50 protein-coding genes and 1 pseudogene (2 of these 51 only partly in view) are annotated in these 56,278 nt (G+C 66.8%); 28 read left to right on the top strand and 23 right to left on the bottom strand.

Annotated features, from left to right (window positions below):
- The 5 genes from ACYJP6_RS11165 to ACYJP6_RS11185 form a co-directional block, all read right to left on the bottom strand.
- Positions 1–1,798: the 5' portion of a multidrug efflux RND transporter permease subunit gene (locus ACYJP6_RS11165; protein WP_459475046.1), read on the bottom strand. It extends 1,334 nt beyond the left edge of the window; only the first 1,798 of its 3,132 coding nucleotides appear in the window; its start codon is at positions 1,796–1,798; its stop codon lies beyond the left edge, outside the window.
- Positions 1,799–1,807: 9 nt separating this feature from the next.
- Positions 1,808–3,043: an MdtA/MuxA family multidrug efflux RND transporter periplasmic adaptor subunit gene (locus ACYJP6_RS11170; RefSeq protein WP_459475047.1), complete on the bottom strand. Its 1,236-nt coding sequence runs from the start codon at positions 3,041–3,043 to the stop codon at positions 1,808–1,810.
- 162 nt (positions 3,044–3,205) lie between these two features.
- Entirely contained in the window at positions 3,206–3,706 is a 501-nt protein-coding gene (gene tpx / locus ACYJP6_RS11175) for a thiol peroxidase (protein ID WP_459475048.1), read from the bottom strand.
- A gap of 79 nt (positions 3,707–3,785) precedes the next feature.
- Positions 3,786–7,478: a translocation/assembly module TamB domain-containing protein gene (locus ACYJP6_RS11180; RefSeq protein ID WP_459475049.1), complete on the bottom strand. Its 3,693-nt coding sequence runs from the start codon at positions 7,476–7,478 to the stop codon at positions 3,786–3,788.
- Positions 7,475–9,208 (bottom strand): autotransporter assembly complex protein TamA, encoded by a 1,734-nt coding sequence (locus tag ACYJP6_RS11185; protein ID WP_459475050.1) that lies wholly within the window; start codon positions 9,206–9,208, stop codon positions 7,475–7,477. Before ACYJP6_RS11185 ends, ACYJP6_RS11180 begins: the two co-directional genes overlap by 4 nt.
- Before the next feature lie 121 nt (positions 9,209–9,329).
- Here ACYJP6_RS11185 and xthA point away from each other — a divergent pair, with 121 nt between their 5' ends.
- From xthA to ACYJP6_RS11200, 3 genes are all read left to right on the top strand, one after another.
- The gene (xthA, locus tag ACYJP6_RS11190; RefSeq protein ID WP_459475051.1) at positions 9,330–10,142 is read left to right on the top strand and encodes an exodeoxyribonuclease III; all 813 of its coding nucleotides are present in this window, start codon (positions 9,330–9,332) and stop codon (positions 10,140–10,142) included.
- A 69-nt stretch (positions 10,143–10,211) separates the two neighbouring features.
- On the top strand, positions 10,212–11,567 hold the full coding sequence (locus ACYJP6_RS11195) for a substrate-binding domain-containing protein (RefSeq protein ID WP_459475052.1): 1,356 nt from the start codon (positions 10,212–10,214) through the stop codon (positions 11,565–11,567).
- A gap of 222 nt (positions 11,568–11,789) precedes the next feature.
- Complete coding sequence (locus ACYJP6_RS11200) at positions 11,790–12,542, top strand: class I SAM-dependent methyltransferase (RefSeq protein WP_459475053.1); 753 nt, start codon at positions 11,790–11,792, stop codon at positions 12,540–12,542.
- Here ACYJP6_RS11200 and ACYJP6_RS11205 read toward each other — a convergent pair.
- Positions 12,535–12,975 (bottom strand): DUF192 domain-containing protein, encoded by a 441-nt coding sequence (locus tag ACYJP6_RS11205; protein WP_459475054.1) that lies wholly within the window; start codon positions 12,973–12,975, stop codon positions 12,535–12,537. The genes ACYJP6_RS11200 and ACYJP6_RS11205 overlap by 8 nt on opposite strands.
- A 64-nt stretch (positions 12,976–13,039) precedes the next feature.
- Here ACYJP6_RS11205 and ACYJP6_RS11210 point away from each other — a divergent pair, with 64 nt between their 5' ends.
- Positions 13,040–14,248 (top strand): MFS transporter, encoded by a 1,209-nt coding sequence (locus tag ACYJP6_RS11210; protein ID WP_459475055.1) that lies wholly within the window; start codon positions 13,040–13,042, stop codon positions 14,246–14,248.
- Entirely contained in the window at positions 14,245–15,453 is a 1,209-nt protein-coding gene (locus tag ACYJP6_RS11215; RefSeq protein ID WP_459475056.1) for an MFS transporter, read from the top strand. The genes ACYJP6_RS11210 and ACYJP6_RS11215 overlap by 4 nt, the downstream gene beginning before the upstream one ends.
- On the opposite strand, the gene cfaB is transcribed toward ACYJP6_RS11215, so the two are convergent.
- Positions 15,444–16,628: a C17 cyclopropane fatty acid synthase CfaB gene (gene cfaB, locus ACYJP6_RS11220; RefSeq protein ID WP_459475057.1), complete on the bottom strand. Its 1,185-nt coding sequence runs from the start codon at positions 16,626–16,628 to the stop codon at positions 15,444–15,446. The genes ACYJP6_RS11215 and cfaB overlap by 10 nt on opposite strands.
- 189 nt (positions 16,629–16,817) lie before the next feature.
- Positions 16,818–17,012, bottom strand: coding sequence for a hypothetical protein (locus tag ACYJP6_RS11225; RefSeq protein WP_459475058.1), 195 nt, complete (start codon positions 17,010–17,012; stop codon positions 16,818–16,820).
- Positions 17,013–17,235: 223 nt separating this feature from the next.
- On the opposite strand from ACYJP6_RS11225, the gene ACYJP6_RS11230 reads away from it, so the two are divergent.
- The 3 genes from ACYJP6_RS11230 to mqo all read left to right on the top strand — a co-directional run bounded on the left by ACYJP6_RS11230 (position 17,236) and on the right by mqo (position 21,463).
- A complete protein-coding gene (locus ACYJP6_RS11230; RefSeq protein ID WP_459475059.1) occupies positions 17,236–17,634 on the top strand; it encodes a response regulator in 399 nt (132 codons plus the stop codon).
- Between the two features lie 287 nt (positions 17,635–17,921).
- The gene (locus ACYJP6_RS11235) at positions 17,922–19,511 is read left to right on the top strand and encodes an ABC-F family ATPase (RefSeq protein WP_459475060.1); all 1,590 of its coding nucleotides are present in this window, start codon (positions 17,922–17,924) and stop codon (positions 19,509–19,511) included.
- A 455-nt stretch (positions 19,512–19,966) separates the two neighbouring features.
- A complete protein-coding gene (mqo, locus tag ACYJP6_RS11240; RefSeq protein ID WP_459475061.1) occupies positions 19,967–21,463 on the top strand; it encodes a malate dehydrogenase (quinone) in 1,497 nt (498 codons plus the stop codon).
- A 138-nt stretch (positions 21,464–21,601) separates the two neighbouring features.
- On the opposite strand, the gene ACYJP6_RS11245 is transcribed toward mqo, so the two are convergent.
- The 3 genes from ACYJP6_RS11245 to ACYJP6_RS11255 form a co-directional block, all read right to left on the bottom strand.
- The gene (locus tag ACYJP6_RS11245) at positions 21,602–23,395 is read right to left on the bottom strand and encodes a gamma-glutamyltransferase family protein (RefSeq protein ID WP_459475062.1); all 1,794 of its coding nucleotides are present in this window, start codon (positions 23,393–23,395) and stop codon (positions 21,602–21,604) included.
- A 75-nt stretch (positions 23,396–23,470) separates the two neighbouring features.
- Complete coding sequence (locus tag ACYJP6_RS11250; RefSeq protein ID WP_459475063.1) at positions 23,471–23,974, bottom strand: DUF1294 domain-containing protein; 504 nt, start codon at positions 23,972–23,974, stop codon at positions 23,471–23,473.
- Positions 23,971–24,807 (bottom strand): undecaprenyl-diphosphate phosphatase, encoded by an 837-nt coding sequence (locus ACYJP6_RS11255; RefSeq protein WP_058768452.1) that lies wholly within the window; start codon positions 24,805–24,807, stop codon positions 23,971–23,973. The genes ACYJP6_RS11250 and ACYJP6_RS11255 overlap by 4 nt, the downstream gene beginning before the upstream one ends.
- A 267-nt stretch (positions 24,808–25,074) precedes the next feature.
- Between ACYJP6_RS11255 and pnuC the strand changes: the two genes are divergently transcribed.
- From pnuC to ACYJP6_RS11280, 5 genes are all read left to right on the top strand, one after another.
- Entirely contained in the window at positions 25,075–25,638 is a 564-nt protein-coding gene (pnuC, locus tag ACYJP6_RS11260; RefSeq protein WP_459475360.1) for a nicotinamide riboside transporter PnuC, read from the top strand.
- Positions 25,635–26,162 (top strand): AAA family ATPase, encoded by a 528-nt coding sequence (locus ACYJP6_RS11265; protein WP_459475064.1) that lies wholly within the window; start codon positions 25,635–25,637, stop codon positions 26,160–26,162. Before pnuC ends, ACYJP6_RS11265 begins: the two co-directional genes overlap by 4 nt.
- 37 nt (positions 26,163–26,199) lie before the next feature.
- Entirely contained in the window at positions 26,200–26,754 is a 555-nt protein-coding gene (locus ACYJP6_RS11270) for a Smr/MutS family protein (RefSeq protein ID WP_459475065.1), read from the top strand.
- A gap of 63 nt (positions 26,755–26,817) precedes the next feature.
- A complete protein-coding gene (gene folE, locus ACYJP6_RS11275) occupies positions 26,818–27,366 on the top strand; it encodes a GTP cyclohydrolase I FolE (protein ID WP_459475066.1) in 549 nt (182 codons plus the stop codon).
- A 64-nt stretch (positions 27,367–27,430) separates the two neighbouring features.
- Positions 27,431–27,736, top strand: coding sequence for a putative quinol monooxygenase (locus tag ACYJP6_RS11280; RefSeq protein ID WP_459475067.1), 306 nt, complete (start codon positions 27,431–27,433; stop codon positions 27,734–27,736).
- A 606-nt stretch (positions 27,737–28,342) separates the two neighbouring features.
- Here ACYJP6_RS11280 and ACYJP6_RS11285 read toward each other — a convergent pair.
- Entirely contained in the window at positions 28,343–28,891 is a 549-nt protein-coding gene (locus ACYJP6_RS11285) for an adenine phosphoribosyltransferase (RefSeq protein WP_017640536.1), read from the bottom strand.
- 207 nt (positions 28,892–29,098) lie between these two features.
- Here ACYJP6_RS11285 and ACYJP6_RS11290 point away from each other — a divergent pair, with 207 nt between their 5' ends.
- Genes ACYJP6_RS11290 through rbsD form a run of 6 tightly spaced genes read left to right on the top strand, consistent with a single transcriptional unit; the run spans position 29,099 to position 34,919 of the window.
- A complete protein-coding gene (locus ACYJP6_RS11290; protein ID WP_459475068.1) occupies positions 29,099–30,055 on the top strand; it encodes a substrate-binding domain-containing protein in 957 nt (318 codons plus the stop codon).
- Between the two features lie 15 nt (positions 30,056–30,070).
- Positions 30,071–31,627, top strand: a complete 1,557-nt coding sequence (locus ACYJP6_RS11295) for a sugar ABC transporter ATP-binding protein (RefSeq protein ID WP_459475069.1) — start codon at positions 30,071–30,073, stop codon at positions 31,625–31,627.
- Complete coding sequence (locus ACYJP6_RS11300) at positions 31,624–32,601, top strand: ABC transporter permease (RefSeq protein ID WP_459475070.1); 978 nt, start codon at positions 31,624–31,626, stop codon at positions 32,599–32,601. The genes ACYJP6_RS11295 and ACYJP6_RS11300 overlap by 4 nt, the downstream gene beginning before the upstream one ends.
- Complete coding sequence (locus tag ACYJP6_RS11305; protein WP_459475071.1) at positions 32,601–33,620, top strand: LacI family DNA-binding transcriptional regulator; 1,020 nt, start codon at positions 32,601–32,603, stop codon at positions 33,618–33,620. Before ACYJP6_RS11300 ends, ACYJP6_RS11305 begins: the two co-directional genes overlap by 1 nt.
- A complete protein-coding gene (rbsK, locus tag ACYJP6_RS11310; RefSeq protein WP_459475073.1) occupies positions 33,610–34,518 on the top strand; it encodes a ribokinase in 909 nt (302 codons plus the stop codon). Before ACYJP6_RS11305 ends, rbsK begins: the two co-directional genes overlap by 11 nt.
- Positions 34,515–34,919: a D-ribose pyranase gene (gene rbsD, locus ACYJP6_RS11315; RefSeq protein ID WP_459475075.1), complete on the top strand. Its 405-nt coding sequence runs from the start codon at positions 34,515–34,517 to the stop codon at positions 34,917–34,919. The genes rbsK and rbsD overlap by 4 nt, the downstream gene beginning before the upstream one ends.
- On the opposite strand, the gene ACYJP6_RS11320 is transcribed toward rbsD, so the two are convergent.
- Positions 34,916–37,789, bottom strand: coding sequence for a sensor domain-containing phosphodiesterase (locus ACYJP6_RS11320; RefSeq protein ID WP_459475076.1), 2,874 nt, complete (start codon positions 37,787–37,789; stop codon positions 34,916–34,918). The genes rbsD and ACYJP6_RS11320 overlap by 4 nt on opposite strands.
- Before the next feature lie 351 nt (positions 37,790–38,140).
- Here ACYJP6_RS11320 and ACYJP6_RS11325 point away from each other — a divergent pair, with 351 nt between their 5' ends.
- From ACYJP6_RS11325 to ACYJP6_RS11335, 3 genes are all read left to right on the top strand, one after another.
- The gene (locus ACYJP6_RS11325) at positions 38,141–38,653 is read left to right on the top strand and encodes a ferritin-like domain-containing protein (RefSeq protein WP_459475077.1); all 513 of its coding nucleotides are present in this window, start codon (positions 38,141–38,143) and stop codon (positions 38,651–38,653) included.
- Positions 38,654–38,880: 227 nt separating this feature from the next.
- Positions 38,881–39,780, top strand: a complete 900-nt coding sequence (locus tag ACYJP6_RS11330) for a manganese catalase family protein (protein ID WP_459475078.1) — start codon at positions 38,881–38,883, stop codon at positions 39,778–39,780.
- Between the two features lie 336 nt (positions 39,781–40,116).
- Positions 40,117–40,539, top strand: coding sequence for a hypothetical protein (locus ACYJP6_RS11335; RefSeq protein ID WP_260856009.1), 423 nt, complete (start codon positions 40,117–40,119; stop codon positions 40,537–40,539).
- Positions 40,540–40,582: 43 nt separating this feature from the next.
- Here the strand turns inward: ACYJP6_RS11335 and ACYJP6_RS11340 are convergent, their stop codons facing one another.
- Both ACYJP6_RS11340 and ACYJP6_RS11345 read right to left on the bottom strand, forming a co-directional pair.
- Positions 40,583–41,182 carry a glutathione S-transferase family protein gene (locus ACYJP6_RS11340; RefSeq protein ID WP_459475079.1) on the bottom strand — a complete coding sequence of 200 codons (600 nt, stop codon included), beginning with the start codon at positions 41,180–41,182 and terminating at the stop codon, positions 40,583–40,585.
- A gap of 1 nt (position 41,183) precedes the next feature.
- Positions 41,184–42,353, bottom strand: a complete 1,170-nt coding sequence (locus ACYJP6_RS11345) for an aminotransferase-like domain-containing protein (protein ID WP_459475080.1) — start codon at positions 42,351–42,353, stop codon at positions 41,184–41,186.
- 80 nt (positions 42,354–42,433) lie between these two features.
- Between ACYJP6_RS11345 and ACYJP6_RS11350 the strand changes: the two genes are divergently transcribed.
- From ACYJP6_RS11350 to ACYJP6_RS11370, 5 genes are all read left to right on the top strand, one after another.
- On the top strand, positions 42,434–42,895 hold the full coding sequence (locus ACYJP6_RS11350) for a MarR family winged helix-turn-helix transcriptional regulator (RefSeq protein WP_459475081.1): 462 nt from the start codon (positions 42,434–42,436) through the stop codon (positions 42,893–42,895).
- A 109-nt stretch (positions 42,896–43,004) separates the two neighbouring features.
- Complete coding sequence (locus ACYJP6_RS11355) at positions 43,005–43,610, top strand: LysE family translocator (RefSeq protein WP_459475083.1); 606 nt, start codon at positions 43,005–43,007, stop codon at positions 43,608–43,610.
- An 8-nt stretch (positions 43,611–43,618) separates the two neighbouring features.
- Positions 43,619–44,806: a benzoate/H(+) symporter BenE family transporter gene (locus tag ACYJP6_RS11360; protein ID WP_459475084.1), complete on the top strand. Its 1,188-nt coding sequence runs from the start codon at positions 43,619–43,621 to the stop codon at positions 44,804–44,806.
- Between the two features lie 56 nt (positions 44,807–44,862).
- Positions 44,863–45,864: an NADP-dependent oxidoreductase gene (locus ACYJP6_RS11365; RefSeq protein WP_459475085.1), complete on the top strand. Its 1,002-nt coding sequence runs from the start codon at positions 44,863–44,865 to the stop codon at positions 45,862–45,864.
- 173 nt (positions 45,865–46,037) lie between these two features.
- The gene (locus tag ACYJP6_RS11370) at positions 46,038–46,961 is read left to right on the top strand and encodes a GGDEF domain-containing protein (protein WP_459475086.1); all 924 of its coding nucleotides are present in this window, start codon (positions 46,038–46,040) and stop codon (positions 46,959–46,961) included.
- A gap of 31 nt (positions 46,962–46,992) precedes the next feature.
- Here the strand turns inward: ACYJP6_RS11370 and rluB are convergent, their stop codons facing one another.
- From rluB to zwf, 4 genes are all read right to left on the bottom strand, one after another.
- On the bottom strand, positions 46,993–48,045 hold the full coding sequence (gene rluB / locus ACYJP6_RS11375) for a 23S rRNA pseudouridine(2605) synthase RluB (RefSeq protein WP_459475087.1): 1,053 nt from the start codon (positions 48,043–48,045) through the stop codon (positions 46,993–46,995).
- Positions 48,046–48,175: 130 nt separating this feature from the next.
- Positions 48,176–48,814, bottom strand: a complete 639-nt coding sequence (locus ACYJP6_RS11380) for a bifunctional 4-hydroxy-2-oxoglutarate aldolase/2-dehydro-3-deoxy-phosphogluconate aldolase (protein ID WP_459475088.1) — start codon at positions 48,812–48,814, stop codon at positions 48,176–48,178.
- 20 nt (positions 48,815–48,834) lie between these two features.
- Positions 48,835–49,545 (bottom strand): 6-phosphogluconolactonase, encoded by a 711-nt coding sequence (gene pgl, locus ACYJP6_RS11385; protein ID WP_459475089.1) that lies wholly within the window; start codon positions 49,543–49,545, stop codon positions 48,835–48,837.
- On the bottom strand, positions 49,532–51,001 hold the full coding sequence (gene zwf, locus ACYJP6_RS11390; RefSeq protein WP_145003148.1) for a glucose-6-phosphate dehydrogenase: 1,470 nt from the start codon (positions 50,999–51,001) through the stop codon (positions 49,532–49,534). The genes pgl and zwf overlap by 14 nt, the downstream gene beginning before the upstream one ends.
- A gap of 163 nt (positions 51,002–51,164) precedes the next feature.
- Between zwf and ACYJP6_RS11395 the strand changes: the two genes are divergently transcribed.
- Entirely contained in the window at positions 51,165–52,034 is an 870-nt protein-coding gene (locus ACYJP6_RS11395; protein WP_459475090.1) for a MurR/RpiR family transcriptional regulator, read from the top strand.
- Between the two features lie 48 nt (positions 52,035–52,082).
- Here the strand turns inward: ACYJP6_RS11395 and ACYJP6_RS11400 are convergent, their stop codons facing one another.
- The 4 genes and pseudogenes from ACYJP6_RS11400 to ACYJP6_RS11415 form a co-directional block, all read right to left on the bottom strand.
- A complete protein-coding gene (locus tag ACYJP6_RS11400; RefSeq protein ID WP_145003154.1) occupies positions 52,083–53,132 on the bottom strand; it encodes an AI-2E family transporter in 1,050 nt (349 codons plus the stop codon).
- A gap of 123 nt (positions 53,133–53,255) precedes the next feature.
- On the bottom strand, positions 53,256–54,011 hold the full coding sequence (locus ACYJP6_RS11405) for a methyl-accepting chemotaxis protein (RefSeq protein ID WP_459475362.1): 756 nt from the start codon (positions 54,009–54,011) through the stop codon (positions 53,256–53,258).
- Positions 54,012–54,113: 102 nt separating this feature from the next.
- Positions 54,114–54,932 (bottom strand): annotated as a pseudogene (locus tag ACYJP6_RS11410) (cache domain-containing protein); the annotation flags it as partial.
- Between the two features lie 68 nt (positions 54,933–55,000).
- Positions 55,001–56,278: the 3' portion of an ATP-binding protein gene (locus ACYJP6_RS11415; RefSeq protein WP_459475091.1), read on the bottom strand. 69 nt of this gene lie beyond the right edge of the window; the window shows 1,278 of its 1,347 coding nt (coding positions 70–1,347); the start codon falls outside the window, past its right edge — the gene reads right to left on this strand; the stop codon is at positions 55,001–55,003.

Here is a 56,278-nt window from a genome sequence, read left to right on the forward strand (position 1 = left end):
TGTCGCCGTCGACGCCGATGTAGGACGACAGGCTGGCCACCGCCGGGTCCTGCAGCACCACCTCGGCCAGCGCCTGCTGCCGCTCGCTCATGGCGCGGAAGGAAATGGCCTGAGGTGCCTCGGTGATGCCCTGGATGGACCCAGTGTCCTGGGCCGGGAAGAAGCCCTTGGGCACCAGCAGGTAGAGCACCGCGGTAAGCACGAAGGTCGCCACCGCCAGCAGCAGCATCAATGCCCGGTGCGCCAGCGACCAGCGCAGCGCCCGACCATAGCCGGCGATCAGCCGTTCCAGCCAGACCAGGTGGTGCTCGCTAGCTTCCTCGCGCTTGAGCAGCCGGGCGCACATCATCGGCGTGAGCGTCAGCGAGATGACCAGCGAGATGAGGATGGCCACCGCCAGGGTGATGGCGAATTCCCGGAACAGGCGGCCCACCACGTCCTGCATGAACAGCAAGGGGATGAGCACGGCGATCAGCGAGACGGTGAGGGACACCAGGGTGAAGCCGATCTGCCGGGCGCCCTTGAGCGCGGCCTCCAGCGGACTGGCGCCCTCTTCCAGATGCCGCGAGATGTTTTCCAGCATGACGATGGCATCGTCGACCACGAAGCCGGTGGCGATGGTCAGCGCCATCAGCGACAGGTTGTTCAGCGAGAAGCCAGCCAGGTACATGGCGCCGAAGGTACCGATCAGCGACAGCGGCACCGTGACCGAGGGAATCAGGGTGGCACTGAATCGGCGCAGGAAGACGAAGGTGACCATGACCACCAGCCCCACCGCCAGCAGCATCTCGTGCTGGACGTCGGTGACCGCCGCGCGGATGGTTTCGGTGCGGTCGCTGAGCACGGCGATGTCGAGGCCCGCCGGCAGGCTTTCCTTGAGGCTGGGCAGCAGCGCCTGGATGCGGTCCACGGTCTGGATGACGTTGGCGCCGGGCTGGCGCTGGACATTGACCAGGATGGCGCCGCTGCGATTGGCCCAGGCCGCCAGCCGATCGTTTTCCGCGCCCTGGGCGATGGTGGCGACGTCGCCCAGGCGCAGGGCGCCGTTGTCGGCGTAGTTGAGGATGAGGTCGCCGTAGGCCTTGGGATCACGTAGCTGGTCGTTGGCGTCCAGGGTGGCGACCCGCGTGGGGCCGTCGAAGCTGCCCTTGGGCTGGTTGGTGTTCTCGCTGGTGACCAGGCTGCGCACGTCGGCCAGGGTCAGGTTATGGGCGGCGAGCTTGTCGGGATCGACCTGGATGCGTACCGCCGGGCGTTGGCCACCGGCCAGGCTGACCATGCCCACCCCGCTCACCTGGGCCAGCTTCTGCGCCATACGGGTGTCGACCAGGTCGTAGAGGGTCGGCAGCGGCAGCGTCCTGGAGCTGATCGCCAGGGTCACGATAGGGGTATCGGCCGGATTGACCTTGTTGTATACCGGCGGGGCCGGCAGGTCGTTGGGCAGGAAGTTGTTGGCCGCGTTGATCGCCGCCTGCACCTCCTGCTCGGCGACCGACAGGTCCAGCTCCAGGTTGAACCTGAGGGTGATGACCGAGGCGCCACCCGAGCTGGTGGAGGCCATCTGCGACAGCCCCGGCATCTGGCCGAACTGGCGCTCCAGCGGCGCGGTCACGGCGCTGGTCATGACATCGGGACTGGCGCCCGGATAGAGGGTGAGTACCCGGATGGTGGGATAGTCCACCTGCGGCAAGGCCGCGACCGGCAACAGCCGGTAGGCCAGCAGACCGGCGATGAGCAGCGCCACCATCAACAGGGTGGTGGCGACCGGACGCAGGATGAAGGGACGCGAGATATCCATCGCGGCCGATCAGCCCTGGGTCTTGCCGGGCTTGCGTACCGCCGGCTTGGCCGGTTCGCTGGGCGGCGCCGAGGCGCCGGTGACGATCTCCACCTCGTTGCCCTCGCGCAGCCGGTCGGTGCCTTCGGTCACCACCTGGTCACCCGCGGCAAGGCCTTCGGTCACCACCGTGTTGGTGCCATCGTCCGGCCCGAGCTTGAGTGCCCGGACCTGGATCTTGTTGTCCGCCCCGACCACGTAGGCGAAGGTGCCGTTGGAGCCGAACTGGATGGCCGCCGAGGGCACCACCAGCGCCTGGTCCAGCACCTGCTCGCGCACCCGAACGGTGACGAACTGGTTGGGGAACAGGGCTTCATCGCCATTGGCGAAGCGCGCACGGAACTTGAGGGTACCGGTGGCCGTGTCGATCTGGTTGTCGAAGCTCTGCAGGGTGCCCTCGGCGACCTTCTGCGTACCGCCGCGATCCCAGGCTTCGACGGGCAGCGTCTGGCCGCTGCGCGCGCGCTTGAGCAACTCGCCGAGCTGGCTCTCGGGCAGGGTGAAGACCACCGAGATCGGCTGGGTCTGGGTGATGACGGCGACCACAGTGCTGTCGTTGGCGGACAGCAGGTTGCCCCCGTCCAGCTGGCGCAGACCGACCCGACCGGTAATGGGCGCCTTGATCTGGGTGAAGGTAAGGTTCAGCTTGGCGTCGGCCACCGCGGCCTGGCTGTTCTTGAGGGTGCCGCGATACTGGTTGACCAGGGCTTCCTGGGTATCCAGCGTCTGCTTGGCGATGCTGTCTTCGCGGAACAGTCCCTGGTAACGCTTGAGATCCAGCTCGGCATTACGCAGCTGCGCTTGGTTCTGCTGCAGGGTACCTTCGGCCTGCTGCAAGGCCACTTCGTAGGGCCGGGGATCTATGGTCGCCAGCAACTCGCCGGCCTTGACCTTCTGGCCTTCCTCGAAGGCGACCCGCAGCAGCTCACCAGCCACCCGGGTACGGACGTTCACGGTGTTCAGCGCCGTCACCGTACCGATGGACTTGCGTACGATGGGAAAGCTGCGCTGCGCCACGGCCACCACCCGCACCGGGGTCGGCCCGGTCATGCCGAAGGGTGAACGGCCCCCCTTGCCCTGGGCGGACTCGCTCTTCTGCGCGTGCTGGTGATACCAGTACCAGCCGCCGGCGGCCGCCAGCACAACGAGGGCGAGCAGCCAGACCAGTCGGCGACGCGTGGAAGAGCGGGAGGAAGAGTCGGACATCGGAAAGTACGTACACGCTGGGAAAGGCGGAAGATAAGCAGTAGCGAGGCGGGTAACCAGTCCCTTTACTGCGATTTTACGTCAAGCAAAACGGGCAGACACCCGAGGCGCCTGCCCGTTCCTGAACGGCCACCGCCGGATCCGGCGGTGGCAAGACGGCAATCAGCGGAGGACGGCGAGCGCAGCCGCGTAGTCCGGCTCCTGACCGATCTCGGGGACCAGTTCGCTGTGCAGCACCTTGTCCTGCTCGTCCAGCACCACCACGGCGCGGGCCGCCAGGCCCTGCAGCGGGCCGCTGGCCAGGGCCACGCCGTAATCCTGCAGGAATTCGGCACCACGCAGGGTGGACAGGTTCACCACCTGCTCCAGGCCTTCGGCACCGCAGAAGCGCTTCTGGGCGAACGGCAGGTCGGCGGAGATACACAGCACGACGGTGTTTTCCAGCTTGTCGACTTCGCTGTTGAACTTGCGGACCGAGGTGGCGCAGGTGGGCGTATCGACGCTCGGGAAGATGTTGAGCACCTTGCGCTTGCCGGCGAGGCTGGCGAGGGTGATGTCCTGCAGATCACCGTTGACCAGGCTGAAGGCAGGCGCCTGCTGACCGGGCTGCGGCAGGTCGCCGTGAACGTCGACCGGGTTGCCACGCAAATTGACGGTTGCCATGAACTGCTCCTTTCTCATGAGACGGGACGAGGAGTAAACACGTTTTCCGCGACCGATCAAAGCCTTGCCCGTCCCTGGGTCAAAAATCGCGGCGATAGAAAAAATCCAGGGAGTTGGCCAGGCCACTGGCAATTTCCAGGTAGAGCCGGCGCGTGAGCTGGTAGCGCAAGGCGACGGTGTTGGCCGAATCGAAGACCCCTACCCCATAGCGCACCGACAACCGATCGGTGAGATTGCCGGAAGCAACCACGCTGGTCTTGTCGCCGGAACCCGCGGTATCGAGCTGGAAATTCTGGATGCCGAGCCGCTGCGCCAGCGCGCCTGCGGTACCTGAGCTGCCAGCCAGGCCCAGCGCCAGGGCCGCCTGGCCGAGTACGTTGTTGTCTCCTTCGCTACCGCTGGAGAGCGGCCGCCCCAGCACCAGGTAGGCCAGTGCCTGCTCCTGGCTCATGCTGGGTTCGGAGAACACCTCGATGCGTGGCTGCTGGGCGAAACCCGAGAGCCGCAGCCCCGCGGTGACGTTCTGCTCCTGCACCACCCGCACCGCCTCGACATCGATGTAGGGTTGGGCGATGGGTCCCTGAAAGAACAGGCGGGCGCGCCTCATGGTCAGGCGCTGGCCATAGGCGTTGTACCGGCCGTTGCGCAGATTCAGCTCCCCCCGGGTATCCAGGTTGTCGCCGATGTGCACCTTGCCGACGATCTCGGCGGACAGGCCGAAGGCATCGAAGGTGAGCTTGTCGGCACCGACCAGCACATCGACATCCATGGCGATCTGCAGCGGCGCCTGCTTGGCCGGGGCTTCCTGACCGACGATGACGGCGTCGTTCGAGACCTTCACCGTGGACGGTGGCAACTGCTGCACCTGGATACGCCCACGCGGCACGCGAACTTCGCCGGCGAGGGCCAGGCGACCGTCTTTCATCAGGATCTTGAGGTTGGGCGCCACTTCCAGCTGGGCATAGGGCTCGACGTTGACCGGCAGCTTGTCCCCGGTGACTGCGACGTTGACATCCAGGCCCGCGGCCCAGCCGACGCTGCCCTGGATCTGGCCACGGCCCTGGGTCCCGCTGCGCCAGCCACCGTCGAGCACGGCGGTATCGCCCTGGATGCGGGCGGTCAGGCCGAGGTCCTGCAGGCGGGTCGGGACGCTGCCGCCGCCGATATCGCCGCCACTGAGCCGGACTTGGCCGTTGACCCGCGGCTGGAGCAGCGTCCCGCCGAGGTCACCCGCGCCATCGATCTTGCCTTCCAGATGCTCGATGCCCTCGACGAAGGCCTTGCCCAGGGCCAGGTTCAGGCCCTGCAGCTGGAAGCGGCCGGCCAGCGCCTGGCGCGGATCCCGGGGATCCAGGCGGGCCTGGACGTCGAGGCGTCCCAGGTCGGCGCTGGTCAGCCGTACCTGGGTATCCACCAGCTGCGGCTTGAGGGCGCTGGTGACGTCGAGGCTATCGTAATTGAAGGTCTGCCACTGACCCGCCGCGTCGCGCAGCCTGAGGCTGCCGCGTCCGGCCTGGAGGCGAAGCTCGCCATCCGGGCCGGCCTTGGGCAGGCGCAGGTCGACGTCGCCATCCAGGCTACCCTGCCAGGCCAGTTCCGGCGGCAGCAGCGGTTGCAGGCTGGCCAAGGGGAAGGCGCGCAGGTGCCAGGCCAGGCGGGTATCGGGCAACAGCTGCTGGTCGTCGCCGCAGAGGCTTGCCGCCCCCGAGCGCCAGCAATGCCGGCCCAGCTCCAGTCGGCCGTTGGCCAGGCGCTCGAGGCGCGCCGGATTCTGCAGGGTCCAGTTCTGCCCGCTGGCGGCGACCGCTCCGCGCGCGAGTTGTCCTTTCCAGTCGCCATTGTCGGCCAGGGTTCCGCCCGCCGCGAGCGCCAGGGTGACCTGGGGCCCCTTGAGCGAGAGCTCCACCTGCTGCTGACGGCGATCGCCCTGCCCTTGCAGGCGCAGCACACCGAAGTCGCGGCCGGCCGCCTGCAGCCCCTGGGCGGTCAGGTCCAGGCTGCCGCGCTGGCGGTCGTCCAGCCGGGCGGCCAGCGCCAGGCTGGCGAGGCGGTTGTCGGCATAGGCGAGTTGGCGACCGTCGAGACGCAACTGGCCAGCCGGTGCCTTGAGGGTACCGCCGAGGTCGAGACGGCCCTGGGCACTGCCCGACAGGTCGGGCCAGAGCTGCGCCAGGCGCCGCAGATCGAGTTGCAGCTGGCCTTGCAGCCGCTGGTCGAGAGCGCCCTGGCCCTGGATGCGATTGTCACCGAGGCGAATGTCCAGCTGCGACAGCTGCCACTGCTCGCCGGCGCCCTTGGCCTGGGCGGCCAGCACGGCCGGCTGGTTGCGCAGGCGCCCCTTGAGATCCAGATTCGCGTCCAGCTGGAGACGACCGTCCTTGAAGGTACCGGCGCTGCGCAGCGGACCCGCGAGGCTGCCGGGCAACTGGGCGACCCAGAACGCCGGATCCAGGCGACTCAGGTCCAGCGCCACCTGCCAGCTGATGCCATCGGCAAAGCCCAGGTTGACCTTGCCCTCGGCGCGACCCTGGCCGGCCTGGAGATCCAGTGATGGCAGGTTGAGCTGGGTGGTGTCGCCACTGAAGGGGGTGGCCAGGGTGAAGGCGCCCGCCGGACCGGTGGCGGCGGCCTTGAGGTTGCCGAGATACTTACCGTCCCGATAGGCCACCTCGCCCTGCAGCCGCTGCAGACTCACCGGTGGCTCCGCCATGGGATACAGCCGGCGCCAGGGAAAGTCGCGCCAGTCCAGGGTGGCATCGGCGGCCAGTCCCTGCTGCCAGTCGAGCTGCCCGGCCAGCACGACCCGCTGCTCGGGCGTCGCTTGCAAACGCAGCGCCTTGACCCTGGCGCCCTTGGCATCGACAAGGCCATCCAGAGCGAGGGCCACCGGACCGCCCTCGCCCGGCAACTGCGCCTGGCCGACCAGGGCATAACCCGTCGCCAGATCCCCGCGCGCGGTCAATTTCAGGTCGTTCAGACGCAAGGTCTCGGGCAGGCTGGCGGCCGCCTTGAAGCCATTCGCAGTGAGTTGCAGATCGGCGGGCACCTGCTCGACCAGGGGCTGTACGGTACCGGTCAGCCGCCCGGGCAGGTAGCCGCTGCTGTCGGCGGCCAGGTGCAGGGTCTTTTGCAGCTCCCCGTCGATGTTGAGCTTCAGCGACCAGGGCGCCTGCTCCGGCGCCGGCAGGCCCAGGGTGCCGCTCAGCTGCAGCGGCCAATCGCCGCTGGGCTGCAGGTGCCCCTGGGTATCCAGGGTCAGGCCATAGGCCGCGCCAGCCAGACGCTCGATGGCGATGCCGTCGGCTTGCCAGCGCGCCCGCAATTGCAGGTCACGGGCCTGTTCGGCCCCGTTGTAGCGGATCTCGCCCAGGCGCACCTCACCCAGCTGCAGCCGGAGTGGCAGGCCCAGCGTCGGCAAACGGATCGGGCCACTGGCGGCTGGCGCCGGTTCGGCGCTGGGTGCCTGCTCGATGGCGACCCGCGAGGCAACGAGGGTATCGAGGCAGAGTTGCAAGCCGAACAGGCAACGAGGACGCCAGGCGAAGTCGGGGTCATCCACCGTTACCCGGGTAGCGCCGCCCTCCCACACCAGTTGCCGCGCCTGCCAGTGACCGCCCAGGCGGCCCTGGAAGTCGCTGACGGTCAGGCCAGGCACCATCCCGAGCAGGGCGCGGCCGATGGCGCCGTTGCTCAAGGCCAGCACCAGCAGCAGGATCAGCGCGCCCAGGGTGGCCGCCAGAACGCCGAGGATGACACCACCTACCGACTTCACAGCTCAGGTCCTATGGAAAAGTGCAGGCGAATGCCGCCGGGCTCGTCGAGACCATGGGCCAGGTCGACGCGGATCGGGCCGACCGGGGATACCCAACGCACGCCGACGCCGACGCTGGTCTTGAGTTCGTAGTTGTTGAGGTCGTTGAAGGCACTGCCCTGGTCGATGAAGGTCGCCAGTCGCCACTTGTCACGCAGCGGATACTGGTATTCCAGGCTGCCTGCGACGAGATAGCGTCCGCCCACGTAGTCACCCTCGTCGTTTTCCGGGGACAGGGTCTGGTAGTCATAGCCGCGAACGCTCTGGTCACCCCCAGCGAAGAAGCGCAGCGACGGCGGAATCTTGTTGTAGCCATTGGTGAGGTTGCCGCCCAGCTGCAGGCGTCCCAGGAAACGGTGACCGTCTCCCACGGTGACCAACCCCCGGGCCAGCGCCGTGGCGTGGATCATGTTGGCGTCCGAGAGCAGGCCCTCCTTGGCCGCCGAGACACCGAACTGCAGGCGGTAGCCGCGATTGGGGTCGATGCGGTTGTCGCTGCGCAGCAGCGAGAAATCCACGCCCGGCATCACCAGGTTGGAAGTCCCTTCGTCGTTGCCCAGGCGGTAGTTCTCGTTGCGCCACTTGAGCGAGAGCACCCGCTCCCAGCCATTGGGAAACTTACGATGCCATTCGGGACCCACGGTGAGCAGCTGGCTCAGGGAGTCGTCGTCGGCGATCTGCTCGTACTGGTAGCCGCCGGCGAAGCGGAACTTGTCGTTGATCGGGTCCTGCCCGGGGATGTCGTACCAGGTCGAGATGCTCTGCCGCGGTGCCGAGAGTTCGGCTTCGGCGCCGAGGCTATGCCCCTGCGGATTCAGCCAGTGGTTTTCCCAGGTGAATCTCAGCCGCGGACCGACATCGGTGGAATAGCCAGGGCCGAAGCCGAAGGTACGCGGCTTCCGGGTTCTCAGGGTGACCGTCACCGGCACCTCGGCGGCGCCTTCGGCCTTGGGGTAGGTATCGAGCCGGGCGCCGTCGAAGAAACCGCTGGCGAGCAGATTGCTCTGGAAATCGGCGATCAGCTCAGAATCGTAGGGCGTGCCCTTGGCGAAGGGCACCATGCGCTCGAGCAGATCGGGATCGAAGGGTGCATCGCCTTCGAAGGACACCTTGCCCAGCACGAAGCGCGGACCACTGTCGAACACTAGGGCGATGTCAGCGAAGCCGGTGGCCGGGTCGATGCGCAGCTGGTGCTGGGTGAAGGTCCCGCGGAAGAAGCCGTAGCGTTGCGCCTGGCTTTCGATCAGCGCCTTGGCGTCTTCGTAGAGCCCCTGGTTCAGCGGCTGGCCGGGCCTGAGCCCTGCCGGTAGCGGGCGCTGGAAGGCGCGCAGTTGGCGCGCCGGGCCTTCGATGCGGATATCGACGTCACGCAGCTTGACTGGCTCGCCGGGCCGCACCTCCACCACCAGCCGGGGTGTCTCGCCCGGCTCGACCCGGGTCTCGATTTGCGCATGGTAGTAGCCCAGCGCCTGGGCGGCCTGCTCGGCCTGCCGTTCCGTAGCCGGTCGCAGCCGCTGCAGACCCGCCGCGTCACGGCCCTCCACCGAGCCGATGTAGGCCTGGATGTTGTCGCGCAGCGGGTTGTTGGCCGGCTCCACGCGGACGCTGACTTCGGCCGGCGCCGCCCAGGCCACGCCGTGCAGGCAACAAACTCCAATCAGGGCGCGGCATAGAGCGTTCGGCTTATTCATACACAGATGCTAACGGTCGTTGCGCTCTGAGACAAACCCGAGCGCCGGCGGTTCGCCGGAATACCGTTTCGGCAGACTTGCCGCGGATAGGCTAGGATCATCCTTTTTGCGGACGCCACCTATGAAGATAATATGCTTCAATATCAATGGTTTGAGAGCAAGACCTCATCAACTTTCTGCTATCATCGAACGCTATGATCCCGATGTCATCGGCCTCCAGGAAACCAAGGTCTCGGACGATCAGTTTCCCCAGGCGGACATCGAGGCCCTCGGCTACCACGTGCACTACCACGGGCAGAAGGGCCACTACGGGGTGGCGCTGCTGTCGCGCCTGGCGCCGCTGGAGCTGCACAAGGGCTTTCCCGGCGATGGCGAGGAGTCCCAGAAGAGATTCATTTATGGCGTCTTCGCCGACCGCCAGGGTCAGCCGCTGGTGGTCATGAACGGCTACTTCCCCCAGGGCGAGAATATCGCTCACCCGACAAAATTCCCTGGCAAGAGGAAGTTCTACGCCGATCTTCAGAATCTACTTGAAGAGCGTTTCTCGGCCGACACCCCTTTGCTGCTCATGGGCGACTTCAACATTTCCGCCCAGGATCACGACATCGGCATCGGCGCGGCCAATGCCAAGCGCTGGCTCCGCACTGGTGCCTGCAGCTTCCAGCCCGAGGAACGCGAGTGGATGCAGCGCTTGCTGGGCTGGGGCCTAGTGGACAGCTATCGCCACCTGCATCCCGAGGTGGACGACAGATTTAGCTGGTTCCCCTACCGCAGCCGCGGGTTCGAAGACGAACCCAAGCGGGGCCTGCGCATCGACACCATCCTGGCTTCGCGGGCGCTGCGTGAACGCATCGCCTCGGCCGGCGTGGATTACGAAATCCGCGGCATGGAGAAGCCCTCGGACCACGCGCCAATCTGGCTAGAATTGACTTGAAGTCCTGTCACCTCAGCGTCATCCAGCGTCCCTAAGGTAGCGGCCTCGCGGTAGTCCGAGGCCCGATCCATGACGTGTTCCACCCTGGTAGTCCGCCGGGCGCCCCTGCGGCGAGCGGTGTTCACACTGTTCCTAGCCCTGCTGTCCGCGCCACTGCTGGCCAGCGAATCCGCGACGCCGCTCCTGCGCCTGCAGGGCTCCAACACCGTGAATGCCCAGCTGGGTCCTCGCCTGGTGGCCGCCCTCCTGGCCGAGCAGGGCTACCAGGACGTTCGGCGCGTGCCAACAGCGGTCATGGACGAATGGCAGCTAACCGCGCGGGGGCCGGACGGGCACCCGGTAGTCGTCCAGGTCGCCGCCCACGGTACCGGCACCGGCTTCACCGCCCTGGCCAGCGCCAGTATCGATCTGGCCGCGGCCTCGCGCCCCATCACCGACAGCGAGGTCAATGCGCTGGCCAGCCTGGGCGACCTGCGCAGCAAGGAAGCCGAATACATCATCGGGCTGGATGGCCTGGCGATCATCGTGCATCCAGGCAACCCCCTGCGCGAACTCGATCTGCAGCAGCTCGCCCGGGTGTTCGCCGGGGAGGTCGGCGACTGGCAGCAGCTGGGCGGCAGGCCAGGACCCATCAGGCTCTACGCCCGGGACAATCGCTCGGGCACCTATGACACCTTCAAGGACCTGGTGCTCAACCCAGCCACCAAGCGCCTCGATCCCGCCGCCAGACGCTTCGAGTCCAACGAGGAACTCGCGCGACAGGTCGCCAGCGATCCCGCCGGCATCGGCTTCACCAGCCTTGCGGCCGCTGGCGAGCTACCGACCCTCGCCCTGCGGGATGGTGAAGGCCGAGCCGTCCTACCCAGCGAGGCCAGCATCGCCACCGAGGACTATCCTCTGGCGCGCCGGCTGTTCCTCTATGCCCCGCCCGGTCAGCGCTCCGCGTGGGTCAATAGCCTGCTGGAGTTCAGCCAGACACCTGCCGGCCAGGCGGTAGTCCAGGCGAGCGGCTTCGTCGCCCAGCGGATCGAGTCGCTCGCGGTCAGTGATACCCAGGGCATGCCGGCCGCCTATGGCGAACTTGCCCGGCGTGCCCAGCGCCTCACGGTGAACTTCCGCTTCGCCGCCGGTAGCGCCCGCCTGGACAACAAGGCCCTGCGCGACGCCGAGCGGCTCGCGAGATACCTGCGTCTGCCAGAGAACGCCCAGCGACGGCTGGTGCTGGTGGGCTTCAACGATGCCACCGAGGATCCAGCCCGGGCGGCACTGATCGCCCGGCTACGCGCCACAGCGGTCGCCACGGCGCTCCGGCATCAGCAGGCCTTCGCCAGTGAACTGCTGTCACTCGGTGACCAGCTGCCGGTTGCCGGACTGTCGCCGAACGGCCGGATCAAGAACCGCCGCGTCGAAGCCTGGATCTACTAACGGGCAGCATCTTGACTTCGGCTGGAGACGCTGGGCTAACCTCTGTACAGCAGCCTTCACCTAACTTAACGTCGCTGCGCCAGCGGTTGGCGAGAACTGTCGCTCCGAGCTTGAAGAGCGGCCATCAGGCCTTCAGCGACGGAGAACGCACTTAAAGTAGCTTCTCAACTAATCCTATTTTCTTGGCTAGAAAACCACCTCAACTTGTTGATTTTAAAGCCTATGAAGAACGAAGAAAGATTCAGCGATCGTGTCTCGGCCTATGAAAGAGGTCGTCCCGGCTATCCCCATGCCGTCGTCCAGCGGTTGGTCGCAGCCTTGCCAGCAGACGGGGTGGTTGCGGACATCGGGGCTGGGACGGGGCTGCTGACCCGGGATTTTCTCGCGGCAGGCTTTACCGTTCATGCCATAGAACCCAACGCCCCCATGCGCCAATCCATGGAGGCGAGCCTGGGCGACCGCGCGGGCTTCCACGCCTGGAACGGGACGGCGGAAGACACCGGACTCGGCGAGCGCAGCGTGGATCTCATCGTCGCCGGCCAGGCCTTCCACTGGTTCGATCAGGCACGGGCACGCCGCGAATTCGCCAGGATCCTACGTCCGAGCGGCAAGGTGGCGCTGATCTGGAACTATCGACTATCCGCCAGCAGCCCCTTCATGGCCGGCTACGAAGAGGTGTTGCTCCGCCATGGCACCGACTACCAGCAGGTGGAGCATCGTCATCTGCAGCCCGCGGCCCTGGCACGCTTCTTCGGCGACCAGGGCTGCCAGCTATGGGTGGTCGACAATGCCCAGTGGCTGGATCGCGCGGGCTTGCAGGCGCGGGTCGACTCCACCTCCTACCTGCCCGCCCCGGGGACCACGGGACATCCGGCATTGGTGGCCGACCTCGATCGGCTGTTCGCGGCCTACGCCGAGCAGGATCGGGTGCGCTTCGACTACGACACCCTGGTGTACAGCGGCCCCCTTACCTGAAAGCCGGGGCGACCGCCTCCAACCCCTGGACACGGGTGCCCTGTCCGAGGCCACGCGTGGAAAACCAGCCGGCGGCGGTTTCCAGGGCATAGCGCGCCGGGGCGCGGGAACAGTGGCGGGTGTCGCTCAGCGGCTGCATCTCGGCGGTATTGAGAATTTCCCCCCGGGCCGTGATGAACGCAGCCGCCAGCGGGCTGGGCGTATCGCGCATCCATAAACAGCGCTGCTCGTCTCCCGGAAAGACGAAGAGCATGCCTTCGTCGGCGCGCAGGGGTGGTCGCCCCATGAGTCCCTGGGCGCGCTGGCTCGGCGTGGTGGCGATCTCGACCCTCAGGCGCTGATCGCCGATGCGCAGCTCCAGGCGCTCCGCGGAGTACGCCGCGACCGCCAGGGTCGCCAACAGGCCGAGACCGACGTGGACAAAAAACCTCATCGCATGTGACCTTTGCCAGGCGAAAGCAATCTACCCCACATTGTCAGACAACCTCTCGAGTCCGATGTCTACCGCAAGCCTACCGCCCGCACCCTCGCCCGCCCTGGCCACCCGCATCACCCTGGGTACGGTGCTGTTCACCTTCATCGCCTACCTTACCATCGGCATCCCCCTGGCCGTGTTGCCGGGCTATGTGCATGGCGAACTGGGCTTCAACTCCATCATCGCCGGTCTGGTGATCAGCAGCCAGTACCTGGCTACCCTGCTCTCCCGTTCCCATGCCGGGCGCATCATCGACACCGTGGGTGCCAAGCAATCGGTGCTCTACGGCATGCTGGGCTGCGGCATCAGTGGGGTATTGATGCTGGCCTCGGTACTGTTGCAGGCCTGGCCCTGGGTCAGCCTGACGGCATTGCTGCTGGGCCGCCTGGTGCTGGGCTGCGCCGAGAGCCTGTCCGGCACCGGCGCCATCTCCTGGGCGATCGGCCGGGTCGGACCCAGCAACACCGCCAAGGTGATCTCCTGGAATGGTGTTGCGAGCTACGGAGCCCTCGCCATAGGCGCGCCCCTGGGCGTGGTGCTGGTCGATGGCCTCGGGCTGTGGATCATGGGCGCCAGCATCATCGCCCTGGCGATCCTCGGCTATCGCATCGCCAAACCGCGCCCGCCCATCGTGCCGGTACGCGGCGACCGCCTGCCCTTCACCACGGTGCTGGGACGGGTGCTGCCCTATGGACTCGGCCTGGCGCTGGGGGGCATCGGCTTCGGCACCCTGGCCACCTTCATCACCCTCTACTACGCCAGCCAAGGCTGGAGCGGCGCGGCGCTGTGCCTCTCGGTGTTCGGCTGTTTCTTCATCGGCGTGCGCCTGGTGTTCGCCAACGCCATCAATCGGCACGGCGGCTTCCGTGTCGCCATCGTCAGCCTCGGCGTGGAAGCCGTGGGACTGGCCACGCTCTGGCTCGCGCCCGGCATGACCACCGCTCTGGTCGGCGCGGCCCTCACCGGCATCGGCTTCTCGCTGGTCTTTCCCGCCCTCGCCGTGGAGGCGGTGCAGCGGGTACCGGCCTCCAATCGCGGCGCCGCCCTGGCCGGGTACTCGGTGTTCATCGACCTGTCGCTGGCGGTGACCGGCCCGCTCATCGGCGCGGTGGCCACCCATTTCGGCTATGCCGCCAGCTTCCTCTGTGCGGCCCTGGCCGCGCTGGCCGGACTAGCCCTCAGCGTCCGTCTGCTCAGCCGTTTCGACGCGTCCTCGCGAGAACAGCCATGACCACCACCGCCCCGCTGGACACCGCGCTCGCCGTCAACCTGCGCATCGTCTCCATCGTCATCTTCAGCTTCCTGCTGTTCCTCGCCATCGGCCTGCCGCTGGCGATCCTGCCGGGCTACGTGCATGACGATCTTGGCTACGGCTCGGTGATCGCCGGGCTGGCGATCAGCATCCAGTACCTGGCCACCCTCTTCACCCGACCGCTGGCCGGCAAGCTGGCGGACAGCATCGGTGCCAAGCGCGGCGTCATCTACGGGCTGTTCGGCTGCGTTGCCTGTGGCGTCCTGACCCTGGCGGCCACCTCCCTGGAGTCCGTTCCGCCGCTCAGCCTCGGCCTGCTGATCGTCGGCCGGGTGATCCTGGGCATGTCGCAGGCGCTGATCGGCACCGGGTGCCTGAGCTGGGGCATGGGCAGCGTCGGCATGCAGCACGTGAGCAAGGTGATTTCCTGGAATGGCATCGCCGCCTATGGCGCCCTGGCCATAGGGGCGCCACTCGGCGTCGCCATGGTGGCAGGGCTGGGGCTGTGGAGCCTGGGGGTAGCCATCGCCCTGCTCGGCGCCCTGGGCTTGGCCTTGGCCTGGAACAAGGAGCCGGCGCCAGTCATCGCCGGTGAGCGGCTACCCTTCCACAAGGTATTCTGGCGGATCAGCCCCTTCGGGCTCTGCCTGTTGCTGAGCTCGATCGGCTTCGGCGCCATCGCCACCTTCGTCACCCTCTACTACGCCAGCAATGGCTGGCCCAACGCGGCCTTCTGCCTGACCGCCTTCGGTGGCGCCTTCATCTGCGCGCGGCTGCTATTCGCCGGCACCATCAACACGCTTGGCGGCTTCCGCGTCGCCCTGGCCTGCTTCACGGTGGAGACCTTGGGCCTCTTGCTGCTGTGGCTGGCGGTCACGCCGCAGATGGCGCTGCTCGGTGCCGCCATGGCCGGCTTCGGCCTCTCGCTGGTCTACCCGGCGTTGGGCGTCGAAGCCATCGTCAAGGTACCGCCCACCAACCGCAGCGCGGCCCTGGGCGCCTATTCGCTGTGCCTGGACCTCGCCCTGGGCATCACCGGTCCGGTGGCCGGCGCCATCGCCAACGGCTTCGGCTTCAGCGCCATCTTCCTCTTCGCCGGGTTGATGGCCCTGGCCGGCCTGGGCCTGAGCGCCCTGCTCTATCGCCGGGCGCTCGCCGAGCGCGCGGTCAGCGTTCAGCCGTAGAGATCACCGCGCGACCAGGGCAGCTCGAGGCGGCCGTCGGCATGGGGCCTGGCGGCCAGCAGCTGGTGGATGTTCACCCAGTTCTTGCGGAAGGCATAGGCGCAGCCCGGCAGATATAGGCGCCAGATGCGCAGGGCCTCCGCCGGCACCAGCCTGGCCGCCTCCTCCAGGCGCGCTTCCAGCGCCGCACTCCAGAAGTCGAGGGTGCGCGCATAGTGGCGGCGCAGGCTCTCGACATCCACCACCTCCAGGCCTGCCGCGCTCATCTCGGCGACGGCGAGGGAAAGGTGCGGCAGCTCGCCATGGGGGAAGACGTAGCGGTCGATGAAGTCGCCGCCGCCATGGCCCACCGCTCGGCCATCGGCATGCAAGGCGGTGATACCGTGGTTGAGCACCAGTCCGCCCGGGCGGACGGCGTCGAACAGCGTGCGGAAATACAGCGGCAGGTTCGCCAGGCCGACGTGTTCGAACATGCCGACACTGACCACCTTGTCGTAGCGGCCGTCGCCGGGCAGGTCGCGATAGTCCAGCAGCTCCAGGGTGACCTGGTCGGCCAGCCCTTCCGCCGCCACCCGTGCCCGAGCCAATTCCAGCTGTTCTCGCGACAGGGTGATGCCGTGCACCTGTACCCCGTGCTCCCGCGCCGCGTGCCGCGCCAGGCCGCCCCAACCGCAGCCTACGTCGAGCAGGCGCTCGCCCGGCTGGAGGCGCAACTTGCGGCAGAGCAGCTCCAGCTTGTCACGCTGGGCGGTCGCTAAGTCCTCCTCCCCGGTCTGGAAATAGGCACAGGAGTAGACCAGCTCAGGATCGAGCCACAGACGGTAGAAATCGTTGGACAGGTCGTAGTGGTAGGCAACCGCCGACGCATCCGTGGCCTTGTCATGGGGCTGAGGGGCGACGTCCGCTGACGGCGCCACGCCGGCCAGCGCCTGGCTCAACCGATCACCAATCTCGATGACCTCCTGGATATCCCCTTCCAGGTCGATCCGCGATTCCACGAAAGCCCGGCCGAGGGTATCCAGATTGAGCTGCTGGGGATTGGCCAGGACCTGAGGATCCTTCACCACCAAGGTGACCCGCGGCGCGGCGCCGAGGTCGATTTCCGGCCCCTGGTCGATGCGGATCCGTAGGGGAAGATTCAGTCGCTGCAGTGCGGTGGGTAGCGTGGGATACATGGGCGTGCTCCTGGCGGTTGTGAACGGGCGCCGCTCGCCGGACGTCGCTTTACCTCCCTCGGTCGCTAAGGCGCGTTGGCCAACAACCTAACCGGATTACATGTTTTGTTACACCTTATTTTCGAGACGCAGCCTTACCCGATTCGCAAGGCTGGCTGCGAAGAGAACGGCGATACAGAAGCGTTCCGGTCAGAGCGGGCCCGGATCGGGGATAGGCGCAGGTGCCTTGGGCGGCTCCGTCAGGTTCTCTACCACCTCGTCGGGGATCTCGGTATCGATCTCTTCATCGGCCATGTCCGAATCGTTCAGGGGCGCCTGATCGCCGCCCAGCCACCAGGCCAGGGGAAGAACGGACCGGGGTGCCGAGGTAAGGGTCGTCTGCATGGGTTGGCTCCTGCGCCTAGGGGTCTTGAGCATTAGTAGGCCGCTACCCAGAGAGGTTTCACCGAGGCGTTCACCACACGTCGCCCGCTGTTCGATCTCGCGCGGATCTCAGCGCAACGGGTGCCGTACGGGATCCGGGAGGGACTCCACTCGTACAATCCGGCACCCAGATTGCCATCACCTGACTAGACTCAAGGTAACCTACTGCCAGGAACGCCTGCCCATGGATACTCCCAACCGCTCTGCCAACGCCGAGCCAATGCTCGCGGTCGTCTCCGAAGACGAATTGCTGCTGCAGGCGCTGGTTCGTGAAGTCCTCAAGCAGGAAGGCTTCCAGGTGGAAACCTTCGGCACCGCCGACGCCGCCCTGCAGTTCCTGGAGCTGCATTGGCAACAGGTGAACCTGGTGGTATCCAACGTCCGGATGCCAGGCGTGATCGATGGCATCCAGCTGGCGAAGATCGTCACCGAGCGGTGGCCCATGGTGCCTTTCGTCCTGATGTCCGGCTATGCCGGCCTGCGCAACGATATTCCGCCGGGCGTGCCCTTCCTGCACAAACCCTGGACCCTCGACCAGCTGACGGAAGCGGTGTGGAAGGTAGTGCCCCAGCCCGACCGTTAGTGGCAACCACCTCTCGGTGTCCCAGGCCCAGCCATGCCAGACGTCGCCGAACCGCCGGCGCGCCCCGCCCGGCCCCGTACAACTGCCCTCGCAGCTATGACACAATAGGCGGCATGTCGGGCGATGCCCGCCTTTAGCGCAGGCCGGCCAGGCCGCCGCGGTGCAGCGGCCATCCTTGACCTCGCCCGCTGGATCTCTGCCCCATCCGACCGGAACGCCCCGTCCCTGCCGCTCAGCGGCGAGGAGCGCGGCGGCGTTGCGGTCTGAACCCCTCACAGGTACCCCTCTTGATCTCCACCGCTAACATCACCATGCAGTTTGGCGCCAAGCCGCTGTTCGAGAACGTGTCCGTCAAATTCGGCAACGGCCATCGCTACGGCCTGATCGGCGCCAACGGCTGCGGCAAGTCCACCTTCATGAAGATCCTCGGGGGTGACCTGGAACCCACCGGCGGCCAGGTGATGCTCGAACCCAACGTCCGCCTGGGCAAGCTGCGCCAGGACCAGTTCGCCTATGAAGACTGCACGGTCATCGATACGGTGATCATGGGTCATTCCGAGCTGGCCAAGGTCAAGGCCGAGCGCGATCGCATCTATTCCCTGCCGGAAATGAGCGAGGACGACGGCATGGCCGTGGCCGAACTGGAGGTGCAGTTTGCCGAATTCGACGGCTACACCGCCGAAGCCCGCGCCGGCGAGCTGCTGCTCGGCCTGGGCATCCCGCAGGACCAGCACTTCGGCCCCATGAGCGCCGTCGCCCCCGGCTGGAAGCTGCGTGTGCTACTAGCCCAGGCACTGTTCTCGGATCCGGAACTGCTGCTGCTCGACGAACCGACCAACCACCTGGATATCAACACCATCCGTTGGCTGGAAGGCATCCTGGTGGCGCGCAACAGCACCATGATCATCATCTCCCACGATCGTCACTTCCTGAACAGCGTCTGCACCCACATGGCCGACCTGGACTACGGCGAGCTGCGCCTCTTCCCCGGCAACTACGACGAATACATGACCGCCGCGACCCAGGCCCGCGAGCGCCTGCTGTCGGACAACGCCAAGAAGAAGGCCCAGATCGCCGAACTGCAGCAATTCGTCAGTCGCTTCTCGGCCAACGCCTCCAAGGCCAAGCAGGCCACCAGCCGTGCCCGCCAGATCGACAAGATCCAGCTGGACGAAGTCAAGCCGTCCAGCCGCGTCAGCCCCTTCATCCGCTTCGAGCAGTACAAGAAGCTGCACCGCCAGGCGGTGACGTTGGAAAACGTCACCCAGGGCTTCGACGGCACCCCGCTGTTCAAGCGCCTTGGCCTGCAGATTGAGGCCGGCGAGCGGGTCGCCATCATCGGCCCCAACGGCATCGGCAAGACCACCCTGCTGCGCACCCTGGTGGGCGAGCTGGCACCGCAGGGCGGTGAGGTGAAATGGACCGACAGCGCCGACGTCGGCTATTTCGCCCAGGACCACGCGGATGACTTCGCCGACGACACCACCCTGTTCGACTGGATGGGCCAGTGGACCCAGGGCGGCGAGCAGCTGGTGCGCGGGACCCTCGGCCGCATGCTGTTTTCCAGCGACGACATCCAGAAGTCGGTCAAGGTCATCTCCGGTGGCGAGCAGGGCCGCATGCTGTTCGGCAAGCTGATCCTGAAGAAGCCCAATGTGCTGGTGATGGACGAACCCACCAACCACCTGGACATGGAGTCCATCGAAGCGTTGAACCTGGCCCTGGAAAACTATCCGGGGACCCTGGTCTTCGTCAGCCATGACCGGGAATTCGTCTCCTCCCTGGCCACCCGCATCCTCGACATGAGCGAGAACGGTGTAGTGGATTTCAGTGGCAGCTACGACGACTACCTGCGCAGCCAGGGCATCAACGGCTGAGCCATCCGCCCGTGTAGTGGGTCCCAGGACCCACTACACAGGAAAAATAGAGGGTGCCCTAAGCAGTTACCCTAGGTATCATTTCGCACCGAAACGGGTACTCGACCAGGATCGCCGCGATCACTACCTATCGTTTGCGCCGGGAGACCAGGGGTCTCCTGCCACGTCTCGTAACACGTAGCGCCCCCATCCGGCGCGCTCGACGGGCTCCGTGTCGCATCCTGAACGTCTCCCCTGGCGCCTGGCCGCTGCCGCTTGCCAGGCCCCTCCGCTCCACCCCCATCAATCAGAACAATGCCGGACGTCCGCTGTCGCAACTGACTGCCATGCCTTACCGGTTGCTTGCCCCTGCCCGGCCGTTTGCGGTCGGCAGGGGATTGCCCAACTCGAGGTCGGGCTCCGACGCCCGGTCTCCCTCAGGTGTAAAGCGAGACACTGTCTCAGGAGTACGATGAATGCACAGTGGTAACGAAGAGTCGGATTTCGTTTTCGTCGGCGCGGGAATCATGAGCGCGACCCTGGCGGTCATGCTCAAGGAACTGGAGCCCACGAGTACCGTGGAGGTACTCGAGCTGCTCGACGTAGGCGCGGCGGAGAGTTCCAACCCCTGGAACAACGCCGGAACCGGCCATGCGGCCCTCTGCGAGTTGAACTACACGCCGGAAAAGGCGGACGGCAGCATCGACATCACCAAGGCCCTCAGCATCAACGCGATGTTCGAGGCGTCCAAGCAGTTCTGGTCCTACCTGGTCGAGGAAGGCCACTTCGGCTCGCCGCGCGCCTTCATCAGCCCGGTGCCGCACATGTCCTTCGTGCATGGCGCCAAGGACATGGCCTTCCTGCGCAAGCGCTACGAGGCCCTCAAGGACCACGCCTGCTTCGACGGCATGGAGTATTCCGAAGACCACGCCAAGCTGCGCGAGTGGATGCCCCTGGTGATGGAAGGCCGGCCGGCCACCGAGGCCGTGGCAGCGACCCATGTGGGTGGCGGCACCGACGTCAACTTCGGCGCCCTGACCATGAGCCTGCTGGGCCACCTGCAGACCCGTAGCGGGACCAAGGTCAGCTACAACCAGAAGGTCGTGGACCTGAGCCGCCAGGCGGATCAACGCTGGCGCCTGACCATCGAAGACAGCCGCTCCGGTGCCACCCGCACCCTGATCGCCAAGTTCGTCTTCCTCGGCGCCGGTGGCGCGGCCCTGCCGCTGCTGCAGAAGTCCGGCATCCCCGAGGGCGCCGGCTACGGTGGCTTCCCGGTGAGTGGCCAGTGGCTGCGCTGCGACGATCCGCACATCGTCGAACGGCACCAGGCCAAGGTCTACGGCCTGGCCGGCGTCAACTCGCCGCCGATGTCGGTCCCGCACCTGGACACCCGGGTGGTGGATGGCAAGAAGTCCCTGCTGTTCGGCCCCTTCGCCGGCTTCACCACCAAGTTCCTCAAGCGCGGCTCCTTCCTCGACCTGCCCAAGTCGATCAAGTCGGGCAACATCGGCCCCATGCTCGCCGTGGCGCGGGACAACATGCCGCTGACCCGCTACCTGGTCGGTCAGGTGCTGCAATCCTTCGACCAGCGCGTCGAGGAACTGCGCGCCTTCTACCCGGCCGTGCGCAAGCAGGACTGGCGCCTGGAAGTGGCGGGCCAGCGGGTGCAGATCATCAAGAAGGATCCGCAGAAAGGCGGCGTGCTGCAATTCGGCACCGAGATCGTCGCCTCCGGCGACGGCACCATCGCCGCCCTGCTGGGCGCCTCCCCGGGTGCCTCCACTTCGGTGTCCATCATGCTGACCCTGGTCGAGCGCTGCTTCCCCAGCCGCTTCCAGAGCGAAGACTGGCAGGCCAAGCTGCGCAAGATGTTCCCCGCCTTCGGTCACAAGCTGGCGGAAGAGCCGGAACTGCTGCGCGAAGTACGAGAGCGCACCACCCGCGTGCTGCAACTCGACCAGCCGGCCTGATGCAGTAGACGCCGGACCTTGACCCGGTCCGGCGCCCTCTCCCACACGTCTGCTCCTGAACTCCCCACCCCGTCCAAACAGCCCCTCTCGCCCCTGGGAGAGGGCTGGGGTGAAGGGCTATCGCCCTGCGACGCCTACCTAATCCCCCAGCGCCGCGCCTTCCCGCCGCGGATCGGCACCGCCCTGCCAGCCTGAGCCCACCCGGCGTATCACCTGGATGCCACTGGTCATCTCGTCCTCGCGCACCTCATGGCCGCGCGCTTCCAGCGCCTTGCGCAACCCGGTCGTGGTCTCGCCCCGCTCAAGCTCGGTAGGCCCGTTGCGACTGCCGAAATTGGGCAGCCCTGCCGCCGCCTGGGCATCCAGTTGCCAGTCCAGCAAGCCGACCAGCGTCTTGACCAGGTAGCCGGCGATCTGCGAGCCGCCAGGCGAGCCCAGCGCGGCCACCAGCTCGCCGCTGTCACGATCGAACACCAGCGTGGGCGACATGGTGGAGCGTGGCCGCTTGCCGGGCTCCACCCGGTTGGCCACGGGCAGCCCCTTCTCCCGCGGGACGAAGGAAAAGTCCGTCAGCTGGTTGTTGAGCATGAAGCCCTTCACCATCAGGTGGGACCCGAAGTAGCTCTCCACCGTGGTGGTCATGGACAGCGCATTGCCCCAGCCATCGGCGGCCACCACCTGCGACGTGGAGATGCGCAGCGGCGAGCGATCCGGCGCCCAGGCCAACGTCGGACCGGGCGGGGTTCCCGGCGTGGCCTTGCCCAGGCTGCGCTCGCCGACCTGCTGGGCACGACTGGCAAGATACCCGGGATCCAGCAGACCCTTGACGTTGACCGGCACCAGCTCCGGATCGGCCACGTACTGGGCGCGATCGGCATAGGCCAGCCGCTCGGCCTCGGCGATCAGATGGACCGCCTCCGGGCGCGGCTCCTGGGCCGCCGGTAGTGAGGTGGGCACGGGGCGCAGGGGCGCCAAGGCCCAGGCGGGGTCGCGGGCTTCCAGGGCCTGCAGGATCCCCAGCGTCTGGGCCACGGTGAGGCCGCCAGCCGGCGGCGGCATGCCGCAGACGCGCCAGCGGTGATAGTCAATGCACAGCGGTGCCCGCGGCTTGGCGCGATAGCGGGCGAGATCGGCGAGACTCAGGCTGCCGGGGTTGGCGCTGCCCTGAACCGCGGTCGCGATGGCCTGGGCCAGTTCGCCGCGATAGAACGCCCCCGCGCCTGCCTTGGCGATCAGCGCCAAGGTGTCCGCCAGCTCTGGATTGCGTAGGCGGGTGCCCACCGGCTTCACCTGGCCCTGGGCATCCAGGTAGAGGGCGGCCATCGCGGGCGACTGCTGGAGGAAGGGATCGTGGACGAGCTGGTTGTGCAGTCGCGGCGAGAGCGGAAAGCCTTCTCGCGCCAGGCGGATGGCCGGTTCGAACAGGGTCTGCCAGGCCAGCTTGCCGTGGTCGCGGTGGGCCAGTTCCAGCGCGCGCAACACCCCCGGCACCCCGACCGAGCGCCCGCCGATGCGGGCCTCCTCGAAGGCCATGGGGGTGCCATCCGCATGCAGGAAGAGGCGCTCCGTGGCACCCGCCGGAGCGGTCTCGCGACCGTCGTAGGCCTGGACCCTGCGCCCGTCCCAATAGAGCAGGAAGGCGCCACCACCGATCCCGGAGGACTGCGGCTCGACCAGGGTCAGGACGGCCTGCATGGCGATGGCGGCATCGATGGCGCTACCGCCCTGGCGCAGGATCTCCCGTCCCGCTTCGGCAGCCAGCGGATTGGCCGCTGCCGCCATATGACGCCCGGCCTCGCTGTCCACCAGCCCGGCCCGGTAGCCGGAACCGGCTTCCGGAGCCTGGGGCAGTGCCGTCTTCTGGCTGGAAGCGCAGCCGGCGAGGGTCAAGCACAGGAGCAAGGGGGCAAGGATCGATGGAGGCAGGCGCAACGGGTATCTCCTGGGCAACGGGCGGCGTTCGCCTGCCAAGCCTAGCCCATCCCCTTCGACCGCGCTGCCCAACCCCTAGAAGAGCGGCAACTGGCGGTGCAGGACGCCCCCACAGAGCACGTCGAGCCAGAGCAGCTGGTGCAGCGCGACGATGGCGAAGAACACCAGGCGGAAGCGCACCTTGACCGTCTTGTGGCGAAACCGCTGCTGGGCGATCAGCGCGCCGGGCCAGCCGCCGAGCAATTCACCCAGGTGTAGCGCCCGTTCCGGCACCCGCCAGCCCTTGTCGCGGGCGCGCTGCTTGTCGTGCCGGTAGAGCAGGAAGGTGGCGACGCTGGCCAGCAGGTACAACGCCATCGGCCAGAGCACCCCGCGACCGACCGCCAGGGACAGCATGCCGACCAGGGGCAGGACGAAGACGCCAATCTGCAACAGCAGCAGCATGTCCTGGCGGGCGATGGCCGCCCGTTGCTGATAGGGCGTCGGCGCCGCACCGCGCGGGGTGCTCTTCGACGCCGTGGACTGCTTGGACGCACGAGCCGGCTTGCGCCGGCTCTGTTGTTCCTGCTCGGGTTTCACCCGGCCGCCTTGGCCGCGTGCCAGTCGATCCAGCCGAATTGCCAGGTGGCCAGGATCAACAAGCCGAAGACGATGCGATACCAGCCGAACACCTCGTAGCTGTGCTTGCCGATGAACTTGAGCAGCGCCTTGACCGCCAGCATGGCGAAGATGAAGGAAGTGATGAAGCCGACCCCGAACACCAGCACGTCATTGGCGGTGAACAGGTGGCGATACTTGTACACCGAGTAGACGGTCGCGCCGACCATGGTCGGCATGGCCAGGAAGAAGGAGAACTCGGTGGCGGCCTTGCGCGACAGACCGAACAGCAGGCCGCCGATGATGGTCGAGCCGGAACGCGAAGTACCGGGGATCATCGCCAGGCACTGGGCGCAACCGACCTTGAGCGCATCGTGCCAGCGCATGTCGTCGACCTCTTCCACGCGGATGCGGTGGGTACGCTTTTCCGCCCAGATCATGATCACGCCGCCGATCACCAGGGCGAAGGCCACGGTGATGGGGTTGAACAGGTATTCGTGGATCAGATCACCGAGGATCACGCCCAACACCGCGGCGGGCAGGAAGGCGATGATCAGGTTGCCGGTGAAGCGTTGGGCGTAGGACTTGCGTGGCAGGTCGGTGACGATGCCGAAGATCTTGGCGCGGTATTCCCAGACCACGGCCAGGATGGCCGCCAGCTGGATGATGATGTTGAAGGCGATGGCCCTTTCTCCGCCGAAGCCGATCAGATCGGCGACGATGATCTGGTGGCCGGTACTGGAAATGGGCAGGAACTCGGTGATGCCCTCGACGATCCCCAGAATCAGCGCCTGCAAGGCACTCCATAGGTCCATGGTATTACTCCATCCAAGTGAAACATTTGCAGGTAGCCGGAGCTGCAGGCTCCGGCGGCAACGGGGTTCGAACCGTGACGCTCCGCGGGGCGTGGCCCTTCGCGGTACCCAGGACAACAAGCGCGGCTTGTGGCCGCCCGGCACCTTACCAGAGCGAGACCGGTTGAAGAGACCGATGAACGGCCATTAGGTGCCGTACAATGACGAATCCAATCTCTCCGGATGTGAAGCATGTCGTTTCTGGAACCCCTCGCCACCTTCATGGGCATGTCCAGCGTGGAGCTGGTAGCCGCCGTCCTGGGCATCGTCGCGGTCTGGCTCACCGTGCGGCAGAACATCTGGGGTTGGCCCATCGGCCTGGTGATGGTGGTGCTTTACGTCTGGATCTTCTACGACGTGAAGCTGTACTCCGACATGCTCCTGCAGTGCGTCTATGCGGTCCTGCAACTCTATGGCTGGTGGCAGTGGCTGCGCGGCGGTCAGCAGCACCAGGGCCGGCAGGTGACTTCGCTGGCCGCCCGGCCGTTGCTCGCCGGGCTCGCCGCGGGCGCCCTGGGCAGCCTTGCCCTCGGCTATCTGATGGGCACCCATACCGACGCCGCCCTGCCCTGGCTGGATGCGGCGCTGACCGGCTTCAGCCTGGTCGCGCAATTCTGGATGGCGCAGAAGCGCCTGCAATGCTGGGCCCTGTGGTTCGTCCTGGACGTCATCTACGTCGGCCTCTTCTACCACAAGGGCCTCTACCCCACTGCCGTACTCTATGCCGTGTTCGTCGGCCTCGCCGCCTACGGCTGGCTCGACTGGCGGCGGACGCTGGGGCACTCGCGATGAAGGTCGTGGTGCTGACCGGCCCCGAGTCGAGTGGCAAGTCCTGGCTGACCGCCACCCTGAGCGAGCACTTCGGCGCCCTGCCGGTCGCGGAGTACGTGCGTGAGTACTGCGCGCAGCATGGCACCGATACCACCCTGGCGGACGTCGAGGTGATCGCGCGCGAGCAACTGCGCCGGGAAGACGCAGCCCGCGCCGCCGCCCCGCCGCTGTTGCTGCTGGACACCCACCTGCTCAGCAACCTGTTGTGGAGCCGACTGCTGTTCGGCAGCGCGCCCGCCTGGCTGGAACCCGCCCTCCTCGCGCGCCGCTACGATCTGCACCTGCTGCTCGATCCCCGCGGCGTCGCCTGGCAGGACGACGGCCAGCGCTGCCAACCGGACCTGGACGCGCGCCTGGCCTTCTTCGAGCGCTGTCGCGACTGGCTGCAGGCCCATGGACAGGCCACCCTGGAAGTCAGCGGCGACTGGGCCGAGCGGCAAAGGGCCGCGCTGGCCGCGGTACAGCTCTTGCTGCACGCGGCCTGACCCACCGGTAGAATGATGCCCTGTACCGGAGAACGCCATGCACGACGACGATGCCTCTTTCGCTGACTTCACCCGCGGGATCCGTCCGCTCAAGCAGGACCATGCCGACACCGGCAAGCCGCGCGCCAACCCGGGCCAGATCGCCCAGCGTCGCGCCGATGCGACCCGGACCACCGCCAGCATCCGGGTCGATGGCCTGAGTGACGCCTTCGTGATCGACGTCGGCGCCGAGGACGAACTCTACTGGGGCCGCGACGGGCTGCAGGACACCCAGCTGCGGCGCCTCAAGGGTGGCCAGATCCCCTTCGAGGGCAGCCTGGATCTGCATGGCATGACCGTGGAGAAGGCTCGGGAAACTCTCTGGGACTTCCTCGCCGAGGCGACGCGCCTGGAAATCCGCTGCGTCCGCGTGACCCATGGCAAGGCCGCACGGCTGGATGGTCGCCGTCCCCTGATCAAGAGCCACGTCAACACCTGGCTCCGCCAGCATCCGCAGGTGCTGGGCTTCACCTCCTGCCTGCCCCGCCACGGCGGGACCGGCTCGCTTTACGTCTTGCTCAAGCGCACCATGATGGAAGGTCGCGACGAGTGATCCTGTGACTCGGGTGACGTCTCATCCGAGCGCCAACTTCCTCATCGACAAACAGGAACCCAAATGTCTCTCGAACAGCACTACTCCTCGATCCTGACCGGACTCGGCGAAGATATCGGCCGGGAGGGGCTGGTGGACACGCCCAAGCGGGCGGCCAAGGCCATGCAGTATCTCTGCCGCGGCTACGGCCAGACGCTGGAAGAGGTGGTGGGCGACGCCCTCTTCACCTCGGACAACAGCGAGATGGTGCTGGTCAAGAACATCGAGCTGTATTCCCTGTGCGAGCACCACATGCTGCCCTTCATCGGCAAGGCCCATGTCGCCTACATGCCCAAGGGCAAGGTGCTGGGCCTGTCCAAGGTCGCCCGCATCGTCGACATGTTCGCCCGCCGCCTGCAGATCCAGGAAAACATGACCCGCCAGATCGCCGAGGCCATCGAACAGGTCACCGGCGCCGCCGGCGTGGCGGTGGTGATCGAGGCCCAGCACATGTGCATGATGATGCGCGGCGTGGAAAAGCAGAACTCGTCCATGGTCACCTCGGTGATGCTCGGCCAGTTCCGCGCCAACGATGCCACCCGCGCGGAATTCCTCGGCCTGATCAATCGCTGAGTCCGCCGCGACGTCCGCCGCCCTGGAGGGTCGAACATCCGACCCTCCAGGAGACGCCCTCGTCATGCCGGACATCCATAGCCTCACCCTCCTCCGGGCCCAGCCCGAACGCTCCCCAGCGCTGGGCGCTCACCTATTGGACCTGGCGGCCCTGGCCGTGAAGGACGAGGGTTGCCTGGACTACCGGGTGTTCCAGGGCAGCGAAGACGGCGATCTCTGGGTAATCCAGGCCCGCTGGGCCTCGGTCGCCGCCCAGGATGACCATTTCAACCAGCCACATTCCCTCGCCTTCCTCGACGAATTGCCCAAGCTGGCGGACGAGGTGGACCTGTATCCGTTGCAGCCGAGAAGTCCGATAGCGGGGCTGTGATGAGACCTTGGGTAGAAACCAATCGCGGCCATGGGCGCGGTAACCCGTAGGTTGGGCTAAGACGACTCCATCGTCGAAGCCCAACAGCGCCGGCGCCGAAGCAAGACCCGTTGGGCTTCGCTGCGCTCAACCCAACCTACGGTGGCAGTGGCAGAATCGTAGGTTGGGTTGAGACGGCTCCATCGTCGAAGCCCAACAGCGCCAGCGCCGAAACAAGACCCGTTGGGCTTCGCTGCGCTCAACCCAACCTACGGCGCCAATGGCAGGATCGTAGGTTGGGTTGAGACGGCTCTATCGTCGAAGCCCAACAAAAGCGCCGCGGAGGCAACATCCGTTGGGCTTCGCTGCGCTCAACCCAACCTACGACCTGGGTGACCTGTTGCGGCTCTGGCGATCTGCCGGTGCAGCAGGTCCTGCAAAGGCACCACCGTCGTAGGGTGGACAACGGCGCAGCCTTGTCCGCGAACGGGTACCGCGGGAGATGCCGGCAGAACGCGGAGGTCAGGCTCGACGCCGTTATCGCGGCCATGGGCCGCTCCTACAGTCAATCTCTACCCTGTAGGAGCAGCCGCATCGGCGGACCGCCGTGGCCGCGATCGGGGGCTCTCAATACTCCGACAGCGCGAAGCTTGTCAGGGCGAAGGTGGGGATGCCAGCCGCTTCCAGGCGCTTGGAGCCGCCCAGCTCGGGCAGGTCGACGATGGCGGCGGCCTCGTGGACCTCGGCGCCTAGGCGGCGGATCAGGTTGCCGGCGGCGACCAGGGTGCCGCCAGTAGCGATGAGGTCGTCGACCAGCAGCACTGAATCACCGGCGCCGACGCTGTCCTTGTGCACCTCGATCACCGAATCGCCGTATTCGGTGCTGTAGACCTCGGTCAGCAATTCGGCCGGCAGCTTGCCCTGCTTGCGGAACAGCACCAGCGGCTTGCCCAGTTCATAGGCCAGGATCGGGCCGATGAGGAATCCGCGGGCATCCAGCGCCCCGACATGGGTGAAGGACGCCGAACGATAGCGCTCCAGCAACTCCGCCATGACGGCGCGCAGGCCTTCGGGCGACTGGAACAGCGGCGTGATGTCCCGAAAGATCACCCCCGGCTTGGGAAAATCGGGCACGGCGCGGATGAGGGATTTCAGGGCGGATTCGGAAAAGGACATGGCAGAGACTCTCGGGCGCCGGGCGCCTGGTTGAACACGATTGCACAGTATACCGGGGGCTACAGGGCCGGGGCCAACCTGCCGTCCCCTGGCGCTGAATCGATTCATGTAGTGACTTCCGTTGACAGCTACCAACGAAGCGGACATTCTCGCTTTCGCGCAAACGTTTGCGCGACCACAAGAACCATAAGAATTCGGAGATCCCCTATGCTGGCCTTCCGCCCTGCCCGCCTACTGGCGGCTATCGCTCTCACCTCCGCTTCGCTGATCCTGCCGCTCACCGCCAGTCATGCCACGGCCGCCGAAAAGCCCAAGGTCGCGCTGGTCATGAAGTCCCTGGCCAACGAATTCTTCCTGACCATGGAAGACGGCGCCAAGACCTACCAGAAAGAGCATTCCGGCGACTTCGACCTGATCTCCAACGGGATCAAGGACGAGACCGATACCTCCAGTCAGATCCGCATCGTCGAGCAGATGATCGTGTCCAAGGTCGACGCTCTGGTCATCGCCCCGGCGGACTCGAAGGCGCTGGTGCCGGTGCTGAAGAAGGCCAGCGACGCCGGCATCAAGGTGGTCAACATCGACAACCGCCTGGATCCCGAGGTGCTCAAGTCCAAGTCGCTGGACATCCCCTTCGTCGGCCCCGACAACCGCAAGGGCGCGCGCCTGGTGGGCGAGTATTTGGCCAAGCAGCTCAAGCAGGGTGACCAGGTCGGCATCATCGAGGGCGTCTCCACCACCACCAACGCCCAGCAGCGCACCGCAGGCTTCAAGGACGCCATGGAAGCGGCCGGTATGAAGATCGTCGGCGTGCAGTCGGGCAACTGGGAGATCGACAAGGGCAACGCCGTCGCCGCGGCCATGCTCAACGAGTACCCGGACCTCAAGGCCCTGCTGGCCGGCAACGACAGCATGGCGCTGGGTGCCGTCTCCGCCGTGCGTGCGGCCGGCAAGAAAGGCCAGGTGCAGGTAGTCGGCTACGACAACATCAAGGCCATCCACCCGATGCTCAAGGACGGTCGCGTCCTCGCCACCGCCGACCAGTTCGCCGCCAAGCAGGCCGTGTTCGGCATCGAAGCCGCGCTCAAGCTGGTCAAGGGCGAGCCCACCGGTGCCAAGGACGGGGTGATCGAGACGCCGGTCGAACTCGTCACCAAGCCCTGATCCGAGGAGAGCCCCATGTCGTCCGAGGTGATCCTCAGCGCCCGTGGCATCGGCAAGACCTATGCCCAGCCGGTACTCGGCGGCGTGGACCTGGAGTTGCGCGCCGGCCAGGTGCTGGCGCTCACCGGGGAAAACGGCGCCGGCAAGAGCACCCTGTCCAAGATCCTCTGTGGCCTGGTGCAACCCACCACCGGTGAGCTGAGTTTTCTCGGCCGACCCTATGCGCCGGGCAGCCGCCGCGAGGCGGAAGCCCAGGGCGTGCGGATGGTAATGCAGGAGCTCAATCTGCTGCCCACCCTCACCGTGGCGGAAAATCTCTTTCTCGACCGCCTGCCCCGGCGGCTGGGCTGGATCGACCGCCGTCAGCTGCGCGAACAGGCGCGGCTGGCCATGGCCCAGGTCGGCCTGGAGTCCATCGATCCGGATACGCCCATCGCCGAACTGGGCGTCGGTCACCAGCAGATGGTGGAAATCGCCCGTAACCTGATCGGCGATTGCCGGGTGCTGATCCTCGACGAGCCCACCGCCATGCTCACCTCCCGCGAGGTGGAGCTGCTGTTCGAGCAGATCGAACGGCTGCGTGCCCGCGGCGTGGCGCTGGTCTACATCTCCCATCGCCTGGAAGAACTCAAGCGCATCGCCCAGCAACTGGTGGTGCTGCGCGACGGCCGCCTGGTGGCCGATGCGCCCATGGCGCACTACGACATCGAGCAGATCGTCAGCCTCATGGTCGGCCGGGACCTCGGCGAGCACCTGGACATGGGCGAGCGCCGCTTCGGCCCGCCGCTCCTGGAAGTCCGCGGCCTCCATCGCGCCGACAAGGTCCGGGACGTCTCCTTCAGCGTCCGCGCCGGGGAGATCTATGGCATCTCCGGCCTCATCGGTGCCGGCCGTACCGAGCTGCTGCGGCTGATCTTCGGCGCCGACCGCGCCGATTCCGGCGAGGTGCGCCTGGCCGGTAAGCCGGTCGACCTGGGGTCACCCGCCAAGGTGGTACGCCAGGGCATCGCCCTGATCACCGAGGATCGCAAGGGCGAGGGCCTGCTGCTCAGCCAGCCGATCAGCGCCAACCTGGCCCTCGGCAGCATGGCCAAGGTTGCTCAGCAGGGCCTGGTCAGCGGCGCCCGTGAAGCCGCCCTGGCCGAGCGCCAGATCAAGGGCCTGCGCATCCGCTGCAACGACGGTACCCAGACCGTGGGCGAGCTCTCTGGCGGCAACCAGCAGAAGGTGGTGATCGGGCGCTGGCTCGAGCGCGACTGTCAGGTGCTGCTGTTCGACGAACCCACGCGCGGCATCGACGTCGGCGCCAAGTTCGAGATCTATGGCCTGCTGGCCGAACTCACCCGCCAGGGCAAGGCCCTGGTCGTGGTCTCCAGCGATCTGCGCGAGCTGATGCTGATTTGCGATCGCATCGGCGTGATCTCCGCGGGCCGCCTGGAAGCCACCTTCGAACGCCATGACTGGGATCAGGAGCGGCTGCTGGCCGCCGCCTTCGCCGGCTATCGCTCCCGCGAAGCCCTGCTGGAAGAACCTGTCCCGCCGCAACCCCTTTCTCAGGAAGCCATTCGATGAGCAGTCTTCCCGTCACCTCCTCCAAGCGCGCCTTCGGCCTGGGCCTGGGTACCTACGTCGGCCTGGCCGCAGCGCTGCTGGCGATGATCGTGCTGTTCTCCGTGCTGAGCAGTCACTTTCTCTCCTATGCCACCTTCACCACCCTGGCCAACCAGATTCCCGACCTCATGGTGCTGGCCACCGGGATGACCTTCATCCTGATCATCGGCGGCATCGACCTGTCGGTGGGTTCGGTGGTGGCCCTGGCCGCCGCGGTGGTCAGCGTCGCCACCCTGGAGTGGGGCTGGGGCATCCTCCCGGCCGCCGCCCTGGGCATGCTCTGCGCCGCCCTGACCGGCACCCTCACCGGCAGCGTGACCGTGGCCTGGCGCATCCCCTCCTTCATCGTCTCCCTGGGCGTGCTGGAGATGGCCCGTGGTGCCGCCTACCAGTTGACCGATTCGCGCACCGCCTACATCGGCGATGCCTACGCCTGGCTGTCGACGCCCTTCGCCTTCGGCATCTCGCCCTCCTTCGTCATCGCCCTGCTGGTGATCGTGGTCGCCCAGCTGCTGCTGACACGCTCGGTGCTCGGGCGCTATCTGATCGCCATCGGCACCAACGAGGAAGCGGTGCGCCTGGCCGGGATCAACCCCAAGCCCTACAAGGTCATCGTCTTCGCCCTCATGGGCCTGCTGGCGGGCCTTGCCGCGCTGTTCCAGATCTCGCGCCTGGAAGCCGCCGATCCCAACGCCGGCGTCGGCCTGGAACTGCAGGTGATCGCCGCCGTGGTGATCGGCGGCACCAGCCTGATGGGCGGGCGCGGCTCGGTGATCAGCACCTTCTTCGGCGTGCTGATCATCTCGGTGCTGGCCGCGGGGCTGGCGCAGGTCGGTGCCAGCGAGCCGACCAAGCGCATCATCACCGGCGCGGTCATCGTGGTCGCGGTGATCCTCGACACCTACCGTAGCCAGCGCGCCAAGAGACAGGGCTGATGGCGACGATCAAGGATGTCGCCGCCCGCGCCGGCATCTCCTACACCACCGTGTCCCATGTGGTGAACAACAGCCGCCCGGTCAGTCCGGGCGTGCGGGAAAAGGTCGAGGCCGCCATCGCCGAACTGGGCTACGTGCCCAGCGGCGTCGCCCGCTCCCTGCGCAGCCGGGCTACCGGTACCTTCGGCGTGCTGGTGCCCAATGCGGTCAACCCCTATTTCGCCGAACTGGCCCGGGGGATCGAGGATCACTGCGAGCGCCAGGGCTACAGCGTCATCCTCTGCAACTCCGACGACGATGCGGACAAGCAACTGAGATACCTGCGGGTGCTCAAGGAACGCCGGATCGATGGCCTGGTAGTGGCTACCGTGGACGGCGACCCGCGCTTCGCCCGCGCCCTCGCCGGGCTGCGCATTCCCCTGGTACTGGCCGACCGCCCGCTGGACGGCGTCCAGGCCGCGCATATCCGTGTCGACCACCACCAGGGCGGCCTGCTCGCCACCCGCCATCTCCTCGAACTCGGCCATCGCCGGATCGCCTGCATCGGCGGCCCGGCGGACTCACCGGTCGCCAGCGAGCGGATCACCGGCTACCAGGAGGCCCTGGCGGAAGCCGGCCTAGTCCCTGGTGCCATCCAACGCTGCCCCTTCACCGCCGCGGCCGGTCACGCCGCCGCGCGCGAGTTGCTGGCCCAGCCGGAGCACCCGACGGCGATCTTCGCCGGCAACGACACCATCGCCCTGGGCGTGCTGCGCGCCGCCGCCGAGCGAGGGCTCGACGTCCCCGCCCAGCTGTCGGTGGTGGGCTTCGATGACATCGAACTCAGCCGCTATCTCTACCCGGCCCTGACCACCATCGGCCAGTCGATCCGCGACCTCGGCGAACGCGCGGCCCAGTTGCTGCTGGCCCGCCGCGACGCGGTCGGCGGCCCTTCCACCCACGACATCGCCGTACCCCGGCTGGTGCTGCGCGAATCCACCGCGGCGCCTTCTGCTCTGGAGACTTCCCATGCACCCTGACGTCATCGTCATCGGCAGCCTCAACATGGACCTGGTGGTGCGCGCCCCGCGCCTGCCCAGGGGCGGCGAGACCCTCGCCGGCCATACCTTCGCCACCGCGCCTGGCGGCAAGGGCGCCAACCAGGCGGTGGCGGCCGCGCGCCTGGGCGCCCGGGTCGCCATGATCGGCTGCGTCGGCGCCGACCCCTATGGCGAGCTGCTGACCCACGGCCTGCGCCAGGAAGGCATCGATTGCCGGGCGGTCGCGGTGGCCGCCGAGGTGCCCACCGGGATCGCCTCCATCCTGGTGGACGACCAGGGGCAGAACGCCATCGTCATCGTTGCCGGCGGCAACGGCGAGCTGTCCGCCGCACACCTGCAGGCCCAGGAAACCCTGCTCGACCAGGCCAAGCTGGTGATCGCCCAGCTGGAGGTGCCACTGGCCACGGTGGGCGCCGCCCTGGCCCGTGCCCATGCCCTGGGCAAGACGGTGATCCTCAACCCGGCGCCAGCCACCGGGCCCTTGCCGGCCGAGTGGTACACCCACATCGATTATCTGGTGCCCAACGAAAGCGAAGCCAGCCTGCTCACCGGCCTGCCGGTGGAGACCCTGGAGCAGGCCGAGGCGGCCGCGCGCCAATTGGTCGCCGCCGGTGCCCGCCAGGTGCTGCTCACCCTGGGTAGCCAGGGCCTGCTGGAAGTCAGCGCCGGCCATTGCCGCCATCATCCCGCCACGCCCGTCAAGGCGGTGGACACCACCGCCGCGGGCGATACCTTTCTCGGCGGTTTCGCCGCCGGCCTGGCCGAGGGCCTGAGCGTCGCCGATGCCATCGCCCTCGGCCAGCGCGCAGCGGCCATCGCCGTCACCCGCCCCGGCGCCCAGCCGTCCATCCCCACCCGCCAGGAACTCGCCTCGTGAAGAAGACCGCTCTGCTCAATATCGCCCTGTCCCAGGCCGTGGCCAGTCTCGGTCATGGCGATCGGGTGGTCATCGGTGACGCCGGCATGCCGGTGCCGCCAGGCACGCCCCTGGTCGATCTGGCCGTGACCCCGGGCGTTCCCGACTTCGTCAGCGTGCTGCAGGCCCTGCTCAGCGAGATGCAGGTGGGAAGCCACGTGCTTGCGGAGGAATCCCTCGCCGCCCAGCCACCGGCGCTGGCCGAACTGGAGCGCCTGACCGCGGATGGTGCCCTGGGCCCACGGCAGCTGGTCAGCCATGCGGAACTGAAGGCGCTCTGCCAAGGCGCCCGGGTGCAGATCCGCACCGGCGAATGCCAGCCCTACACCAACCTGATCCTGGTCGCGGGCGTCGCCTTCTAGCCCGCGGCGCTGGCCAGCAGGCGACGGGTCGCCAGCAGCTCCAGCGGCCGGGCGAAGTGATAACCCTGGGCGTGCCGCGCGCCCATGTTCTTGAGCAGCTGCAGCGCCTGGGCGTCCTCGACGCCTTCGGCAACCACATCCAGGCCCAGGGATTCGGCCATCCGCACGATGGCCCGGACGATGGCGACGCTGCGGCTGCTCTCGGCCAGGCGCAGCACGAAGGACTTGTCGATCTTGAGCCCGCGGAAGCGGTATTCGTGGACGTAGCCCAGGGACGAGAATCCCGCCCCGAAATCGTCCAGCACCACCGAGACCCCCTGGCGGTCCAGGGCTTCCATGGTGGCCTTGGCGCGCTCCGGCTCGGCGACCAGGGCGCCCTCGGTCAGCTCCAGGCAGATGCGCGAAGGCGCCACGCCATGGGCGGCCAGGATGCTCAGCACCTCGTCGGCGAATTCCGGGCGGACGATGCTGTAGCTGGAGCAATTGACGTGGACCACCGGCCAGTGGGCCTGGGCCGGCTCGGCGAGGATGGCGGCGATCCGCGTCAGCATGTAGGTATCCAGCCGCCCGATCAGGCGCAGGCCCTCCAGCTCGGGCAGGAAGGCGCCAGGCGCCAGCACGCTGCCATCGGGCTGCCGCCAGCGGATCAGCGCCTCCAGTGCGGCTACCCGTCCGGTCGTCACCTCGATGATGGGCTGAAAGAAGGGCTCCAATTCGTTACCGTTCTTCAGCGCCTTGCGTAGCGCGCCCTCGCGCACCACCTGGTCGGACACCACCTGGCGCAACTCCTGGTTGAACACCGCGAAGTTGTCGCGCCCGCCCTGCTTGACCCGGTACATGGCGGTGTCGGCATCGCGCAGCAGATCGTCCGGCTGGCGATGCAGGGCCGGATCGGCCACCACGATGCCGATGCTGCACGAGGCGAACAGGCTGTGGTCGTCGATCACCAGGGGCCGGTCGAAGGCCTCGATGATGCGCTGGGCGATGGCCACCGGCGAATCCAGGCCACCGCCGGGCACCAGGATGGCGAATTCGTCGCCGCCCAGGCGCGCCAGCAGATCGCTTTCGCGCAGGCAGCTGGACAGCCGCTCCCCGGCGGCGACCAGCAGCAGGTCGCCGAAGGGGTGGCCGAACTGGTCGTTGACTCGTTTGAAGCGATCCAGGTCGAGGAACATCACCGCCAGCCCGGCGCCTTCGCGCTCGACCGCCGACCAGAGCGCGCCGAGGCGCTGCTGGAAGAAGCTGCGATTGGGCAACCGGGTCAGCGAATCGTGGTTGTTCTCGTACAGCAGCCGGGCATTGGCGTCGTCCAGCGCCTTGGTCCGCTCCTGCACCCGCACCTCCAGCGCTTGGCGCGAATGCTGGATGGCTTCCGCGGCACTGCGCCGCGACAGGGCGGTGTCGATATGGCGGGATACGAAGGTGAGCAGCTCCTGGTCGCGACGACTGTAGCGGACGTCCTCGCGATAGCTCTGCACCGCCAGCACCCCGCGCACCTGCTTGCCGTCGTAGAGTGGGATGCCCAGCCAGGAGTAGGCCTCCGGGGTGCCCTCCACCGGGGTGATCTCACCCTCCTCAATCAGCCGGTGTGCCTTCTCGCGATCGATGAGGCAGGGACGCCGCTGGCGAATGGTGTATTCCGTATAGCCCCGGCTGTGGCGTCGGGCCACCGGCGCCGTGTGGCGGCGCTCGTCGGCGAAGTAGGGAAAGCTCACCTGGTCCGAGGCATCGTCGTACAGGGCGATATAGAAATTGTGCGCATAGAGCAGTTCGCCGACCACCCGATGTAGCCCGCCGAGCAGTTCGGTCATGTCGGTGCTGACGCTGGACAGCTCGGCGATGCGGAACAGCGCGGCCTGCAGTTGCTCGGCGCGCTCGCGCTCGGCGATCTGCTCGCGCAGGCGGGCGTTGAGCTCGGAGAGCTCCTGGGTGCGCAAGCCTACCGTGGCCTCCAGATCCTCGCGCCGCAGGATGCGGTCCAGGGCCATGGCCACGTCCCGGGCGATGACCTGGAACAGCGCCTGGTCCTCGCTGCCATAGCGGCGCTCGCGATCATAGACCTGCAGGCTGAGTACGCCGAAGGTCCGGTCGGCGCCGTCCTTGAGCGGGATGCCCATCCAGAATTCCGGCACCGTGCCCTGGCAGTAGTAGGGACCCTGCTCCTGCGCCGCCTCGATGACCTCACGGGGCACCAGCAAGGGCTCGCCATGCAGGAGGACATAGGCCGTCATGCTCGGGTGATCGCGCTCCAGCGGCTCGAAGGAGCCCGGCTCGGGCGGGCTCTCGTCGCGCTGGTCGAAGTAATAGGGATAGTGGATCTGCTCGGCACCGGGATCGAGCAGCGCCAGGCAGAGGTTTTCCGCATCGATCAGCGTCACCAGCAGCTCGTGGGTGCGCTGCATGAACGACTGGCGATCCACCGTCGAACTGGCCAGATAGGTGATGTCGTAGAGCACCTGCTGGATCGCCTGGGCACGCTGGAGTTGCAGGCGCTGCAGCAGGAAGCCGAACCTGAGGGCCAGGGCGGCGAAGTCGGTCTGGCTATCGGGCTGGCCGAGCAGCCATCCCAGCGGGGTCGGCCCGCCACCCGTGGGCAGGCAGACGAGCCTTGCATCGGCGCGATAACGCACCAGGTCCTCGTCGTCGAGCAGAGCCGGCCAGGCGCTCGCGGCATTGCCTTGCGCCAGGCGACACCAGTTGCCACGGCGCTGGTACCAGGCCCAGTCCGCTGCCGCCGCCGCCTCGCGCAAGCGCGCGATGACCTCCTCCGCCTCGAGCCCCAGCACATTCGGATCCGGCCAGTCGCCCCCGGGCGAAGGCGGCGACCCGGTCAGGCCCGCGTCTGGCTTCTGCTCCTCAGGCCCCTTCATGCTGACTCCTTCCCCTGCATTCACCGAATCCTGACACAGAAGCGGGGGACACCGCCAAGCAGGGGGTGAACGGTGTCTCCTGGGGGGCGAACGGCAAAGATATGACTAAAGCCCGGAGCTGCTGCGACAAGACTTATACAGCCAAGAGCCCGGTGTCCAACAAATTCCAGCCCCAGACAACCTGCCGCCGCTGGGCTTGTAGAACAAAATCCCGCGGCCTTTCCCATCGATCCGAAAGGCCATCATCGCGCGAATCTCTGGCTCGCTCAGGCCTACTAATAAGCAGACAGAACGCGATCTGACTCGGCCTCCGGTGCCCTTGTCAGCGCTTTACCGAGCAGGAGTTTCGCCATGACAGCTTCCAAGAAAGACAACCTCATCGACTGGCTGCGCGATGCGCACGCCATGGAGGAGCAGGCGGAAAAGATGCTGTCCGCCCAGGCCGCCCGCCTCGAGCACTATCCGCAGCTGCGCCAGCGCATCGAGCAGCACATCAAGGAGACCCAGGAGCAGCGGCAGGTGATCGAAGGTTGCCTGAGCCGCCTCGGTGGCAGCCCCTCTACCCTCAAGGACATCGGCGGCAAGCTGATGGCGCTGGGCCAGGCCATCGGCGGTGCGCCCATGAGCGACGAAGTCATCAAGGGCGCCATCGCCGGCTATGTCTTCGAGAACATCGAAATCGCCACCTACACCGTGATCATCGCCGCCGCCGCCGAGATCGGCGACAGCGAAACGCAGCACGCCTGCGAACGCATCCTCGAACAGGAGAAGGCCATGGCGGCCTGGTTGCTGGACGACCTGCCCGCCACCACCCGCGCCTTCCTGGAACGCTCCGCCGACCCTGACCTGACCGCGAAGCGCTGAAAAGAGCCTGTTCAACGTCGCATGAGCGAAAGCCAAACAAGCGGAAAAGGCCTCCAGGAAGCGTATCGGATTCGCGCTCGAATCCACGGATGGTAACTGAGCATTCCGACGGGGCCGCCCAGGTCGGGCTGACGACCCAGGGCTTTTCAACGCAGCTTGGCCAATGCGCAGCGGACCTTGAACGGGCGCAGACCGTGATACACCCGTGACTAGCCCCTGGAGGTTACATGTTCGTCCATAACAAGCGACTGCAATACACCGTGCGCGTGTCCGAACCCAACCCCGGCCTCGCCAACCTGATGCTGGAACAATTCGGCGGCCCGCAAGGCGAGCTCGCCGCCGCCATGCGCTACTTCACCCAGGCGATAGCCGAGCTGGACCCGGGCCGCAAAGACATGCTGTTCGACATCGCCACCGAGGAACTCAGCCACCTGGAGATCATCGGTTCCCTGATCGCCATGCTGAACAAGGGCGCCAAGGGCGACCTGGCGGAGAAAACCCAGGCCGAAGCGGACATGTACCGCTCCCTCACCGGAGCCGGCAATGACTCCCATGTCACCCAGGTGCTCTATGGCGGTGGCCCGGCGCTGGTCAATTCGGCAGGTGTCCCCTGGACCGCGGCCTACATCGACACCATCGGCGAACCCACCATCGACCTGAGATCCAACATCGCCGCCGAAGCCCGCGCCAAGATCGTCTACGAGCGCCTGATCAACGTCACCGATGACCCTGGCATCCAGGACACCTTGAGCTTCCTGATGACGCGCGAGATCGCCCACCAGAAGTCCTTCGAGAACGCCCTGCATTCCATCCAGCCCAACTTCCCGCAAGGCAAGGTCCCGCCCCGTCCGGAATTCGCCAGCGTCTATTACAACATGTCGCAAGGCGAAGGCGACGCCCGCGGCCCGTGGAACCAGGGTCAGGACTGGGAATACGTCGAGCAACCCGGCCCTGCGGTGGACGGTGGCGATGGCCTGCCGAGCGTCAAGCTGCCATCGGTGCAGGCCAAGGCGGTGGAGCAACTGGCTACCCGGACCATGTCCGACCCCAATGCGGCACCGGTCACCGGCGCCGATCTGGGTGCGGGTCTAGCCAAGCAGCTCGACAAGAATCGCCTGGAAGAGTGATCCTCCCCCACGCCGCCCTCCGGGGCGGCGTTCTTTTATCCGCTGCCGACCTTCCGTCGGCAAGAAGAATTAATTCTCCTTCCCTGAAGAACCTGGCCAATGGCCATCGGTCCTACTGCCGTCATCGTAGTAGGGAAAACCCTGATGGAAGATTATCTGCTGGCCTTCGCCATGGTCGCCCTGACCGCCCTCTTCATAGGTCTCACGACCGTTGGTCTGGTGGAGTTCACCTGATGGCGCTTCGCCGCCTCGGACGCTGAACATTTGCCATAAGGCGCAGTCTGCCGCTGTGCATTGATGCCATCACGTTGTACCGACGTAGTCAGGGACGCCACCATGAAACGCCACGCTTACGCCCTAGCCCTCGCTGCAGCCGTCGCTGGCAGCAGTTCCGCCTTCGCCATGGACCAGGATGCCCTGCAGTTCGAGCAGGCCAGCATGACCGCCTTCAAGAGCTGTGCGAACAAGGCGGTCATCGCCGGTACGCGCATCGGTGACACGGCGCGTTTCTCCGACACCGACAGCTGCGTCAGCCTGGCGCTGTCGCAGATCGAGCCGACCTACCAGAAAGCCCTCACCTCGCTGCAGAACAACGGCACGGCGCGACGCTGCCTGCAGACCTACTACAGCAACTGGTTGACGCTGATGAAGTCGCTGCCGGAGCTGCAGTCCAGACCGCCGTCCTCGGTGCTGCTGACCGCCAACGGTGGGGAGCGCCGCCTCAACCAGTACTGGCAATTCGTGGTCAGCGCCCGCTAGCCCACCTCGGTCCGCCAGGGGAGCCCGGCTCCCCTGCTGTCTCTCAGCCGATGGCGACATGGCCCGGTTGCGCCGCGACCCGCTCGAGCCAGGTGCGGATCGCCGGGAATCCATCGAGATCGAAGCCACCCTCATGGGCCACGTGGGTATAGGCGTAGAGCGCGATGTCGGCGATGGAGTAACTGTCTCCCACCAGGAACGGCGTGCGCTGCAGCTGCTGCTCCATTACCCGGAAAGCCTTGTAGCCACGCACCTGGCAGACTTCGTATTCCGCCTGACGCTCTTCCGGCATCCCTTGGTAGAGCTGGATGAAGCGCGCCACCGCGACATAGGGCTCATGGCTGTATTGCTCGAAGAACTGCCACTGCAGCACCTGGGTGCGCAGGCGAGGTTCGCTCGGCAGGAATGTCGTTCCCTCCGCCAGGAAATTGAGGATGGCGTTCGATTCCCAGAGGCAGGTGCCATCCTCGAGTTCCAGCACCGGGATCTTGCCGTTCGGGTTCTTCTCCAGGAACGCCGGGCTCTGGGTCTCCCCGGCGAGGATGTCGACGTCATGCCAGCGATAGTCCAGGCCGAGCAGGTGTAGCAGCAAGACGACCTTGTAGCAGTTGCCGGAACGACGATCTCCGTAGACCTGATACATCTCAAAGCTCCTCGTGGGCGGGGGTTGCGCTGCGGATCACGTCAGCCAGGCGCGCCAGGCCGGTATCGAGGCGCTCGGGCTGCACGTGACTGAAATTGAGCCGCAGCAAGCCATGGTGGCGGTCGGGTTCGGCGAAGAAGGGTTCGCCCGGCATGAATGCGACATCCTGGGCCAGGGCCGCGTCCAGCAGGGTGCGAGTATCCAGTGGCGTCTTCAGGCGCAGCCAGAAGAACAGGCCGCCCTGGGGCACCTGCCAGTCGGCGAGGTCGGTGAAGTGCCGGGCCAGGGCCTGCGCGAAGCCATCGCGGCGCTCCCGGTAGAAGGCCCGAACCTCCGCCAGGTGGCGGTCATAGCGGGCCGACCCCAGCCACTGCAACACCTGCCATTGGCTGATCCGGCAGGTGTGCAGATCGGCCGCCTGCTTGAGCGCCCGCAACGGCTTGAGCAGCTCTGGCGAGGCGATCAGGTAGCCCACCCGCAGGCCGGGCAGCAGCGTCTTGGACAGGGTGCCGGTGTGGATCCAGGCACTACGTCGCAGCTGGGCGCACAGCGGCAGCGCCGGAGCCCCGTCATAGTTGAGTTCGCGGTAGGGCTCGTCCTCGACCAGGGTCACGCCGAATTCGTCCAGCAGGGCGGCCACGGCGGTGCGATTGGCCGCCGAATAGCGCACGCCGGACGGATTCTGGAAGGTGGGGATCAGATAGGCGAAGGCCGGGCGCTGCCGCTCCAGGCGACCACGCAGCTCGTCCAGGTCCAGGCCTTCCGGCGTCAGCCCGACGCTCAGGCAGTCGGCACCGAAGAACTGGAAGCTCTGCAGGGCGGCCAGGTAGGTAGGCCCTTCCACCAGCACCGGGGTGCCCACGTCGATATACAGCTTGGCGACCAGGTCCAGCGCCTGCTGCGAACCGGCGGTGACCAGTACCTGCTCGGCGGTGCAATCGAGTCCGTAGGCACGGGCCTGGGCGGCGATGGCTTCGCGCAGCGCCGGCTCGCCCTCACTCATGCCGTACTGGCCCAAGGCTGCCGGCATCGCGCGCCAATCGACCTCGGGCAGGCAGCGCTCGGCGGGCAGGCCGCCCGCGAAGGACATTACCTCCGGGCGCTGGGCCGCCGCCAGGATGTCGCGGATCAGGCTGCTCTTGAGTCGGGTCACCCGTTCGGAAAATGCCATCTGCCCTCCTGTGGCCTGTGGCCAGGTAATGAGTCAAACTACTTGACCGACCCTAATCCACCCGTGGAATACAAGTCAATATGCTTGACCTAAATCAGACCGCCCAGCAACGCCTGGTCATGGAGACCTTCTTCTTCGGCTACCAGGCCTTCACCGCCAAGGCCGACGACATGCTGGCCCGGCGCGGGCTGAGCCGGGTACACCAGCGCATCCTGTTCTTCATCGCCCGGGAACCGGGGCTGAGCAACAAGGCCCTGCTGGAGGTGCTCAATGTCACCAAGCAGGCGCTGAACATCCCGCTGCGCCAGCTGCTGGAGATGCAGCTGGTGGCCATGGAGACGGATGCCACGGACAAGCGCAAACGCCGGCTGTCGTTGACCCGCGGCGGACTGGCGCTGGAACAGACCCTGCGGCGGGAACAGATGCGCCTGGTGCAGGCGGCCCTGGGCGCGGTCGGTCCCGAGGCGGCGGCGGGCTGGCTGGCCTTCAACCAGGCCCTCGCCGGACGCCAGGATGGCGATGTCGGCGGGCAGGACAGTTGAAAGGTCACCAACTGGTTCTAGAAACTGTATTGGTCGTTCACGCACCCGGTGTACGGATACCGGCTCCTGGCCGCTGGCTAAGCTGGCACAAAGCCCAGGGAAAGCCCTCATGACCGTCGAACTGCTCACCGCCTTCATGCTCTTCGCCTTCGTTTCCTCCGCCACCCCCGGCCCCAACAACATGATGTTGCTGGCCTCGGGCGTGAACTTCGGCTTCCGGCGCACCCTGCCGCACATGTTCGGCATCAGCCTCGGCCATATGCTGCTGGTCATCTGCACCGGTCTCGGTCTGGGTCAGCTGTTCGTGCTCTACCCGCCCCTGCAGATCGCCCTACGGGTGATCGGCGGCGCCTACCTGCTCTACCTGGCCTGGAAACTCGCCACCGCGGCGGCTCCCACGCCACGGGAGAGCGGCAGTGGCAAGCCCTTCGGCTTCTTTCAGGCCGCGGCCTTCCAGTGGGTGAATCCCAAGGCCTGGGTGATGGCGCTCGGCGCGGTCACCGCCTATATTCCGGCCGAGAACTTCACCGCCAACCTGCTGCTGGTAGCCTTGCTCTTCGCCCTGATCAACCTGCCCAGCGTCAGCCTCTGGACGCTGTTCGGCATGGGCTTGCGGCGTCTGCTGAGCAGTCCGGCGCGGCTGCGGCTGTTCAACTGGAGCATGGCGCTGCTGCTGGTCGTGTCGCTCTACCCCATCCTGTTCGGTCATCACTGAGGTTTCCGATGCACGCTGCCCCACGACGGCTGATGCCGCTGGCCGATAGCTCCCCCGCCGCCGTGGTGGCCGGCTTCGTCGCCATGCTGGTGGGCTATACCAGTTCCCTGGTGCTGATGTTCCAGGCCGGCCAGAACGCCGCCCTGAGCCCTGGCCAGATCTCTTCCTGGATCTGGGCGCTGTCCATCGGCATGGCCGTGACCACCATAGGGCTCTCGCTGAAGTACCGCACGCCCATCGTCATCGCCTGGTCGACCCCGGGCGCCGCCCTGCTGGTCACCAGCCTGCCTTCGGTGCCCTACAGCGATGCCATCGGCGCCTTCGTCATCTGCGCGGCCCTGCTGGCTCTGTGCGGCCTCACCGGCAGCGTCGATCGGCTGTTGCGCCGGGTGCCACCGGCCCTGGCCGCGGCGCTACTGGCCGGGATCCTGTTCCGTATCGGCATCGAGATCTGCACGGCGGCCCAGCACCGGACCGCCCTGGTCCTCGGCATGGCGCTGGCCTACCTGCTGGCCAAGCGACTGCTCCCGCGTTATTGCGTGCTCATCGCCCTGCTCGCGGGCCTGGTGCTGGCGGCCACGCTGGGCCTGCTGGACTTCCAGACCCTGCGCCTGGAGCTGGCCGTACCGGTCTGGACTACGCCGACCTTCTCCCTGGCCGCCACCATCGGCATCGCCATTCCGCTGTTCGTGGTGGCCATGGCGTCGCAGAACATGCCCGGTATCGCCGTACTGCGCACCGATGGCTATGCGGTCCCCGCCTCCCCGCTGATCGCCACGACGGGCATCGCCTCGCTGCTGCTGGCGCCCTTCGGCTCCCACGGCATCAACCTGGCCGCCATTAGCGCGGCGATCTGCACCGGCCCCCAGGCGCACGAGGATGCCAGCAAGCGCTACACCGCGGCAGTCTGGTGCGGGCTCTTCTATGGGATCGCCGGTTTGTTCGGCGCGACCCTGGCGGCGCTCTTCGCCTCCTTGCCCAGCGAGCTGGTGATCTCGGTCGCGGCCCTGGCCCTGCTGGGCTCCATCATGAATGGCCTGCACGGGGCCCTGGCCGAACCCAGCCAGCGGGAGCCGGCGTTGATCACCTTCCTGGTCACCGCCTCGGGGCTCACCCTGGCCGGTATCGGTTCGGCATTCTGGGGGCTGGTCGCCGGGCTTTTGGCCAGTCTGCTACTCACCGCACGCCGCCGTTAGGAAACCTGGCCGCTCCTGACCGGTCGGAACTGGATCCTTCCTGCCAGGAGAACACCATGTCCCGTACCAATCGCCAGTTCCTGCTCGCCAAGCGCCCATCCGGCGAACCCAGCGCCGACACCTTCGAGCGGGTCGAGCAGCCGGTCGGCGAGCCCGGCGCCGGCCAGGTGCTGATCAAGAACCTTTTCCTGTCCCTCGATCCGGCCATGCGCGGCTGGATGAACGAAGGCAAGTCCTACATCAAGCCCATCGCCCTCGGCGAAGTCATCCGCGCCCTGGGCGTGGGCGAGGTGGTGGCGTCCAACCACCCGGACTTCAAGGTGGGCGACACCGTCAACGGCATGCTCGGCATCCAGGACTATTACCTGGGCGAGCCCCAGGGTTTCTACAAGGTGGATCCGCGCAAGGCCAGCCTGCCGCAGTACCTGTCGGTGCTGGGCATGACCGGCCTGACCGCCTACTTCGGCCTGCTGGACGTGGGCGAACCCAAGGCCGGCGAGACCCTGGTGGTTTCCGGCGCCGCCGGGGCGGTCGGCAGCATGGTCGGCCAGATCGGCAAGCTCAAGGCCTGCCACGTGGTCGGTATCGCCGGTGGGGCGGAGAAATGCCGCTACCTGATCGAAGAATTGGGTTTCGACGCGGCCATCGACTACAAGGCCGAGCCGGATCTGGCCGGCGCCCTCGCCCGCGAATGCCCCAATGGCATCGATGTCTACTTCGACAACGTCGGTGGCCCGACCCTGGATGCCGTCCTCGCGCAGATCAATTTCCGCGCCCGGGTGGTGCTCTGTGGCGCCATCAGCCAGTACAACAGCGACAAGGTGCAGGGCCCGCAGAACTACCTGGCGCTGCTCAGCAACCGCGCGCGCATGGAAGGCTTCATCGTGCTGGACCATGTCGCCCACTATGCCGAGGCCCAGCAGCAGCTGGCGATCTGGCTGGCGGACGGCCAGCTCAAATCCCGCGAGCATGTGGTGGAAGGCCTGGACACCTTCCCCAAGACTCTGATGAAGCTCTTCTCCGGCGAGAACTTTGGCAAGCTGGTCCTCAAGGTCTGAGGCAGGCGTCGGAAAATCGTCACTAGCAGGCCAAAACCTGGGTCTGCTCGGCCGTCAGACGTCAAGGGTCTGGCGGCCAGTGGCCATCTTCCGTCTAAGTCTTTGATTTTTATAGCCTAGCGGGCCTGGCACGGTTCTCGCTGTAGCGGGACTATCCGCCAAGGAGAACAGGCATGGTCCCGCCCTCATCCAACACCATCAATCTCGATCGCGCCCGCCAGCTGCGCAATGCCAGCCAGGCTGCCGTCACGCGGGAAAGCGATCCCGAGGTCCTTGGCGCCCTGCGCCAGCGCCTGACCACCGTGTTGCAGTCCTCCCTCGACCTGGAACGGGTGCTGCAGCTCTTCCGCCAGGAAACGGACTCGCTGATCGACCTGTCCGGGCTCGCCTACCGCAATGTGCGCGAAGATGTCGCCATCGGCCTGGGCGAAGCCGAGGGGCACCAGGTGCACTACCACCTGAGCCACGGCGACATCCGCCTGGGCGACCTGACCTTCTACCGTTCAAAGCGCTTTCAGGACAGCGAACTGGCGGCGCTGGAATATCTCCTTGGCAGCCTGATGTTCCCGCTGCGCAACGCCCTGCTCTATCGCGAGGCGCTCAACAACGCGCTGCGCGATGCCCTGACGGGCGTGGGCAATCGCAATGCCTTGGATCGCGCTCTGGTCCGCGAACTGGAACTGGCCCGGCGCACCCAGCAGCCGCTGTCGTTGCTAATGCTGGATCTCGACCACTTCAAGCGGATCAACGACCGCTTCGGCCATAGCGTCGGCGACGACGTGCTGCGGCAGACCGCCAGCACCCTCGGTGCCTGCCTGAGAAGCATGGACATGGTATTCCGCTTTGGCGGCGAGGAATTCTGCGTGCTGCTATCGGCCACCCCCCATGAGGCGGCCCACGTCGTGGCCGAACGCCTGAGAACGGCGGTGGAAGCCCAGGCCAGCGGGGATGGCGCCATCCCCTTGCCGGTCACGCTCAGCATCGGTTTGGCGACCCTGCGCGAGGTCGAGTCCCCGCGCTGCCTGTTGCTGCGCGCGGACCGTGCGCTCTACCAGGCCAAGGCCGGTGGGCGTAATCGCCTCTGCAGCCTGACCTGAAGGTCGCCTGCTAGCAGGCGACCCCTCCCCCTCAGCGGCGGCCGCCCTTGCCGGTGCCACCGCCACTCGGACCGCGGCGCGGGGCGATACCCGGTGCCGTGCGGCCCTTGCTCACCGGCTTGCGCCCGACGTCGCTCGGCCGCTCGGCCACGGCCGACCCCTGGGGCTTGCTGACCTTGTTCACCTTGCTGCGCGATCCACGGCCGGCATCGGTCGGCCGCGAGGTCTTGCGCTGCTGCCGCTCGAGCTTGTCCTTGGTCTTGGCACCCATCGCCGGCAGGGCCACCGACGGCAGGCCGACTTCGGCGGCGAGGATATCTATCTCCGCCTGGTTCATTTCGCGCCAGCGACCCGCCGGCAGGTCACTGGTCATGAACACCGGACCGAAGCGCACGCGCTTCAGGCGGCTGACCACCAGCCCCTGGGATTCCCACAGGCGGCGCACCTCGCGGTTGCGTCCTTCCATGACCACGCAGTGGAACCAGTGGTTGAAGCCATCGCCTTCCGGCGCCTGCTGGACATCGGTAAAGCGCGCCGGACCATCGTCGAGGATGACGCCGTTCTTCAGCCGCAGCAGCATCTCTTCGGTCACTTCGCCGCGTACCCGCACCGCGTACTCGCGGTCCATCTGGTAGGACGGGTGCATCAGGCGGTTGGCCAGTTCGCCATCGGTGGTGAACAGCAGCAGGCCGGTGGTGTTGATGTCCAGGCGACCGACATTGATCCAGCGCCCCTGCTTGGGCTTGGGCAGCCGATCGAAGACGGTGGGCCGGCCTTCGGGGTCGTCACGGGTGCAGATCTCGCCCTCGGGCTTGTTGTAGATCAGCACGCGGCGGACCACTTCCTCGGCCTGGTCGCGCTTGAGTAGGCGCCCGTCCACCGCGATGGCGTCCTTGGGCATTACCCGCAGGCCAAGGGTGGCGACCACCCCATTGACCTTGATGCGGCCTTCGCCGATCCAGGCTTCGACGTCACGACGCGAACCGACGCCGAGGCGCGAAAGCACCTTCTGCAGCTTTTCGCCAGCCGGCGGGGGAACGGTTTCGTCGAGGGATTCGTGTTGGGGATTCTTGTCGAGGGTCATCAGGCACCTCCCGGTGTAGTGGACGACAACGGCGCCGCGGAATGGGCGCCAGGAAAAAGGCAGGGGCGCATGATAGCGCCCCTGCTCGCGCCAGCCTAGCTCGCCTGGCGGGTGACGGATGGCCGCAGCGCTAGTCGAGGGTGGCCAGCGCTTCGCGACTCAGCTGTTCGACACGGCTCCAGTCCTTGGCCTTCACCACGTCGCCGGGCAGCATCCAGCTACCGCCCACGCACAGCAGGTTGGGCTGCTGGAAGTACTGCTTCACGTTGCCCGGATTGACCCCGCCCGTGGGGCAGAATTTCAACTCGGCGAAGGGGCCGGCGAAGGCCTTGAGCGCATCCACGCCGCCATAGACATTGGCCGGGAACAGCTTGAAGCGACGATAGCCGAGGCGATAGGCCTGCATGATTTCCGAAGGCGTGGCGATCCCCGGCAGCAGCGGAATGGGCGCGGACACGCCAGCCTGGAGGATTTCCTCGGTGGTCCCCGGGGTGACGATGAACTGGGCACCGGCCTCGACCGCGGCATCGAACATCCGCACGTCCAGCACGGTACCGACGCCGACGTCCAGATTCGGGCGCTCCTGGCGCAGCAGGCGTACCGCATCCAGGCCATGGGCCGATCTCAGGGTGATCTCCAGCGCGGTGAGACCACCCGCTGCCATGGCGTCAGCGAATGGCAGCACGTCGGCCGGGTCGTTGATCACGATCACCGGCAGGATCCGCGCGCGGGCGCACAGGGCATCTAGGGTCGCGATCTTGTTCTGCATGTCCAAAACTCAACTCCTCGTCAGGGGCACCAATAGACGACCAGGGGTTCGCGGAGGAACGCCTTGATCGGAGTGGCCAGCTCGTCGCCCTCGGCCAGAGCGGTTTCCAGCACCTGTCGCTTGCCCACGCCCTGGATGGCGAGGATCTGCTGCCGCGCCCGGCTCAGGTAGGCGCGACTCAGGGTGATACGGGTCTGGGGCGCGGACGGCGCGATGCCAGGGAAGGTCAGCCGCTCGCTGGCCGGATCCAGGGCCTCTTCCAGACCAGGGCTGCCAGGGAACAGCGAGGCGGTATGGGCGTCGTCGCCCATGCCCAGTACCAGCACATCGGGGGTTGCCAGGGCATCGCGTACCCGGGCCTCGGTCAGGGCCATGCCCTCTTCCACCGAATTCGCCGGGCTGTAGAGGTCGACAAAACGCGCCGCCGCGGCAGGCCCCTGCAGCAGGTGCTTGCGCAGCAGACCGGCGTTGCTATCCGGATGGTCGCCGGGTACCCAACGCTCGTCCGCCAGGGTGACCAGCACCTTGCTCCAGTCCAGCTCCGCCTGCGCCAGGCGCTCCAGGAAGGGCACCGGGCTGCGTCCGCCAGAGACGATCAGCAGCGCTTCGCCGCGTGCCGCCAGGGCCTCGCGCAGGCCGGCGCTGACCGCCTCGGCCAGGGCCGCGGCGTGAGCTTCGCGGTCAGCCAGTTCGCGCAGGGTCACGCCCTGCCCCAGATCAGACGTCGCCATACCAGGATCTCCCGTCGCGTGCGATCAGGGCGATGGAGGTCAGGGGACCCCAGCTGCCCGCTGCATAGGACTTGGGCGAGTCGCCCATCTTCGACCAGCCATCCATCAACTGGTCGCACCATTTCCAGGCCGCTTCGATCTCGTCCTTGCGGACGAACAGCGACTGATTGCCCTGCATGACTTCCAGCAGCAGCCGCTCGTAGGCATCCGGCGTCCGCAGGTGCTTGAAGGTCTCGGAGAAGTTCAGCTGCAGCGGACCGCTACGCAGCTGCATCCCCTTGCGCAGGCCCTGGTCCTTGCTCATGACCTGCAGCGAAATCCCCTCGTCCGGCTGGATGCGGATGATCAGGCGGTTGCTGATCAGGCTGCGCTGCTCGGGTGCGAAGATGTAGTGCGGTGGTTCCTTGAAGTGGATGACGATCTGCGACAGCTTCTGCGGCATGCGCTTGCCGGTACGCAGATAGAAAGGCACCCCGGACCAGCGCCAGTTGCGGATGTCCGCGCGAATGGCGACGAAGGTCTCGGTGCGGCTTTCGGTATTGGAGTTGGGCTCTTCGAGGTAACCCGGTACCGGCTTGCCGTCGCTGTAGCCCGAGGTGTACTGCCCCAGCACCACGCGGCTGGCCAGCTGGTCGGCGGTGATGGGTTCCAGCGCCTTGAGCACCTTGACCTTCTCGTCCCGGATGCTGTCGGCCGACAGGTCCGCCGGCGGATCCATGGCAGTCAGGCAGAGCAGTTGCAGCAGGTGGTTCTGCACCATGTCGCGCAACTGGCCGGCCTGGTCGAAGTAGCCCCAGCGGCCTTCGATGCCGACCTTCTCGGCCACGGTGATCTCCACGTGGGAGATGTAGTTCTGGTTCCACTGGGTCTCGAACAGGCTGTTGGCGAAACGCAGGGCGATGAGGTTCTGGACGGTTTCCTTGCCCAGGTAGTGGTCGATGCGATAGACGCGATCTTCCGGGAAGAAGCGCGCCACGGCGTCGTTGACCACCTTGGAGGATTCCAGGTCGTAGCCGATGGGCTTTTCCATGACCACCCGGGTCCGTTCGCAGAGACCCACGGCGGCGAGGTTCTCGCAGATGGCACTGTAGACCAGCGCCGGGGTGGCGAAATAAGCGATCAGCGGAGCGGTTTCACCCACATCCTCGGCAAGTCCCGTATAGTCTTCCCGGTTACGAAAATCGATGGCGCGATAGCCTAGGCGCGCGCGCATCCGGCTCCACACCGCTTCATCCCAATCGGCCTTGGGCACATAGTGGCGCAACCGCTCCTCGATGTGCTCGAGCTGCTTGACCCCATCGCCCTGGTCACGCGCCAGCGCCATGATGCGGGTATCCTCGTGCAGCAGACCTTCGCGATCCAGCTGGTACAGGGCAGGGAAAAGTTTGCGCAGGGCCAGATCGCCCAACGCGCCGAAGATTGCCAGGGTACAGGGTAGAACTCGGACGCCAGCCATAAATATTCGTTCTTTTACTTAAAGTTTGAGATATTCCGGCACCATGATAGGGGAGCCGGGGCGATTCGCGTAGTCTTTATATTAAGAAATACGGTCCAGGGTCAGCCTGGCCCAACCCTTTTATAGCCTTAGGATAGAGGCACAACAACCACTAGGAGTTCTCATGGATCGTGCCAGCACCCTGCTGCAAACCATCCAGACCCGGATCGGCGAACTCAACCGCGCGGAACGCAAGGTCGCCGAGGTCATCCTGCAGAACCCACGGCAGGCCACCCGCTACACCATCGCCGCCCTCGCCCAGGCGGCGCAGGTCAGCGAGCCCACCGTCAATCGCTTCTGCCGCTCCCTGGGCGTGAGCGGCTATCCGGAGATGAAGATCCAGCTGGCGCAGAGCATCGCCAGCGGCGCGGTCTACGTCAGTCAGGCGGTGGCGGCCAACGATGAGCCCGAGGCCTACGCGGAAAAGATCTTCAGCAGCACCATCGCCTCCCTGGACAGCGCCCGCCAGCGCCTGGACGCCCGGGTGGTGGATCGCGCGGTCGACCTCCTCATCCAGGCCCGGCAGATCCATTTCTTCGGCCTGGGTGCCTCGGCGCCGGTGGCCCTGGACGCCCAGCACAAGTTCTTCCGCTTCAACATGGCGGTCTCGGCGCACTCGGACGTGCTGATGCAGCGGATGCTCGCCTCCATCGCCCGGACCGGCGAGCTGTTCGTGATCATTTCCTATACCGGACGCACCCGTGAACTGGTGGACGTGGCCAAGCTGGCGCGGGACAACGGTGCCTCGGTGCTCGGCCTCACCGCCAGCAACACGCCGCTGGCCAAGGTCTGCACCCTGAGCCTGGATATCCCCCTGCCGGAAGACACCGACATCTACATGCCGATGACCTCGCGGATCATCCAGCTGACCGTGCTGGACATCCTGGCGACCGGGGTGACGCTCAAGCGCGGCGTGGACTTCCAGCCGCACCTGCGCAAGGTCAAGGAAAGCCTGATCGCGACCCGCTATCCGTCGGAGCCCGATCAGGGCTAAAGGCTAGACACCCGCTCACGTGCTCCAGGCGCCCGGAGCACGTCGCCCTCAGATGTCGTCGCGGTGGCTGAACAAGTCCCAGGTGGACATGAACAGCGCGGCGATCAGCGGGCCGATGACGAAGCCGTTCAGGCCGAACAGCGACATGCCGCCGATGGTGGAGATCAGCACCACGTAGTCGGGCATCTTGGTGTCCTTGCCGACCAGGATGGGACGCAGCAGGTTGTCCACCAGGCCGATCACCACCACGGCGAAGACGATCAGGATCACGCCCTTGATCACCGAACCGGTGGCCAGGAAGTAGATCGCCACCGGCACCCAGATCAGCGCCGAGCCGACCGCGGGCAAAAGCGACAGGAAGGCCATCAGGGTGCCCCAGAGCACCGCGCCCTGGACGCCCAGCACGCCGAGGATGAAGCCGCCCAGGGCGCCCTGGACCACGGCGACGATGATGTTGCCCTTCACCGTGGCGCGGACCACCGCGGTGAACTTGGCCATCAGGCTGCGCTTGTGCATGTCGCTCAGCGGGATGGCCTTGCGGATCAGCGCCACCAGCTGCGAACCGTCGCGCAGCAGGAAGAACAGCAGGTAGAGCATCACGCCGAAGCCGATGAGGAACTGGAAGGTGCCCTGGCCGAAGCTGAAGGCCTGGGTCGCGACCCACTGGCTCCCCTGCATGGCGCCGGCGGACAGCTTCTGGCGGATGCCTTCCAGGTCACCGGCACCGAAGCGCTCCAGGACATTGCGCACCGAATCCGGCAACGCGCCCCAGACCTGCTGGTAGTACTGGCCGAAATTCAGCTGGCCGCTACTGATCTGCTGGTAGAGCAGCGAGCCTTCCTGGACCAGGGAAATGGCGATGAACACCACCGGCAGGATGACGATGAGCAGGATCACGAACAGTGTGCAGAGGGCGCCGACGGTGCGGCGGCCATTGAAGCGCCGGACGAACCAGCGCTGCAGCGGCGCGAACAGGATGGCGAGGATGGCGCCCCAGAATACCGCGCCCAGGAAGGGCGTGAGGATCCAGACGAAGGCCAGCGAGACCACCACCAGCAGGATCAGGAACGTCTTGTTTTCCAGCCGAGCACTTTTCATTGGCTTTCGTGATTCCGAACAAGGAGGACAGGCCTTGCTTAGAGCCTCGGAAGCCGTGGGGTTCCCATGAGTGCCCGCAACTTGACCCCTAGGGACGCGCCGGACGGGCCGGCGCGCCCGGGATCATACACGGAACTGGCGTACCAGGCCGCCCAGGCGCTCGCCCAGGCCGACCATGCCGGCGGTGTTCTGGGCACCCTGCTGAGCGCCCTGGGCCATGCTGTCGACGGCGTTGGCGATGGTGTGGACGCTGCGATTGATCTCCTCGGCGACGGCCGTCTGCTCCTCGGCGGCGCTGGCGATCTGGGTGTTCATGGCATTGATGGTGGCGATCAGCTCGCTGATCGAGGCCAGCGCCGACCCGGCCTGCTCGGCCTGGGCCGTGGTCGCCTCGCCCATGCCGCCTGATCGCTCCATGGCGCCCACCGCACGGCCGGTCGCCTGTTGCAGGCGATCGATCATGCCCTGGATCTCCTGGGTGCTCTGCTGGGTGCGACTGGCCAGGGCGCGCACCTCGTCGGCGACGACGGCGAAGCCGCGGCCGGCCTCACCGGCACGCGCGGCCTCGATGGCGGCGTTGAGCGCCAGCAGGTTGGTCTGCTCGGCGATGGCGCGGATCACGTCGAGCACGCCGACGATGGCACCGACGTCCTGCTTGAGCCCGTCGAGAGACACGCCGCTCTGGCGCACCTCTTCCACCAGTTCGTGGATACGCGCGACGCTGGTCGCCACCGTCTCGCGGGCCAGGCGGCCCTGCTCCTCGGTCTGGCGGGTCGCCTCGGAGGCCTGCAGGGCACTGCGCGCCACCTCCTGGGCGGCAGCGGACATCTCGTTGATGGCGGTGGCGACCTGGTCGGTTTCGCTGCGCTGGCGCTGCATGTCGCGATCGGTGCGCCGGGCCTGCTGGGCGACGTCGTCGAGCAGGCCGGTGAATTGCTGGGTGATGTCGACGACCTGGACGATGGTGCCCTGGATGCGGTCGACGAATCGGTTGAAGGCGGCCGCCAGTTCCCCGATCTCGTCGCGGCCGTTGACCGGCAGGCGACGGGTCAGGTCGCCCTCGCCCGCGGCGATGTCATCCAGGTTCTCACGGATCTGCGCCAGGGGTCTCAGGGTGCGGGCGGCGAACAGTTGCGCGGCGGTGCCGATCACCACCAGCAGCACGCCGGCGACACCGAGGATCAGCCAGAGCTGGTCGCGGGTTCGCTGGGCCACCTGGTTGGCCACGGCAGCGACCTCGGCATCCACGCCATCCAGGTTCACGGCGGAACCTATCACCAGGTCCCACTTGGCCAGGTAGTCGGTGTAGGCCAGCTTGGGCACCAGGACATCCTTGTTGCCGGGCAGCGAGGAGCTGTAACGACTGAAGTGCGAGCCATCCTTGCCGACGCGGACCAGCTCCTGGTTCAGGTAGACGCCATTGGGATCGCGATTGTCCTTGAAGCTCTTGCCGATCCCGGCCGGGTCGTTGCCCTTGAACAGCCGCACGACGTTGGAGTCGTAGCCGAAGATATAGCCGTCCTTGCCGTAGCTGATGGCCGACAGCAGGCGGATGGCCTCCTTGCGCGCCTCGGTATCGCCCGCTGCTGCCCCGTCGTAGAGCGGCTTGACCACCGTCATGGCCGCTTCCACGGTGTTCTGCAGGGCGCTGCGACTCTGGGTCATCAAGCGTTCGCGCGCGTCGCTGACGTCCCGCCGTGCCTGCTCGTGCAATACCCAGTAGGACAGGCTACCCAGCACCAGCGTGAAGAGGCAGACAGGCAGCACGGCCAGCAGGGTGACTTTCAATTTCAGGCTCACGGGGGTCTCCTTGGTCGCACGAGCATTGTGCGGTTATCGGCCCCCTACCTTCGAACTTGACCGGGAAGTCACCGAATCGCGGCGCCACTTGGCCGACCGGACGGCCGGGGCAGATGGATGACCACCGCGAGCCCTCCCAACCCACCCGACTCGAGGCTCAGGGTCCCCCCGCAGCTCTCGACGATATCGCGGGCGATGCCCAGGCCGAGGCCATGACCGGCCACCCCCTCGTCCAAGCGCGTCCCGCGACCGAGGATGGCCTCGCGCTCGGCCTCCGGCACCCCGGGGCCATCGTCCTCGATGCGGATGCGATAGCCCCCCTCCTGCTCGCTCACCTCCAGCCGTACCTGGCGGGCTGCCCACTTGCCGGCGTTGTCCAGCAGATTGCCGAACAATTCCAGCAGGTCTTCCCGATCCCAGGGCAGCCGCAGCCCCTCGGGCAGGTGGCAGTCGAACACCAGGTGGGCGCCATGCAGGCGACTGAGCAGGTTGCAGAGTTCCTGCAGTTCGGCGACCTCCAGATGCGCTCCCGGCAAGGCCTCGCCGGCGAGCCGGGCGCGCCGCAACTCGCGTTCCAGCCGTTCGCGGATCCGCGCCAGCTGCTCGCGCAGGGTATCGCGCTGCGCGGGCAATGCCTGCAACTCGGGTCGTTCGGCGAGGCTGGTGAGTACCGCCAGAGGCGTCTTGAGCGCGTGGCCCAGATTGCCGATGCCATGACGCGCCCGCTTGAGACCCTCCTCGGTATGCCGCAACAGCGCGTTCATCTCCTCCACCAGCGGCGCCAGCTCGGCGGGTACCGCGGCGTCCAGCGCCGAGCGGCGGCCCTGGTGCAGCTGGGCGATCTGCTCGCGCACCTGCTCCAGCGGCCGCAGGGCACGGCGCACGATGAGGCGCTGCAACAGCAGCACCAGCGCCAGCGTCGCCAGGCCCAGCAGGGCGCCGAGTCCGAGAATGAGCGTCAGGCTCCCCAGGAGCGGATTGTAGTCGTCCGCAACGGTCACCCTGACCGCCTGGCCGTAGCGCTGGTAGTCGGCCCGGTAGGCCAGCAGGCGTTGGTCACTCGGCCCGTCGACCAGGCCATCGGTCAGGCCCTCCGTAGGAGGCGCCTCGAGTTGCGCATCCCACAGCGAGCGCGAGCGCCAGCGGATATCCAGGGCGGGAATCTCGATCAGGAAGTAGCGCCCAGACAGCGGGCGCGTGTAGAGACTGCCCAGGCGCCCCTCGTCGAGCTGCAGCCCATGAGGACCGCGCACCAGGGCCGCGAGCAGGTTTTCCGTCTCGCCTCTCAGACCGGTTTCCAGGTAGCGGCGCAGGGCGTGGTCCACCAGCCAGGCACCCACCAGCAC

The sequence above is a fragment of the Pseudomonas sp. No.117 genome (assembly GCF_054558395.1).

Bases quoted from the DNA above. Each gene is read 5' to 3' on its own strand.
- rbsK (WP_459475073.1), top strand. From the start codon at position 33,610: ATGCACCCTGACGTCATCGTCATCGGCAGCCTCAACATGGACCTGGTG.
- ACYJP6_RS11225 (WP_459475058.1), bottom strand. From the start codon at position 17,012: ATGCAGACGACCCTTACCTCGGCACCCCGGTCCGTTCTTCCCCTGGCC.
- ACYJP6_RS11365 (WP_459475085.1), top strand. From the start codon at position 44,863: ATGTCCCGTACCAATCGCCAGTTCCTGCTCGCCAAGCGCCCATCCGGC.
- ACYJP6_RS11255 (WP_058768452.1), bottom strand. From the start codon at position 24,807: ATGGACCTATGGAGTGCCTTGCAGGCGCTGATTCTGGGGATCGTCGAG.
- ACYJP6_RS11230 (WP_459475059.1), top strand. From the start codon at position 17,236: ATGGATACTCCCAACCGCTCTGCCAACGCCGAGCCAATGCTCGCGGTC.
- ACYJP6_RS11205 (WP_459475054.1), bottom strand. From the start codon at position 12,975: ATGAGGTTTTTTGTCCACGTCGGTCTCGGCCTGTTGGCGACCCTGGCG.
- ACYJP6_RS11400 (WP_145003154.1), bottom strand. From the start codon at position 53,132: ATGAAAAGTGCTCGGCTGGAAAACAAGACGTTCCTGATCCTGCTGGTG.
- xthA (WP_459475051.1), top strand. From the start codon at position 9,330: ATGAAGATAATATGCTTCAATATCAATGGTTTGAGAGCAAGACCTCAT.
- ACYJP6_RS11360 (WP_459475084.1), top strand. From the start codon at position 43,619: ATGCACGCTGCCCCACGACGGCTGATGCCGCTGGCCGATAGCTCCCCC.
- ACYJP6_RS11200 (WP_459475053.1), top strand. From the start codon at position 11,790: ATGAAGAACGAAGAAAGATTCAGCGATCGTGTCTCGGCCTATGAAAGA.
- ACYJP6_RS11325 (WP_459475077.1), top strand. From the start codon at position 38,141: ATGACAGCTTCCAAGAAAGACAACCTCATCGACTGGCTGCGCGATGCG.
- ACYJP6_RS11335 (WP_260856009.1), top strand. From the start codon at position 40,117: ATGAAACGCCACGCTTACGCCCTAGCCCTCGCTGCAGCCGTCGCTGGC.
- ACYJP6_RS11330 (WP_459475078.1), top strand. From the start codon at position 38,881: ATGTTCGTCCATAACAAGCGACTGCAATACACCGTGCGCGTGTCCGAA.
- ACYJP6_RS11355 (WP_459475083.1), top strand. From the start codon at position 43,005: ATGACCGTCGAACTGCTCACCGCCTTCATGCTCTTCGCCTTCGTTTCC.
- zwf (WP_145003148.1), bottom strand. From the start codon at position 51,001: ATGGCTGGCGTCCGAGTTCTACCCTGTACCCTGGCAATCTTCGGCGCG.
- pnuC (WP_459475360.1), top strand. From the start codon at position 25,075: ATGTCCAGCGTGGAGCTGGTAGCCGCCGTCCTGGGCATCGTCGCGGTC.
- ACYJP6_RS11305 (WP_459475071.1), top strand. From the start codon at position 32,601: ATGGCGACGATCAAGGATGTCGCCGCCCGCGCCGGCATCTCCTACACC.
- ACYJP6_RS11170 (WP_459475047.1), bottom strand. From the start codon at position 3,043: ATGTCCGACTCTTCCTCCCGCTCTTCCACGCGTCGCCGACTGGTCTGG.
- mqo (WP_459475061.1), top strand. From the start codon at position 19,967: ATGCACAGTGGTAACGAAGAGTCGGATTTCGTTTTCGTCGGCGCGGGA.
- ACYJP6_RS11320 (WP_459475076.1), bottom strand. From the start codon at position 37,789: ATGAAGGGGCCTGAGGAGCAGAAGCCAGACGCGGGCCTGACCGGGTCG.
- ACYJP6_RS11405 (WP_459475362.1), bottom strand. From the start codon at position 54,011: ATGCAGCGCCAGCGCAGCGAAACCGACCAGGTCGCCACCGCCATCAAC.
- ACYJP6_RS11215 (WP_459475056.1), top strand. From the start codon at position 14,245: ATGACCACCACCGCCCCGCTGGACACCGCGCTCGCCGTCAACCTGCGC.
- ACYJP6_RS11395 (WP_459475090.1), top strand. From the start codon at position 51,165: ATGGATCGTGCCAGCACCCTGCTGCAAACCATCCAGACCCGGATCGGC.
- tpx (WP_459475048.1), bottom strand. From the start codon at position 3,706: ATGGCAACCGTCAATTTGCGTGGCAACCCGGTCGACGTTCACGGCGAC.
- ACYJP6_RS11340 (WP_459475079.1), bottom strand. From the start codon at position 41,182: ATGTATCAGGTCTACGGAGATCGTCGTTCCGGCAACTGCTACAAGGTC.
- ACYJP6_RS11265 (WP_459475064.1), top strand. From the start codon at position 25,635: ATGAAGGTCGTGGTGCTGACCGGCCCCGAGTCGAGTGGCAAGTCCTGG.
- ACYJP6_RS11345 (WP_459475080.1), bottom strand. From the start codon at position 42,353: ATGGCATTTTCCGAACGGGTGACCCGACTCAAGAGCAGCCTGATCCGC.
- pgl (WP_459475089.1), bottom strand. From the start codon at position 49,545: ATGGCGACGTCTGATCTGGGGCAGGGCGTGACCCTGCGCGAACTGGCT.
- ACYJP6_RS11350 (WP_459475081.1), top strand. From the start codon at position 42,434: ATGCTTGACCTAAATCAGACCGCCCAGCAACGCCTGGTCATGGAGACC.
- ACYJP6_RS11285 (WP_017640536.1), bottom strand. From the start codon at position 28,891: ATGTCCTTTTCCGAATCCGCCCTGAAATCCCTCATCCGCGCCGTGCCC.
- rluB (WP_459475087.1), bottom strand. From the start codon at position 48,045: ATGACCCTCGACAAGAATCCCCAACACGAATCCCTCGACGAAACCGTT.
- ACYJP6_RS11380 (WP_459475088.1), bottom strand. From the start codon at position 48,814: ATGCAGAACAAGATCGCGACCCTAGATGCCCTGTGCGCCCGCGCGCGG.
- ACYJP6_RS11195 (WP_459475052.1), top strand. From the start codon at position 10,212: ATGACGTGTTCCACCCTGGTAGTCCGCCGGGCGCCCCTGCGGCGAGCG.
- folE (WP_459475066.1), top strand. From the start codon at position 26,818: ATGTCTCTCGAACAGCACTACTCCTCGATCCTGACCGGACTCGGCGAA.
- ACYJP6_RS11185 (WP_459475050.1), bottom strand. From the start codon at position 9,208: ATGAATAAGCCGAACGCTCTATGCCGCGCCCTGATTGGAGTTTGTTGC.
- ACYJP6_RS11370 (WP_459475086.1), top strand. From the start codon at position 46,038: ATGGTCCCGCCCTCATCCAACACCATCAATCTCGATCGCGCCCGCCAG.
- ACYJP6_RS11210 (WP_459475055.1), top strand. From the start codon at position 13,040: ATGTCTACCGCAAGCCTACCGCCCGCACCCTCGCCCGCCCTGGCCACC.
- ACYJP6_RS11270 (WP_459475065.1), top strand. From the start codon at position 26,200: ATGCACGACGACGATGCCTCTTTCGCTGACTTCACCCGCGGGATCCGT.
- ACYJP6_RS11295 (WP_459475069.1), top strand. From the start codon at position 30,071: ATGTCGTCCGAGGTGATCCTCAGCGCCCGTGGCATCGGCAAGACCTAT.
- ACYJP6_RS11300 (WP_459475070.1), top strand. From the start codon at position 31,624: ATGAGCAGTCTTCCCGTCACCTCCTCCAAGCGCGCCTTCGGCCTGGGC.
- ACYJP6_RS11290 (WP_459475068.1), top strand. From the start codon at position 29,099: ATGCTGGCCTTCCGCCCTGCCCGCCTACTGGCGGCTATCGCTCTCACC.
- cfaB (WP_459475057.1), bottom strand. From the start codon at position 16,628: ATGTATCCCACGCTACCCACCGCACTGCAGCGACTGAATCTTCCCCTA.
- ACYJP6_RS11280 (WP_459475067.1), top strand. From the start codon at position 27,431: ATGCCGGACATCCATAGCCTCACCCTCCTCCGGGCCCAGCCCGAACGC.